At 71.6% G+C, this 57,671-nt stretch carries 41 protein-coding genes (1 of these 41 running past the window's edge); 12 read left to right on the top strand and 29 right to left on the bottom strand.

Annotated features, from left to right (window positions below; all coding sequences use genetic code 11):
• The 21 genes from D7W82_RS02070 to D7W82_RS01970 form a co-directional block, all read right to left on the bottom strand.
• A protein-coding gene (locus tag D7W82_RS02070; RefSeq protein WP_147439177.1) for a hypothetical protein crosses the window boundary here: on the bottom strand, nt 1-688 show its 5' portion. 44 nt of this gene lie to the left of the window's left edge; only the first 688 of its 732 coding nucleotides appear in the window; its start codon is at nt 686-688; its stop codon lies beyond the left edge, outside the window.
• 1,207 nt (nt 689-1,895) lie between these two features.
• Nucleotides 1,896-4,058: a hypothetical protein gene (locus D7W82_RS02065; RefSeq protein WP_120616708.1), complete on the bottom strand. Its 2,163-nt coding sequence runs from the start codon at nt 4,056-4,058 to the stop codon at nt 1,896-1,898.
• The gene (locus tag D7W82_RS02060; RefSeq protein WP_120616707.1) at nt 4,055-5,665 is read right to left on the bottom strand and encodes a hypothetical protein; all 1,611 of its coding nucleotides are present in this window, start codon (nt 5,663-5,665) and stop codon (nt 4,055-4,057) included. The genes D7W82_RS02065 and D7W82_RS02060 overlap by 4 nt, the downstream gene beginning before the upstream one ends.
• On the bottom strand, nt 5,634-5,828 hold the full coding sequence (locus D7W82_RS02055) for a hypothetical protein (protein WP_120616706.1): 195 nt from the start codon (nt 5,826-5,828) through the stop codon (nt 5,634-5,636). Before D7W82_RS02055 ends, D7W82_RS02060 begins: the two co-directional genes overlap by 32 nt.
• A gap of 4 nt (nt 5,829-5,832) precedes the next feature.
• The gene (locus D7W82_RS02050; RefSeq protein ID WP_120616705.1) at nt 5,833-7,020 is read right to left on the bottom strand and encodes a phage baseplate assembly protein V; all 1,188 of its coding nucleotides are present in this window, start codon (nt 7,018-7,020) and stop codon (nt 5,833-5,835) included.
• Entirely contained in the window at nt 7,017-7,226 is a 210-nt protein-coding gene (locus D7W82_RS02045; RefSeq protein ID WP_120565664.1) for a hypothetical protein, read from the bottom strand. Before D7W82_RS02045 ends, D7W82_RS02050 begins: the two co-directional genes overlap by 4 nt.
• Nucleotides 7,226-7,567, bottom strand: coding sequence for a hypothetical protein (locus D7W82_RS02040; protein WP_120616704.1), 342 nt, complete (start codon nt 7,565-7,567; stop codon nt 7,226-7,228). Before D7W82_RS02040 ends, D7W82_RS02045 begins: the two co-directional genes overlap by 1 nt.
• Before the next feature lie 31 nt (nt 7,568-7,598).
• Complete coding sequence (locus tag D7W82_RS02035) at nt 7,599-15,212, bottom strand: hypothetical protein (protein WP_120616703.1); 7,614 nt, start codon at nt 15,210-15,212, stop codon at nt 7,599-7,601.
• Nucleotides 15,209-18,925, bottom strand: coding sequence for a phage tail protein (locus D7W82_RS02030; protein WP_120616702.1), 3,717 nt, complete (start codon nt 18,923-18,925; stop codon nt 15,209-15,211). The genes D7W82_RS02035 and D7W82_RS02030 overlap by 4 nt, the downstream gene beginning before the upstream one ends.
• A gap of 568 nt (nt 18,926-19,493) precedes the next feature.
• Nucleotides 19,494-21,992 carry a hypothetical protein gene (locus tag D7W82_RS02025; RefSeq protein WP_120616701.1) on the bottom strand — a complete coding sequence of 833 codons (2,499 nt, stop codon included), beginning with the start codon at nt 21,990-21,992 and terminating at the stop codon, nt 19,494-19,496.
• Nucleotides 21,989-25,756: a baseplate J/gp47 family protein gene (locus D7W82_RS40365; protein ID WP_158617560.1), complete on the bottom strand. Its 3,768-nt coding sequence runs from the start codon at nt 25,754-25,756 to the stop codon at nt 21,989-21,991. The genes D7W82_RS02025 and D7W82_RS40365 overlap by 4 nt, the downstream gene beginning before the upstream one ends.
• Nucleotides 25,753-26,127, bottom strand: a complete 375-nt coding sequence (locus D7W82_RS02015) for a GPW/gp25 family protein (protein ID WP_120616700.1) — start codon at nt 26,125-26,127, stop codon at nt 25,753-25,755. Before D7W82_RS02015 ends, D7W82_RS40365 begins: the two co-directional genes overlap by 4 nt.
• Nucleotides 26,127-27,314, bottom strand: a complete 1,188-nt coding sequence (locus tag D7W82_RS02010; RefSeq protein WP_120616699.1) for a phage late control D family protein — start codon at nt 27,312-27,314, stop codon at nt 26,127-26,129. Before D7W82_RS02010 ends, D7W82_RS02015 begins: the two co-directional genes overlap by 1 nt.
• Entirely contained in the window at nt 27,314-27,592 is a 279-nt protein-coding gene (locus D7W82_RS02005; RefSeq protein WP_120616698.1) for a LysM domain-containing protein, read from the bottom strand. The genes D7W82_RS02010 and D7W82_RS02005 overlap by 1 nt, the downstream gene beginning before the upstream one ends.
• A 10-nt stretch (nt 27,593-27,602) precedes the next feature.
• Nucleotides 27,603-28,331, bottom strand: coding sequence for a hypothetical protein (locus D7W82_RS02000; protein WP_120616697.1), 729 nt, complete (start codon nt 28,329-28,331; stop codon nt 27,603-27,605).
• Nucleotides 28,328-28,540 carry a hypothetical protein gene (locus D7W82_RS01995; RefSeq protein WP_120574499.1) on the bottom strand — a complete coding sequence of 71 codons (213 nt, stop codon included), beginning with the start codon at nt 28,538-28,540 and terminating at the stop codon, nt 28,328-28,330. Before D7W82_RS01995 ends, D7W82_RS02000 begins: the two co-directional genes overlap by 4 nt.
• Before the next feature lie 18 nt (nt 28,541-28,558).
• Nucleotides 28,559-29,434, bottom strand: a complete 876-nt coding sequence (locus tag D7W82_RS01990) for a hypothetical protein (RefSeq protein WP_120616696.1) — start codon at nt 29,432-29,434, stop codon at nt 28,559-28,561.
• A 1-nt stretch (nt 29,435) separates the two neighbouring features.
• On the bottom strand, nt 29,436-29,927 hold the full coding sequence (locus D7W82_RS01985) for a phage tail protein (RefSeq protein WP_120565674.1): 492 nt from the start codon (nt 29,925-29,927) through the stop codon (nt 29,436-29,438).
• A gap of 25 nt (nt 29,928-29,952) precedes the next feature.
• Nucleotides 29,953-30,516 carry a phage tail protein gene (locus tag D7W82_RS01980; protein ID WP_120616695.1) on the bottom strand — a complete coding sequence of 188 codons (564 nt, stop codon included), beginning with the start codon at nt 30,514-30,516 and terminating at the stop codon, nt 29,953-29,955.
• Nucleotides 30,516-32,837, bottom strand: coding sequence for a phage tail sheath subtilisin-like domain-containing protein (locus tag D7W82_RS01975; RefSeq protein WP_158617559.1), 2,322 nt, complete (start codon nt 32,835-32,837; stop codon nt 30,516-30,518). Before D7W82_RS01975 ends, D7W82_RS01980 begins: the two co-directional genes overlap by 1 nt.
• A 16-nt stretch (nt 32,838-32,853) precedes the next feature.
• On the bottom strand, nt 32,854-34,812 hold the full coding sequence (locus D7W82_RS01970; protein ID WP_120616693.1) for a hypothetical protein: 1,959 nt from the start codon (nt 34,810-34,812) through the stop codon (nt 32,854-32,856).
• Nucleotides 34,813-35,083: 271 nt separating this feature from the next.
• On the opposite strand from D7W82_RS01970, the gene D7W82_RS01965 reads away from it, so the two are divergent.
• The 5 genes from D7W82_RS01965 to D7W82_RS01945 all read left to right on the top strand — a co-directional run bounded on the left by D7W82_RS01965 (nt 35,084) and on the right by D7W82_RS01945 (nt 41,269).
• Nucleotides 35,084-35,458: a DUF1622 domain-containing protein gene (locus tag D7W82_RS01965; protein WP_120616692.1), complete on the top strand. Its 375-nt coding sequence runs from the start codon at nt 35,084-35,086 to the stop codon at nt 35,456-35,458.
• Between the two features lie 221 nt (nt 35,459-35,679).
• On the top strand, nt 35,680-38,001 hold the full coding sequence (locus D7W82_RS01960; RefSeq protein ID WP_158617558.1) for a PAS domain-containing sensor histidine kinase: 2,322 nt from the start codon (nt 35,680-35,682) through the stop codon (nt 37,999-38,001).
• Between the two features lie 162 nt (nt 38,002-38,163).
• Complete coding sequence (locus D7W82_RS01955) at nt 38,164-39,204, top strand: hypothetical protein (protein ID WP_120616690.1); 1,041 nt, start codon at nt 38,164-38,166, stop codon at nt 39,202-39,204.
• On the top strand, nt 39,201-40,883 hold the full coding sequence (locus tag D7W82_RS01950) for an AMP-binding protein (protein ID WP_120616689.1): 1,683 nt from the start codon (nt 39,201-39,203) through the stop codon (nt 40,881-40,883). The genes D7W82_RS01955 and D7W82_RS01950 overlap by 4 nt, the downstream gene beginning before the upstream one ends.
• Nucleotides 40,883-41,269: a DUF4280 domain-containing protein gene (locus D7W82_RS01945; protein WP_120616688.1), complete on the top strand. Its 387-nt coding sequence runs from the start codon at nt 40,883-40,885 to the stop codon at nt 41,267-41,269. Before D7W82_RS01950 ends, D7W82_RS01945 begins: the two co-directional genes overlap by 1 nt.
• A gap of 1 nt (nt 41,270) precedes the next feature.
• Here the strand turns inward: D7W82_RS01945 and D7W82_RS01940 are convergent, their stop codons facing one another.
• The 5 genes from D7W82_RS01940 to D7W82_RS01920 are packed head-to-tail and all read right to left on the bottom strand — an operon-like array spanning nt 41,271 to nt 46,897.
• Nucleotides 41,271-42,938: a type VI secretion system baseplate subunit TssF gene (locus D7W82_RS01940; protein WP_120616687.1), complete on the bottom strand. Its 1,668-nt coding sequence runs from the start codon at nt 42,936-42,938 to the stop codon at nt 41,271-41,273.
• A 3-nt stretch (nt 42,939-42,941) separates the two neighbouring features.
• Nucleotides 42,942-44,573 (bottom strand): hypothetical protein, encoded by a 1,632-nt coding sequence (locus tag D7W82_RS01935; protein ID WP_120616686.1) that lies wholly within the window; start codon nt 44,571-44,573, stop codon nt 42,942-42,944.
• A complete protein-coding gene (locus D7W82_RS01930) occupies nt 44,570-44,956 on the bottom strand; it encodes a GPW/gp25 family protein (protein ID WP_120616685.1) in 387 nt (128 codons plus the stop codon). The genes D7W82_RS01935 and D7W82_RS01930 overlap by 4 nt, the downstream gene beginning before the upstream one ends.
• 14 nt (nt 44,957-44,970) lie before the next feature.
• The gene (locus D7W82_RS01925) at nt 44,971-45,915 is read right to left on the bottom strand and encodes a hypothetical protein (RefSeq protein ID WP_120616684.1); all 945 of its coding nucleotides are present in this window, start codon (nt 45,913-45,915) and stop codon (nt 44,971-44,973) included.
• 13 nt (nt 45,916-45,928) lie between these two features.
• Complete coding sequence (locus D7W82_RS01920) at nt 45,929-46,897, bottom strand: type VI secretion system protein IglI family protein (protein ID WP_120616683.1); 969 nt, start codon at nt 46,895-46,897, stop codon at nt 45,929-45,931.
• Between the two features lie 54 nt (nt 46,898-46,951).
• On the opposite strand from D7W82_RS01920, the gene D7W82_RS01915 reads away from it, so the two are divergent.
• A complete protein-coding gene (locus D7W82_RS01915; protein ID WP_147439176.1) occupies nt 46,952-47,551 on the top strand; it encodes a hypothetical protein in 600 nt (199 codons plus the stop codon).
• 57 nt (nt 47,552-47,608) lie between these two features.
• On the opposite strand, the gene D7W82_RS01910 is transcribed toward D7W82_RS01915, so the two are convergent.
• From D7W82_RS01910 to tssB, 3 genes are read right to left on the bottom strand one after another with little or no spacing between them, the layout of a single operon-like run.
• Complete coding sequence (locus D7W82_RS01910; RefSeq protein WP_120616681.1) at nt 47,609-48,256, bottom strand: hypothetical protein; 648 nt, start codon at nt 48,254-48,256, stop codon at nt 47,609-47,611.
• A gap of 32 nt (nt 48,257-48,288) precedes the next feature.
• On the bottom strand, nt 48,289-49,806 hold the full coding sequence (gene tssC / locus D7W82_RS01905) for a type VI secretion system contractile sheath large subunit (protein ID WP_120616680.1): 1,518 nt from the start codon (nt 49,804-49,806) through the stop codon (nt 48,289-48,291).
• 50 nt (nt 49,807-49,856) lie between these two features.
• On the bottom strand, nt 49,857-50,417 hold the full coding sequence (tssB, locus tag D7W82_RS01900; RefSeq protein ID WP_120616679.1) for a type VI secretion system contractile sheath small subunit: 561 nt from the start codon (nt 50,415-50,417) through the stop codon (nt 49,857-49,859).
• A gap of 310 nt (nt 50,418-50,727) precedes the next feature.
• Here tssB and tssK point away from each other — a divergent pair, with 310 nt between their 5' ends.
• From tssK to D7W82_RS01870, 6 genes are all read left to right on the top strand, one after another.
• Complete coding sequence (gene tssK, locus D7W82_RS01895; RefSeq protein WP_120616678.1) at nt 50,728-51,981, top strand: type VI secretion system baseplate subunit TssK; 1,254 nt, start codon at nt 50,728-50,730, stop codon at nt 51,979-51,981.
• Nucleotides 51,982-52,009: 28 nt separating this feature from the next.
• Nucleotides 52,010-52,588, top strand: coding sequence for a hypothetical protein (locus D7W82_RS01890; RefSeq protein ID WP_120616677.1), 579 nt, complete (start codon nt 52,010-52,012; stop codon nt 52,586-52,588).
• 12 nt (nt 52,589-52,600) lie between these two features.
• On the top strand, nt 52,601-53,239 hold the full coding sequence (locus tag D7W82_RS01885; RefSeq protein WP_120616676.1) for a DotU family type IV/VI secretion system protein: 639 nt from the start codon (nt 52,601-52,603) through the stop codon (nt 53,237-53,239).
• The gene (locus D7W82_RS01880; protein WP_233587243.1) at nt 53,236-53,547 is read left to right on the top strand and encodes a hypothetical protein; all 312 of its coding nucleotides are present in this window, start codon (nt 53,236-53,238) and stop codon (nt 53,545-53,547) included. The genes D7W82_RS01885 and D7W82_RS01880 overlap by 4 nt, the downstream gene beginning before the upstream one ends.
• 3 nt (nt 53,548-53,550) lie before the next feature.
• Nucleotides 53,551-57,252, top strand: coding sequence for a type VI secretion IcmF C-terminal domain-containing protein (locus D7W82_RS01875; RefSeq protein ID WP_120616675.1), 3,702 nt, complete (start codon nt 53,551-53,553; stop codon nt 57,250-57,252).
• Nucleotides 57,249-57,671 (top strand): hypothetical protein (locus tag D7W82_RS01870; protein ID WP_120616674.1); only part of this gene is annotated, 423 nt, incomplete at its 3' end. The genes D7W82_RS01875 and D7W82_RS01870, both read left to right, overlap by 4 nt.

Raw genomic sequence — 57,671 nt, 5'->3', positions numbered from 1 at the left:
GCTTGAGCGACACGCCGGGTGGGGCTGGGACTTCCAGTTCCACCAGGCCTCCTGCTCCGGTGCGGTGCACGTCCGGACCGATTTCCAGACGGCAGCCCACCGCCGGGCGGCCCGCGTGATCCTGGGCCAGCAGCCTGCGCCGGTCATCGCTCACCACCACCGAAGGCCGCCTCAGCGCGACCTGCGCCTGCGCGATGAGCACGCAGCGCTGGCCCTTCACGCTCGCGCGGACCTGGGCCCGGACCTTGGCGACTCCGGGGGTCTTGCCTTCAGGAGGCCTCGCGAGGAGCGTGGCGCTGGATGCGGGTGGGCTCGGGAGGACCGCGCCTTCCCAAACGGCTTCGAACCCTTCGTCCAGGCCCACCGCCGCGAGCGACAACGGCAGACGGATGGGCTCCGCGCCGATCCAGAGTTCCTCTGGCGCGACGATGGCCACTTCGGGCTCCAGTTGGACTCCGGCGATCCAGGACCAGCGCTCTGTGAGCAGGTCCGCGAGCCAGCCGGCTTCTTCTGGCGACATGCGCGCCAGGGCCATCTCCACGTGCGCCGGGTCCGCCAGTCGTTGGAGCGCCGCGGCGCCGTCCTTGAACCGGGCGTTCTCCAACAGGCCTTCGAGCTGGCCCGGGAGGTGTTTCGTGAGGGAGCGCAGCAGGTGGCCCAATCGCTGCCTTGGAGGAAGTGCGTTCATCCTCGCCTCCTCCACAACGAGCGGCCGGTCATCCGGCGCCGCAGTCGCTGTTCTGCTTGCTGGAGCGCTTCGGCGTCCTTCTCCGTGAGGCGGCGGCCGTTCACGAAGAAGGCCCGTGCGCTGGCTTCCAGTTCGTATTCCGGTGCCTCTTCCCACACGGGTTCTTCATCCGGTGCTTCGGGGCGTGGCGGGGCTTGGACTCGCTGCGGAGGAAGCAGCGTCTTCACTTCGATGTGCACTGGCGCTGGTGCGGTGTGCCTCGTGCCACGTGATGGGAGGAGGATGGACTCTCCCCGTTCCTCCGATTGGGAAGGACGCGGAGTCCGTGATTCAGGTCTGTCGTGGCGACGGGGCCCGAGCTCCGCCTGGAACGGTGGGGCCTTTCGAGTGTCCGGTGCCGGCGGTCGGTCGAGGACTCGGGGTGTCCGTCTCGTCCGTGGCGGTGCCCTGGCGGGCGTCTCGCTTTGCTCCACTGGTGGAACCCCTGGTGGCGCTTGTGTGGTGGCGGCGCGCGCGACGCGATGGCGGCGTGTTGGGGACTCCGGAACCCGTGCGCTGATCCGTGGGGGTTGGGCGCTCCTCTCCTCGGCGGGTCTTGGCACCCGGCTCCTTCGCGGACCTGGAGCGTTCTCGCGTGCTTCGACCACGGGAGGGACCGCAGGGTCCTTCTGCCTTTCCGCTTCAGGCTGGTCGCTTCGTTGCGAAGGGACATCCCGGGCCTGGGTGTGAGGACGAAGTGGCCGTGGCTCCGCGACCTCCTTGTGGAGTTCTGGGACGCTGGGGACAACGGGGAGCGCGAGCGTGGGGGGAAACCTTCCGTCCTGGAGCCGCGGTACGGGTTCAATCCGTGGCCGTGGCTCCTGGGGTTGTGCCGACGTACCGACAGGCCGTGGCACTCGACGGCGGTTGGGCGCGATCGATTCCGTGACGGCCGGGACTTCGACCCGCGCGGGAAGCTTGAGCACGGGTGGCGGCATGTCCTCTGGGTCGCTGAACCCCATCGACCTGGGACCCGGCGAGGGCGACGTAGCCTTCACCGCGCGGCCTGACTCCCCTCCCCGCTTCTGCGCACCTGGCGTTGGCAGGGAGGGTGGCAGCGGCGGGTCCACCTTGAAGTCTCCGCGCTCCCCCCGCTCCAGCGGATTCAGCACCCGGTCCAGCTCCGCCAGCAGCGCGGCCACCGCGAAGAGGTCGTCTCTTGCTTCGCTCATGTCGGCACTCCCAGCCAGGACTTGAGGACCGTGGTCGCGGCCCTCAACTCCGGGTCCCTCAGCACCGTCTTCGTCACTCCGCCGTCCTGGACCGTGAGGTTCGCCGTGCCTGAGTCCAGCTCGATGGGGAGCATCACTCCCGTGGCGAGGCTGGGGCCTCCGAAGCCCTTGAAGTCGCGCCGCAGCGTCACGTCGCGCACCAGCGCCTTGGGCATCTGCAGGTCGCGCAGCGTGATGACCACGACCTCCTCGTCGTCCCCGCAGCACAGGGGCGTGGGCGTTGTCGTCACCTCGTCGTCCGCTCGGGCCGCCGCCCCTGTGCGCACGTCCACCGTGTCCACGGTGGCCACGCCCTGCCACCACGTGCCTTCGTCGTCCGCTCCGCGCACGAGCATCAGCTCCCCGGGCCTCGCCACCTGCACCGGCTTGCTCGATCCAGACGTGCTCACCAGCGGGATGCCGTCCAGGAACAGCCGTGTCGCGCCCACCTCCACCGGCGGCAGCAACTTGAACGTCTGGCCTGGATACGGCGCGGCCACCGCCGGAGGCACCAGTCCCAGCGCGCCTCCGCCCTGACCCAGGATCAGGTTCAGCTTCGAGCCCAGGGCGATGAGCTCCTGCACCACGCTGTCCGCTTGCGGCCCCGCCGTCGCGTGCCCGTCCATCAGCTCCTGTGACGACACCGACACCGCGCTCCCGTCCACGGGCGTGCCACTCCGCACCAACCCCGCGACTCCCGGCAGCTTCGCGTCCGTCGCGATGGACACATTCAGGGGGGCGATTCGCAGGCGCTTCTCGGCCCCCTTCACCTCCCAGCCCAGCACGAGCGCCAGCGTGGGCCGGTCCCCTCCCACGTGCACCACGTGGCCCGGCTGCACCTGTCCCAGGTCCACCGTGGGCGTCACGGACAACGCCGTCGCTTGCGTGAGCGTGTCCTTCACCAGGGCCACCGGTCCCACCAGCGGGATTCCCGTGGACTGTCCCGCCAGCACCCGCGTCAGGCTGTCGCAGAATGGCTTCAGCACGAGCTTCAGCAGCGGTGCCAGCGCGGCCCGGTTGCGGACATCGAACCATCGCTGACGGAACACCCAGTGGAAGCGCAGCGACCATTCCAACGTCCGGAGCATCCGCAGCGAACCGTCCGGATACGCCAGCCGCGACGCCACCGCTTCGTCCATTCCCTTGCCCGCCTCGATGTCCAACGTCGTCAGCTCATTGGACAGCTGTCCGGGGATGCCCGGTGAATCCGCCCTCCGCAGCGTGGTCTTCAACGACGCCAGCCCCGACACGGACGCAATCACGGTGCGCGGCGCCTGGAGCGCCGTGGCCACCGCGCCGTAGTCCGTCGCCGAGGCCTGCAGTGAATCCGCCGCGCGCTGGAGCGCATCCGTCAGCTCCGGGACCGCGCCCTGCTCCTCCAACGTGGCCTTCGCCTGGAGCAGCACGGTCCGGTCAGACAGGCACTCGCCCTGGCGCGCCGCGGCTCCTGACGCCACGGGGTCGAACGCACTGGACGCTGAACTGACGGACAGCCCATCCAGCACGTTGCTCAGGGACACCGTCTCCGACGTCGTCTTCAGCTCCGCTCGCCTCGTGCCGCGCAGGCCCGTCCAGGTCCCCAGCTCCGCGACGCCGCTCTCCGCCGCGTCCTTCCGCTGGTCCGTGGTGAAGAGCCCCGCGTCGATGGCGTCCTCCACGGTGCCGCTCGCCGACAGGGGCCCGAAGTCATAGGTGGGGACCCGCACCGCCACCTCGCCGCCGTGCTTCTCGTCGCGGAACGCGAACAGCGTCACCGTCCCCGCGAGCAATGCAGCCCCCGTGAGCTTCCCGTCTCCATCCGCTCCGATGGTGCCCACCGCGAACTCCAGCTCCTCCACCCCTGGCAGCCGGCTCTCGCTCCCCACGAGCGAACCGGCGGACACCGCCGGCAGTCCTTCGCCCCGGGGCGCAGCGGCCAGGGCGGGTGCGAGCGCGATGCCCACCGCGCGACGGCGGGCCCGCTCGATGACGTTGAACACCGGCAGGAGCGCGCACACCGTCTGGACGTGCGGCGCGTCCTGATCCGCCACGCCGTCCATGCGGTCCAGGAACGCCTCCAGCTGCTTCCAGGCCGCCTGCCAGCCGTCCAGCTCCGTGCTCAGGCGTGTCACCGCGCTCACGGGCTGTTCCCCTTCTTCGGCGTGCCCGGTGGCGGCGTGGACGTGTCAGCGGCGGGCGGCTGTGGACCCGACGGACGCTCGGACGCGCCAGGACCTCCGAAGCCGATCGCCAGCGAGCGCCCTCCCCGGCGCTGGGAGTGCTTCGTGGACAGCATGCCCTCCAGGATCTCCTCCTGTTCCTCCACGTGCTCCTTCGACTGGTCCAGCACCTCCACCAGCGTGGAGCGGCCCCGCTCAGCGGCGGCCTTCAGCTCCTCCGGCGTGCGCCCCACCGCCTTCACGAACCTCTCGGGCGCCTTCTCCACCGCGTTCACGAACTTGTCCGCCTGCTTCTGGGCCGTCGTCTTCAGGTTGCCCCAGGCGTCCTTCACCTCGTCCGCGCTCGCCTCCAGCACCTGGGCCGCCTGGCTCTCCTCCAGCGCCTTCTTCACGTCCTGGAGCGTGAGCTCACCCGACGCCAGGTCCATCGCGGCGGACAGGCCCAGCAGCTCCCAGAGCATCGCGGCCTTCGCCAGGTTGGGCCCCGCCGCCAGCAGGCAGATGCCTCCCACGTAGCCGCCCGGGGGCCGGTCCGTCGCCGTGAGGAAGGCCTGCTTCAACCCCGCCACGCCGCCCGTCGTGGACACCGGCAGCGCGTACATCCCCGCGGACTTGAGCGCGTTCAGCAGGTCGATGATGGCCTGCACCGCCTGCGCCAGCTTCATCAACACCTGCACCTTGTCCTGCATCGCGGCGGCGAGGCTCCGCAGGAGCGTGGCCAGGTTGTCCACCGACAGGAGCAGCGCCCTGAGCGCCTCCGGGAGGATGAGCAGCTTCTCCAGGTCCGGGAACAGGTCGCGCATGCGCGCGGACTTCCAGTCCGGCTTCACCGGCCGGCCTCGCGCCCGGCTGCGGCGCGGATCCAACGCGCCCCTGGGGTACTTCTCGAACGCCTTCTTGAACGCGCTGATGTTGAGCAGCTTGCCCAGCAGGTACAGCGCCTGACGGAGCGCATCCAGCGACGGCGCCGCCATCACGATGAACACCGCCTGCACCGGCGCGCCGTCCGTCACCGTCGGGCGCGAGTCGTCCCCCGGATCATCGAAGGACGCGACGAACCGCCCCGCCCAGCGCGCGAAGCCATCCGGCGTCACCGGCGGGCGCTCCAGCGCGAAGCCCGCCTTGAAGTCCTTGGGGATGTTCGGGATGAAGCCCGTCTCCGCCAGGTTCGTCTCCGTGGGCCCGATGCCCGGCGCGTCCGCGTAGAGGTACGCGCCCGCGTTGAGCAGGTCGTTGATGATGTCCTTGAGCAGCTCGTAGGCCGCGAGGATGAGCGCCCGGAATGGATCCGGCAGCCCCAGGAGGATGGCCGCCAGCGCCTGGAGCAGCGCCTGCACGAACTGGAGCACCGCGATGATGATTTGCAGCGGCGGCTTGACGATGCCCACCAGCTGCTCCAGCCCCGGCGGCACGCCGATCAGCAGCGGCCGCCACGCGGGCCCGGCCCCAGCGTCAGCGCCGGTGGCGCCCGTGCCCTCCGTCTCCTCCAGCGCCTTCGCCAGCTCCTCGCAGCAGACCTCCAGCGCGCCGTGGAGCTCAGCGATAGCGGCGTCGTTGAACTCGGCCACGCGCGTCCTCCCGGGTGCGTTGTTCCAGCTCCATCAGCCTCTCCAGCCGCTCGGCGTCCTGGGCCACGCCCACCGCCGCCGCCTGGAGCAGCAGGGCCTTCACCTCCTCCAGCCGCTCGCGCAGGACCGACGCTTCCAGTGGCTTCCAGCCGGGCTCCTTCATCGCGTCACCCCACCGGCATGCGCTTGACGAAGCCGAAGTAGGACCAGTCCAGCATCGGCGTCATCGCCGCCCAGACATCCAGGAGCGGCCCGTACGCGGCCACCGTCAGCGGGTTCACCGCCTTGAGGATCTGCGCCAGCATCGTGAAGTGGATGGCCAGCCCGTCCCCCAGCACCATGGGCGAGATGGCGGAGAGGCCGCCCACCTGGCACACGCCCAGCATCGTGTTGATGGACACGTTGCCCGCCAGCGCGTCAATGGAGACGGCGTTGAGCGACGGCCCCGGCAGGTCCGGCATCGCCGCGGCCACCTTCACCGCCTTGCCCGCGGCGAGGTTCATGTTGCCCCCGGACGTGACGCCAAAGCCCCCTACCGCCGTCTCCTGCGACGCGCCGGAGACGATGCGCGTGTGACTGCCCTGGACGCGGTCCTCTCGCGGACCGCCGACGACCTCCTTCAGGCCGCTGCCGCCCACCGTGCGCGAGTAGCCCGCCACGTCCACCTTCTCCGTCAGCGACCCCGTCACGTGCAGCGACACGTCCCCGCCCACGTTACGGGTGTGGTTGCCGTCCACCGTCTCGTCCTGCGTGCCCGCGACCTCCAGCCGGTCGTCGCCGTCCACCTCCGCGGAGCGGTTGCCCTCGTTCACCGTGCGCTCGTTGCTGATGAGCCGGTCCAGGCCTTCCGCGGAGAGGATGACGCGGTTGCCCTGCCGATCGTGGATCTCCACGCGCGCGGTCTCCGGCCGGTCGTCCAGGACGATGTAGTGGCCCGTGGCGGACTTGAGCATCCGCACGCCCGGCACCGCGGACTGGGGCGGGTAGTCGTGCTTGGGAATCTCGCTGACGTCCGGGGCCACTCGCGCGGTGGAGTCCGGCTGGCCCAGGTCCGCGAGCGTGGGCTGCCCCCACCACATGCCGCTCCAGATGGGCTGGGACAGGTCTCCACCCTCGAACTCCACCCAGACGCCCGCGCCCACGTCCGGCACCACGAAGAGGCCCTGATCCGGCCCCGCGTACGGCGTGCACGGCATGGCCCAGCCCGTGGCCACGTCTCCCATCAGGCGCGGCACCACGCACTGGATGCGCCCCAGGTTGAGCGGGTCCGAGACGTTCGTCACATAGCCCCGGTACTTGCCGAAGTAGCGGCTCTCCGTGCGTTCGATGAGCTGCTGCAGCAGTTGTTCAATCATCGCGCGCTCCCCAGGTCGTCGTCCTCGTCGTACTGGCGCACGCCGGAGACGTCCGACAGGTTGATGTAGACGGGTGTGGCGCCATCCGGTCCGGTGAGGTGGACGACGTCGTCGATGAGCTCCACCACCAGGCCCACGTACACCTGGCCCAGCGTGGTGAAGAGGTAGCAGCGCTGCCCCATGCTGGCTTCGAGCAGCTTGCGCATCACTCCTCCAGCTTCTGCACCAGCCGCGTGGCCAGCTTCACGCGCGTGTCCACCCAGACGCCCACGTCGCGCTGGCGCTCGGACGCGAGCCTGCGGCGCGCGGCGCGCACCAGGTCCTGGAGCGTCACGGGCACCGTGGGCACCGGCGGCAGGCGGGAGATGCGCACGTCCAGCGCCCGGAGCACCGCGGTGTCCAGGTCCAGCTTCGCGCGCGTGCCGGCCAAGTTCTCCAGCGCCGCGGCCTTCGCGTCGGGCGCGTCCGGCGTGGCGGAGAGGGTGACTTCGGGCAGCGCCGTGCGCTGGAGCGCGACGCGGCCACTGAGGGCGAAGGGATCGGGCATGGGGGTGTCCTCGCGAAAGGGGCTTCCAGCGCTACGGGTTGAGCTCCACCACGGCATCGGCTTCCTGGACGTGCACGCCGGAGGTGGTCGCATTGCCGACGGCGGCCACGCGCGAGCCGCCCAGGATGATGACGGAGTGGGCATACGGATCCGGCGGCGGCTCCGGCGGGAGGGGCCGGATGCCCGCGTCCTGCACCGGCTTGGGGCCGGTGGAGTCGCCCGTGTAGAAAGAGTCCGCCAGCACCTCGTGCAGCACGGAGACGTTGAGGATGCTCTCCTTCACGGTGGACGCCGCCGAGTCGATGCCGAGCACGCTCTTGTCCACCAGTTGGAGGGCCTTCTTCGGGTCGCCGTCCGCCGCGGCCAGCACGGAGCGCACCTGGCCCTGCACGTCCTCGGGCTTGTCCGCGTGCATCGCGACGCGGTCCACCAGGTCCTTCAGCGCGCTCGTGGGCGAGTCGTCCTTCGTCACCGCGATGCCGTAGAGCGTCCGGGCCGCCATGGTCACGTCCATGGACGCGGGCAGCTTCGCGCGGACGTCCTGCATGGTGGGGAGGTCCAGCACGCCCTTGGAGGGGAACTCCGGCCCGGCCTGGGGCGGGAGGGGAACGGGTTGGGTGACGAGCTCCGCGAGCAGCGTGGAGAAGGCGTCGCTCGCCACGTCGCGGCGGCGCTGGAGGCCGCCCAGGAGCAGCTCCTGGTCCAGGGGCACGCCCAGGGTGGAGCCTCCGCCCACGGGAATCTGGAGCGTGAGCGTGTCCGAGGGCATCAGCCACTGGGGGCGCAGCACCGGGCGGGGCGGCGTCACCGTCTCCGCGCCCAGCACCACGTTGCCGGTGAAGGTCACCGGCGCGCGCTCCACGCGCAGGACGACGACGTTCACCGCGTCCAGGCACTGGCACCGGTTGCCGCTGAAGACGGTGGAGTCCGCGCGGCGCAGGTACACCGCGCCCACGCCGCCCTCGCTGCGCAGCTCGTTGCCGGACACGGCGGCGGAGATGACCGCGCCGCCGTTGCCCAAGAGGAGCAGCGCCGGGCCTCGCGCGGTGATGTCGTTGCCCTCCACCTGCACGCCCCGCTTCGCCTTCACCAGCGGGCGCGGGAGGATGGGGAGGGGCTTGACGAGGAAGTCCACCAGCGCGGGCTGCACCAGCGCCGTCGCCGCCGTGAGGTAGCGCGACGCCGCCGCGCTGGCGCTCAGGCTGGGCGCGAAGTCCGCGGCCGTCACCGTGAGCGCGCGGTTGAGCACCGGCCCCGTGGCGAACTTCTGCTTCAGCGAACCCAGCTGCACCAGGTCCTCCACGCGAGGCACCGGGGCCAGCGTGGCCACGGCGGACGGCGCGGGCTTGCCGAGGACCGCGCGGCCGTCCGTGCTCGGCTTGGGCACCGGATCCGTGGCGAGGAAGGGCACGCGCGACAGCTTCGCCACCAGGTCCGGAGGCAGCGTGTCCGTGACGACGAGGACGCCCGCGCCACCTCCGCCGCCGCCCGCGTGGCGCACGGTGTTGCCGCGCACCACCGTCTCGCCTCGCCAGTCGATGGCCACCTCGTGGAGCACCGCCTGCGGCAGCGTGTTGCCGCTCTCCAGGAAGACGTTGCCATTCACCACCAGCTCGCCGGAGCCCACGAAGGAGGCCACCGCCTGGCCCAGTCCGGGCTCGCCCGCGGTGGGCAGGCCCGCGCAGGCGAAGAGGTGGTTGTCGGAGACCACCGTCACGGACAGGTCCGGCAGGAGCCGCAGGCCCGCCACCGCGCAGCCCTCCAGCCGGTTGCCGTCCACGTCCAGCAGCGAGCCTGGATCCGTCGGGGCCTCCGTCAGCAGGTGCCCCGCCGCGCCCAGGGCGGTGATGCCGGTGACGGTGTCGCGCACGGTGTTGTCCGCCAGCCGCACGCGGCCCTGCACGCCGGACACGAAGAGGCCGTCCGCGGGCGACGGGAAGGTGTCGAAGACGGGGTCCACCAGGTCGCCGGGGTCCGGAGCCTCGCCGCGCGCCAGCTGCTCCAGCGACTTGCGCAGCATGTCCAGGATGGCGTCCAGCGCCTGCATGCCGGTGACGACGGCGACGAGCGACGCGGAGACCTTGTCGGCGCGCTGGCGCAGGTACTCCTGGAGCCGCGCGACTCGCGACGCGTCGTCCTCGGCGGGATCCAGGGCCTGCTCCACGGCGCGCAGCAGGACCGCGGCGGCGTCCAGCTCGGCCGTCACCGCGCTGGATCTGGCGACAGCCTCCGCGGCGGTGGTCGCGGGCTCGTCCACCAGCAGGTGCAGGGCCTGGACCGCGGGCACGCCGCCGTTGCCGCTGGTGAGCGCGGTGATGGCGTCGTTCACGCGCTGGAGCGCCAGCGCGCGGAGCTTCCCCTGGATGCCCGCGATGTCCAGCACGCGGTCGTACTGGGACAGGTAGAGCTGCAACGAGCCGCCGAGCACCGGCCCCGGCGCCATGCCGCGCACCGCCAGCACCAGCGCGCCCAGGGCGGAGACCCAGCGCTCCAGCGGCTCCGCCTGCACCGGCACGGGCGGCAGGGGCGTGGGCACCGGGAGCACGTCCAGCGTCCGCACCCGGATGCGGTCCAGCAGTCCCCGGGCGATGGACACCTGCTCCAGCCGATTCTGCGGCTGGGCGATGGCGTTGATCACCGCCTGGTGCGCCTGCAACGAGAGCGCGGACAGCTCCGCGTCGCCGCTCACCAGCTCGCCCAGCTGGCCCACCGCGGTGCCGAAGGCGCGCAGCTGCTTCTCCACCGTGTCGTCGGACTCGGTGACGAGGCCCGCCGCCTGCCGGTCCAGGTTCGTGGCGTACAGCCCGATGGTGGCGGTGAGGCCCTGCGCCGCGACGCGCGCGCCGTCCTCCGGCGTGACGTCCGACGAGGGCAGGACGCCGGTGGTGAAGTCCAGCACCTGCTGGAGCGTGGCGCGCATGCGGTCCACCACCGGCTGCAGCTGGCCGCCCGTGCGCTCCACGTCGCGGTAGTCCGCCTCCACCTGCGAGGCCAGCGCGGGGTGGAGCTCCTGGAGTTGATCCGTCAGCGCGTCCTTGGACGTGCGCAGCTGCACGAGCACGTCCGTGTTGGCCTGCGCGCCGCGGGTGCCCGGCTGGAGCGGCAGCTGTTGCAACGCGGCCTGGGCGAAGGTGCCGATGATGGTCTTCTTGGGGCCCACCGCCTGGCCGATGACGGGCTGCCGCGCGCGCTGCGCCTGCGCCTCGCGCAGCAGGGCCACCTGGCTCAACCCCCCCGCCAGCATGACGATCGCGGCCAGGTCACCCGGCCCGCCCTGCACCCGGGCCAGGGCCTTGAGGAGGAAATCCTGCGTGTCGGAGGGCAGCCCCTGCACCAGCGAGTCGAAGGCGCCCTTGATGCGGTCCGCGGTGCTCGCCACGGCGTCCTTGCCGGACACGGTGGCCAGGTCGAACTGCGCCACCATGTCCCACGCCTCCTGGGACACGGGCTCCGGGGCGGTGAAGCTGGAGGCGCGCGCCAGCGACGAGCGCACCGCGTGCGAGGTCTGGGTGTGATCGTTGAAGCCCTGGGCGGTACGCAGATCCGCCACGTCTGTCACCAGCGCATTGAGGACGGAGTCGGGCACGGTCCCCAGGTCCTCCAGCTCCACCACCAGGGTGTCGAGCGGGCCGTACAGGCCCCGGCCAATCTTCTGGCGCCCGTCCACGTTCGCGCCCGTGTACTGCAACACGGTGGCGTACATGCCCACCAAGGCGCCGTGCACGTCCGCGCGCTCCGGGCGGACGGTGGCGCTCGTGACACTGAGTTGCTGGAGCACCACGGTGATGGGCGGCAGCTTCACCGGCCCCGGCACTGGCGGGGGTTGCGTCGTCGTCACCGGCGCGTGCACGCCGTCCACCTCGTTGCCCTCCACGGTGATGCCGGAGCCGGACACCACCGCGATGCCCGCCGCTCTCACCTCCGCGTCCGGGAGTCCGGGCGCGCCGTAGGCCTCCGTGCGTCCCACCTGGAGCAGCCGGTTGCCGCACACCTGTGCCTCGTCCACGCCCGCGAGCACCACCGCGCCCCGGAGCGTCAGCCGCTCCAGCCAGCGCAGCGCCGCGTCCAGGGGGGCGCGCACGCGGGTCGTGGCGTTGGCGAGCAGCGCCTCCACGAGCGGCCGGGGACGGGCCTTCGCGTCCGCGCTCAGCACGGCCTCCAGGCCCGGGTCCAGGCGGGACAGCGCCAGCGTGTTGTCCTCCTGCGACGGCACGTCCGCGAGCGCCACCTGTTCGAAGCGGTTGTCCTCCACGCGCAGGCGCCCCACCGCGCCACCCGTGCCCCAGGTGCGCACGGCCGAGTCCCCCAGCGCGCGCACCACGTTGCCCCGGATGCGCACGTCGAACACCGGCTGCGGACCGCCCAGCAGGATGCCAAAGCCCGGCGTGGACTCGCCGTCGCCCTCGATGCGGTTGTCCACCACCTCCACGTCCGAGGCGGGGCGGCCGTTGGACGCGCCGTCATCCAGGCCGTCGCCCACGACGATGCCGGCCACCACGCCCAGCACGGACGCGGCGGGCACGGCCGGCAGGGAGATCCACGACTCGCGCACGCGCAGCGCCCGGCCCGCCAGCTGGATGCCCACCTGGAACAGGCCGTCCGACCCGGCGTTGCGGATCTCATTGCCCACGATGTCCACGCCGTCGCCCGCGACCTGGATGCCCACGGCCGCGGAGCCCAGAATCTGATTCTCCGCCACCACCACGCGGTCCACCGGCCCGGCGAGTCCCCCTTCCGCCAGGTCCTGCACCAGGATGCCCACGTGGAAGCCCTGGATGCGGTTGCCGCGCACCTCCACGCCCGCCAGGTTCCCGTCCGCCACGTGGATGCCGGTGGTCGCGTCTCCCAGCGGCTGGAGCCGGTTGCGGGTGATGGCCAGCGCGTCCACGAAGAGGCCCGCGCGCGGGAAGGACGCGAGGAAGCGCTCCGCGAGATACGGGGCATACGGCGCCACCGCGATGCCCGTCGCCGCGCCGACGCGGTTCTCGTCGATGACGATGCGCGCGCAGGTGCCCGTCACCAGCACGCCTGTCGCCTCCGAGCCGGCCTGGTTCGCCTGGATGAGGCAGCGGCGCAGCGTCACGCCGCTGGAGTCCGCCAGCGTCACCACGCCGTGCGGCAGCGCCGCCAGCGCGTCGAGCAGCGGCTTCGCCTCCGGCACGTCCTCCAGCGGCTGGCCCGGGTGCTGGCGTTGCAGCTTGCGCAGCTGCACCAGCGTGGCCACCACGGAGCCCGCCGCGCGGCCCTGGCCCGGGACGATGGCCTTGATGCGGCCCGCGACCACGTCCACGAAGTCGGCCTCGGCGGACGGGTGCTTCACGTCGTCCTCCTCCAGCACCCGGTCGTCGTCCACCTCCACCAGCGGCACGAAGCGCTGGCCGTTCGTCATGGCCACGCTCGCCTTCACGGCCTTCCCCCCGGGCTGGAGGCCACCGCCAATCACCCCGTCCTCGAAGGGGGCCTCCACCAGCTTGAAGTCCTCGATGCGCACGTCGCCGTCCAGGCCGCAGCGGTCCACGAAGAAGGCGCCGCCGGAGCCCTGGGTGCGCAGCTCGGTGGCCTCGCCGTCGCCCAGCAGGTGCACGGAGGACAGGTTGCGCAGCAGCACCGGGTGCTCCAGCTTGTAGCGGCCGGCGCGCACGAAGATGGAGCCGCCCTGCCCGCCCATGCTGTCCACCGCGGCCTGGAGCGCCTCGTCGCCAGTGATGCCTTCGAGCAGGTCCTGGTCGACGTCGCCGAAGCTGCGCACGCCGTCGCCCACCACCACCGTGAAGACGCCAGGCCCGATGACGCGCTCGGAGAGCTCCACCAATCGGTCTCGCACCTGGGCGAGCGGGAGGTAGCGCGGGCGCAGGTCCTCGAAGGTTCGCGTCGCGCCGCCCGTCACTCGCGCCAGCGGTACGCAGTGGTGCACCGGACCGTGCACGGGCGCGTCCGTGAGCTGCTCCACCTCGCCCCGGGCCGCGCCGTCCGCCGCGCGCACTCGCACGGTGAAGGACCAGTATTCGGTCGCGCGCCCTTCCATGTTGGCGAAGGCCAGGGTGATGCCGTCGTCGAAGCGGTAGCGCACGTTGGGCACCAGCAGGTCGCCGCCGTCCCACCGGCGCACCACCGCGCCCTGCTCCGGGCTGAAGGCCCGGCCCAGCGTGCCTCCCACGGGCAGCGGCACGGGGTCCGTGGTGAGCACGGCGCTCGCGTCCGCCAGCTCCAGCTTGCCCGTGTCCGCCTGGACGCCTCGCAGCCGCCGCAGCACTGGCAGCGACGGGCCTTCCGGCTGGAGCCGGGTGACGCGATCCTCGATGACGACGAGGTCACCCGCGCGCAGCTTCGCGGCACTCGCGGGGGAGACCTGGAGCGTCATCGCATCCGCCGCGGCGGCCGCGGTGAGCGGGAGCACCGTGGAGCCGTTGTCTCGCGACCACAGCACCACCGGCTGCGCGCCGCCCCGGAAGAACTCCACGCGGAAGTGGAGGTTGTCGGTGCCCGTGTAGCCCTCGCCCGTGGAGGCGTTCTCCGTGGACAGGCAGCGGTCGCGGCAGGGGTCCAGCGGCTCTGGCGGGAAGCGGTCCGGCAGCGCGCCCTTCGGGATGTTGGTGGTGAGGCGCGCGTTGCTGGTGGGCGTGGGGAGGTCTTCCGCGTCGGTTGCGGCCAGGCCCTGGAGCGCACGGACCTGCGTGACGAGCCGCAGGCGCACGGTGGTGTCCTGGCCGTCCAGCGCGGGCTCCTCCAGGAACGCGTCGTCGTATTGGGTGGTGGTCTGCTCCCAGCAGTCGAGGAAGAAGAAGTGGTGCCGCGAGCCGTCCGTGGGCAGCGCCGCCAGCGGAGACGCCTCCGGCAGATCCGGCTGCGCGGAGTAGCGCAGGTCCTGCTCCAGGAAGATGCGCACGCCGTCGAGCAGCATGCGGCCCGCGCCCGGCAGCGTCCCGTCACCCCCCCTTATAATGATATCGGCCCCCAGCGCCGCGTCCTCCACGCGCAGCGCGGCCACCCACGTGCGAGCCACGGGCGGCAGGCCCAGCACGCCCCAGGAGTTCAGCTTCGTCGGATCCACGCTCGCGAACGCGGCGACGGGGAAGCGCACGTCGTTCCAGCCCGTGGGCCGCTGCCCCAGGCCGGCGGAGAGGACCGCCTCGTTCCCTTCCGTGTCCGCGACGACGACTTGCAGGTCGATGAACTCATCGTCGGTGGGCGGCCGTTCGAAGCGCAGGCTGATGACGAGCGCGGAGGCGGTGAAGCTCGTGCCATCCGAACGCGGCACGGCCGTGAGGTTGAGCGGCGCGGGCAGCGTGCGGCGCAGCGCGATGTGGCCCCGGCTGCGCACCACGAAGGGCAGCGTCTCCGTGTCGTAGCGGTCCAGGCGCAGCTCGCGCGGGATGATGCGCTCGTCATCCGCGGGCAGGCCCTGCCCCGTCCAGCCGAGCACGTTGCGGATGGGGTCCACGAGGTACGTATCGACGATGCGGAAGCCGTCGTCGGGCGAGCCCTCGGCGACGTCGGCGGAGCGGCGGCGCGCGTCCACGGTGCGCAGCCGCACCTCTTCGTTCCAGTCGGCGTCGAGGCTCATGCGCCCCATCTGCTGATAGACGCCGGAGAATCGCCGGGCTTCGTCGAAGCGGGACCTGGAGGTGTACGCTTTCACGGTCATGGTCGGCTCATCCGAACGAGGTCGTCCTGGCTGCGGTCGGCGTGGAAGGGCGTGATGCCAATGGGCATGCTGTCGTCGGTGCGCGCGGAGAGTTCGCGCTCGTGGTCGGAGCGCTCGTCGTGGGCACCGGGGACTCCGCCGCGCTCGGAGGCGTGGAGCGCTTCGGGGCCGTTGTTGTCGCCCAGGACGAGGTAGCCCGGGTCCGTCTGGCGGTTCGACTGGAAGGACACGGTGTGCACCCGCGACTGGTGCGACACCGGGGGCTGTCCACCGCGCGCGTAGAGGCTGTAGCGCAGCCAGCCCAGGTCCGGCCGGTCCGTGCGCACCTCGCCCGCGAAGGCGCAGGAGGAGGCCTCCAGCACGCCCGCCTCCGTGGCGCCCAGCACCGTGCAGTGCCGCAGCCGCACGCTCGCGCCCGCCGCGCGGATGGCGACGGCGTCACGGTCTCCGGCGTCGAAGGTGCAGCCCGCGGCGATGAGGTGCACCCAGGGCGGCAGTTCGATGACGCCCACCATGCAGCCGTAGAGGCGCAGCTCCACATCCGCGGGAGGCAGGGAGCGCCGCGCGCTGATGTCCTGGTGCCCACCGCCCGGCATCCACAGGCCCACCTGTCCGGGCGCGCCCAGGTTGCACCAGCGCAGGTCCGCCTGCCCGCGAGCGAGCACCAGGTCCAGCCGTCCCGCGAGCCACAGGCCCGCGAGCCACACGCGCGTGGCCGCGCTGCCGCCGAAGCCCGGGTAGAGCGCCAGCGAGAGGCCGTCCTCATCCGCGCCGATGCAGGGCGCCGCGCCCGTGTCCGCGGCGAAGAGGGACAGCCCGTTGTCCACCCCCTGCGACAGACGCTCCGGAGCCAGGCGCGGCGAACCAATGAGGCCCAGAATCGGCTGGGATCCGGAGGGGCTTCCTTCTGTGACGGTCGCGATGTCCGGCGGCGCCCGGCCTCCAGTCGCCAGCACCGAGGACGCGCTGGAGTCGAGACCTTGCGCGAGGGTCGCGACGATGGGGCGCTCCTGGCCGCCGGCCGCCAGCACTCCGCCCGCTCGCTCCGGGGAGATCCACGCGGTGACAGGAAGGCCGGTGCCGGAGCGGTCGCCAGGACGGTCCGGCGGGTCGATGAACGGGAAGTCCGGCTCCGCCCACGCGGCGGGCGGACGGCGGTCCGGCGGAAGCAGCCCTGCCCCCAATGAAGCGCCCCGCCCTACGCGCGCGGAGACGGTGACGCGGCCCACGGGCGCGTCGTCCTGGAGCACGACACGGCCCAGGCGCGGGTCCACCGCGACGATGCCGGAGGCGATGCTCGGAGCCAGCGTCGTCCACGGGCCCAGGCTTCGCTGGCGCAGCGTGAACGGGTGGCGCCCCAGCCGTCCGGGCACGGAGTAGCGCCGAGCACCACCGGCGACGGAGGCATCCCGCGAGTGGTATGCCCCACCGGGCCGGGAATCGAGCGGGAGCGGCTGGCCCTCGCGAGGCTCGATGAACGCCGCGCCGTCATTGGCGACGTTAAAGCGCAGGAGCTCATCCGGGAGCAGGGCCAGCTCTGGCAGGAAGGCCAGGTAGCCGCGCCCGCCCAGTGAGAAGACGACCTCCGACGGGGGCAGCGGCGCCGGCTCCACGAGGAGCACGCGACCGTCGACGTACAGCGCCTCGCCTGGAACGGGCGGGTTCGAGCCCGAGGTCTCCAGCGGTCCCACGACCCAGGCACCCTCGCCTGCCTTCAACGTCATCAATTGAGGACGCGTCGTGTCCGCCCAGACGAGCGCCTCCACGCCATCGGTGGTGGTGGTCGCCACGAGCGTGCCGGGCAGGTTCGCGGTGATGGGCAGTGGGGCCAGGGGACGCCAGGCAGGGCTCGCGGAGGCCGGGTCGCAGGACATCACCTGCACGGCCAGCTCCCCTGTCACGGCCTCGCCGCCCAGGAGCATCAGTCCTTGCGCCGTGCTCAGCAGCGTCGCGGCCTTGCGCTCCTGGCGGTTGCGCACCGCATGGGGCCGCCACGGTCCGCCCGTGATCTGCAGCGACCAGAGATCTCCGGTGGGCGCACCGCCCAGGTCACCGCCGAAGACGAAGAGCCGTCCGCCGCGCACGCACAGGCTGGGAGCCAGTCGCGCCGCGGGCTGCCGTGGGCTCGCGGTGTCCAACCGCGTCCCCGCTGGAGTCGCGGTGTCCAGCCCCGTCACTGACCAGATGCCCAGCTTCCCGGTGCCGTCAGGTGCCACCAGCAACAGGGAGTCGCCAGCGACAGCCAGGGACATGCCTGGACCGTCCGGAGGCAACGCGCCGCCAAGCTCCGCCACCTGCCACGGAGCACCGTCGGCGCTCGCGTCGAAGCGGGCAAGGCGCAGGCTGCCGTCCGCGAGGTGCTGCTCGATGCGCGCGACCCACGGCGCACCGGCCAGGTCCACGCGAACGGCGTTGCTGCGAGGAGGCCCCTGGCGCAGCCCTGCGGTGAGGGTGCGCCACGTGCCGACCACGTCGCGCAGGCGCGGCTCACCGCTCACGCGTTCGACGAGCAACGCCGCCGTGGTGCCGCCCAGGAGCTGGTTCGCTTCCGGCGTGACGGTGACCGTGTTCAGTGCGTCCGGCACCAGCTCGGTGGACAGGAGCACCGTGTCCGAGTTCTCACGCGCGGCCAGCAGCGTCAGCCGCCAGGTGTCTCCGGGCGAAGGCCTGCCCCGGTCCGCGAACCGCAGCGTGGGCGCGGGCCCGACGGGCGCGGTGGGCAGGGGTCCACGCAGGAGCGGAAGGGCTTCGGGCCCCACCAGCGGAATGCCGTCGACGGAGACGGTGATGGCCTCCGCGCGTTCGGCGGCGTCGGCGTCCTCGGCCAGCGCGGTGGGGGTGAGCAGCATCGCCGCCGTGCGTCCCGTGGCGAGTGACGAAGGCGCGGGCTCATGGCGCGCGGTGAGGCCTCCGGTGAGGTCCGCGCGCTCCAGCGGCTTGAGCCACACCAGGGGACCATCGCGGTCCAGCGGATCCACGCGGAAGCCCCGGTAGCCATTGGGCAGCGTGTGCACGGTGGCCGGGGTGACCTCCTCCAACTCCACGGGCGTCAGCCGCGCGGTGCGGATGAGGGCGACATCCGGGCGTGCCCAGCCCAGCAGGTCCAGCGTGCGCGGCGTCGCGGCGACCCGGCCCGCATCCGCGCTCCCCAACCGGCGCAAGGCCTGGTCCAGCGTCTCCCCAGGGGCGATGCCAATGAAGGGTCCGCGCTCCGGGACACCCTCGCGAGGACGCTCGATGCCCGGCGAGCGGCGGGTGAGCGGATCCGCGAGGCCGATGGGATCCCACAGCACCGCGCTGCGACCTCGCCAGGGCAGCAGGTCATTGAGGTCCTGGGTCTCCAGCAGGGAACGGAAGGACTCGTCCACCTCCGCGTCCCACAAGCTGGTGACGGAGAGCACCTCCTCCAGCGACGCGAGCGTGCCCTTCCGTCTGCGCCACGCCACCGCGCGAGCCACCACTCCGCGCTGCACGCGAGGGTCGTCGGTGATCAGCCGTGCGCCCATCAACTCCGCGAGCAACGGCAGCGCCTGAGGACCCGCGCGCTCCACGAAGTGATCATCCCAGAGCTGATCCACCGCGCGCGCGAACGCATCCAGCTCCATGCCCAGCACGGCGAGCAGCTTGAGGAGCGGCTGGTCCGCGAGCGTGAAGTCTCGCGCCGTGTAGAGGCCAGGGAGGAGCTGGATCAGTCTCTGGGAGGGGAGGCTCATGGGGTCCGCGCCTCCACGAGAAACAGCGTTGCGTCGCGGCCACGGGAGCCCGCCCTGGCGCGGTGGCCGTCGGCCCACCACGGCGAGTGGTGGCTCAGAGGCCCCGAACTTCCTGTCGGACAGCTCCGCGCGGCATCCCCGGCATGGCGTCCCGCGTCAGGCCCTCGAATCTCAATGCGGCCCCCCTCCCGCCCGGAGCGCTCAAAACCTGTCCGACTGTCGGACAGGTTTCCGCGGCCCGGCAGGAGCGGAGGTCCCCCCCGAGGTCCTCCCAACCTGTCGGACAGTCGGACAGGTTCGGCCAGTTCGCGGCCACCAGGGCGCCCCCACGAGGTTCTCACCCCCTCATCCCCTGAGATTGAATCCGGGTCCCAGGCCTTGCGATAGCGCCCCCTCTGGGTTGAGGAACTCCGCTGCGCGCGTCCAAACCTGTCCGACTGTCCGACAGGTTCGTGAGGGGCGGCGTCGGCAGGGGGGCCTGCCAGGAGTCTTACTTTCTCACCCACGGGGACGGAGTCCGTGTCCCGGGGCGTGAGGCAGCGCTTGTTCAGGCGCATCGAGGCGGGGCTCATAGGTCCTGGGCCTCCTCGTACGTGAGCGCTACGCCGTCGCTTTCTCCGGACGGCGGAGCCCATGCGAGCAGCTCGCCGGGCGCGGTGACGATGCGCTCGAAGAGTGCTGGCGGTGTGCCTTCGCGGTGCAGCCGCTGCACGACCACCGAGCGCAGGCCCGAGATCCCCGCGAGCGCGCCGTACACGTCCGACAGCTGCAGGTCCTGTCCCAGCTCCACGCGATCCGGATCCAACAGACCGAGCTCTCGCTCCGGGTCGCGGTCCACGCCCAGCCGCAGGCGCGTCTCCTGGAGCACCGCGACCGGATCCGCGCCCTTCACCACGCGCAGCAGCACCCGCAGCCGCACCTCCACGCGCTGCCGGTTGATCAGGTACAGCTCCACCTTCGGCGCCACCCGTGCCGCCAGGTGCGCGTGGAGCGCTTCCAGGTCGGATGCGCCCAGGGCCGCTCCCTCCGGCCCGGACACCACCACCTTCAACGAACGGCGGCGCACGCCGTCCCGGAACACGTTCGCGCGGTGCACGCCGTCGAACACCAACGTCAGCGCCAGCACGTCCGAGAGCGACACGGCGCGGTCCATCGCACCCACCGTCGCGGGCCCTCTGACGCGCGCCAGCTCCGGCGCCTCCGGATCCGTTCCTCCAGCCAGAGGCAACGGGTTGAACGTCTTCTCCACGCACGGGTTCGGGCTCGCCATCGCCAGCAGCCGCAGCGCGGCCCGGTTGCCGCCCGTCCCTCTGCCCACGCGGTAGCGGACCCGCACCTCCGCGCCCAGGGGCAACGCCGAACCGTGCTCCCCTTCCCCGAAACGAAGCCTCGCGGCCCCGGCCGGTAGCGGTTCCACCGCGAAGGCCAGCTCATCCGGCGCGGCGTCCAACAGCGAGTCCACCAGATGCCACGCGCGTCCCCCCACCGTCAGGGACACCTCCGGCCGGCGGCCTCCCGCGTGGCTCGGGTCGCGCAGCCAGGTCACCGGCCCATGCAGCAGCGGCACCGTGCGCAGATCCAGCGCGGGCACGGCGACCTCCTCCACCGTGGAGCCCTCGCTGACGAGCGTGATGTTGCCCAGCAGCACCACCCGGTCCAACGCATACGCTCGCGACAGCGGCGGCTGGAACGTCACCTGCGTCATCGGCGTGCGCTGACCGGGCGGGACCTCCGTGCGGACGCGCAGCACCCGCAGCGCTTCCCGGTAGAGCCGCTCCGTGCCCTTCGCTCCGCCGGGGCCCAGACGCTCCATGTCCTCGGCCAGCACGAACCAATCTCCTGGCCGCACCGGCGGTTCCTGCGACGTGAGCCCGGAGGCATCTGTCAGCGGCGGCAGATAGAGGCTGTCCGTTCCGGAGGCCGCCACGCCCAGCGGCCGGGCCACGCCCGCCTCCGCGCCGAAGGCCTGGTCCGCCCGGTTCAGCGCCTCGCTGCCCTTGAGGATGACCAGCTGATCCCGCGCCTCCTGGATGAGGCTGTTCACGAAGGCATCCAGGAACGTGACCATCTTGTCCAACCGGACCGCGTGCAGGGCCGGGTCCTCGTCCGCGCACGGGGCCAGCGCCTCCTCCAGCGCGGCCAGGGCGTCCGCCTGCCGCTTCTGCAAGTTGCGCAGCTGGCGGGCGAGGATCTCCTGCGACTCGGACAACGCGCCAACGGGACGGCCGGGCGGAGGCACTGCCTGCGCCACGACCTTCTGGGCCTCGCACAGCTGTTCGCAGAGCGCGTCCAGCGTGCTCTTGCACGCGGCATCTCCGCCCAGGTCCAGCGTCTTCATCAACGACGCCAGCTTGCGAGCATCCTGCTTCGCGCGAGCCACCTGCCGTTCCTCCAGCGGCCCATGGCGCTGCACCTCGATACGATCCTGGAGCCCCGCGACCACCGAGCCCGGCCCGAAGATTCCGCCCGTGGGCGCTGGAGCCCCCGGCTCACCCGCCACGCCGGAAGGCGCACCTGTCCCCGTTCCTCCACCTGTTCCCGTGCCCGTCGCCGTCCCGGCTCCAGCGCCTGTCCCCGCTCCAACCGGAGGAGGCAGGAACGCGCGCAGCTCGTTGAGTTCCGGCAGCAGGCGCAGCGGCGCGAGCGTCTCGAACACCGCGGCGGCCTCTTCCCCCTCCGCCGCCGAGTTCACCGCTGTTCCCGCCGAAATCGTGCCGCGCACGTTCGCCTTGCAGCGGAAGTGCTGGAGCCCCACCGCCGCGGTGCCCGGGCTCGGCCGATAACCGATGTGCCCGAGCAGCTTGGAGACGGAGTCCTCCAGCCGCGCGGTGGCGAGGAAGCCCTCCTCCGCCCACGCCTGCTGATACGTCCACAGCACGTGCAGCGCGAGCGCCACGCTGTCTAGCAGGCCCCGCCCCAGGTCCACCGAGGACGGCGCCGCGTACGCGAGCGGGTTCCACGTGGGCGCCTCGTCCAGCCGGGTGAAGGCGATGCGCGCCGACTCGCCCAGCCGGGTGCGGAGCTGATCATGCGTCAGCGCCTGGTGCGTGGAGGGAACGCGGCTCATCGCAGCCCTCCGCACACCCGCACGGTGAGGACGCCTTCCGAACCTGGCCAGTAACCACCCCGAGCGGTGGCCACCTCGTCCGGTCCAATGGGAATGACGCCCGCCTCCAGCCGCTCCTGCGCGTGGGGCTCCAGCCGGCGGAAGCGCTTCACCCGCACCGCCGTCACGCCCGGGACGCGCAGCACCGCCTGGTACAGGTCCGCGAGCTGCACGTCGCCGTTCAGGCCGGAGCGGTCCGGATCCAACAGGCCGCCGTCCCCTGCGATGGCGCCCACCACCGCGTCGCGCAGCGGGTCGGCCTGCGCATGCGGCGCGGCGTCCACCTCCAGGTCCAGGTCGAGCGGCACCCATCTGGGCGGAAGCGCTTCCACGTCCACACCCAGCAGGCGGATCTCCTCCAGCCGGCTGCGCACCCCGGCCCACCGGCGAAGCAGCTCGTCGCGGTCGAGCGTGTCCTCGTCGCGCAGCAACACCGTCACGCGGATGACCGTGCGCAGGTCCCGGTCCACGGCGCGCGCCGAGGCCCCCGCCACCTCCGGCATCTGCTGGAGCATCCGCACGTAGTCGTCGACCGTGACGGCGGACAGCGGCTGCGACACACCCGCCGGTGCCCGGTAGCGAATGGAATCGAGCGACTCCGCGTCGCGTCCCCCCACCGCGGGCAGCGGATTGTCCACGCGCACCAACGCGCGCAGGTCGTCCATCGATTGGGCCAGCAGCTCGCCCGCGGACGCGGAGCGCTGCGGATCCAACGGCACCTGGAGCAACCGCGTGAGCACGCCCTCCCCCACGTTGGCCACCGTCCCCAGCCCAACGCGCAGCGACAGCCCCAGCGCCGTCTCCCGGGGCGGCAGCGCCGCGCCGTTGACGCCATCGCCCCAGCGCAGGCTGGCGCCACCCGTGGGGGTCGCGCGCAGCACGAACACCTCATCCCCCGGCCCCTGGATGGACAGGTCGTCCACCAACGTCCATGGGTCGTCCTCCACGCTCACCTGGAGCTGGGGCGTCCCGCGCCGCGACGTCTCTCCCGGCAGTGGAAACCCGGAGGCCTGGACGCTGACCGGATGGAACGGCAGGGTGAACTCGCGCTCCTCGCTGCCGTCCACGACCGGGGACAGCAACGCGCGCCACTGCGCGAGGCTGCGCGCGAAGGGCTCCGCCGAGTCCGACTCGAAGCCCTCTGGAAGCGGCGTCACCGGCAGCCCGTGATGCGCGGGCACCACGTTGCCCAGCACCGCCGCACGAGGCCCGGGCGCGGGATCTCCGGGCGCCAGGAACACCTCCGGCGCGAACCTGCGCGGGTCCCACCCGACGAAGGTCGTATCGGTGGCGAGCGCCACGGACGTCACTCGCACGACGTGTCCGTCCTCACCGCGGCCCCGGTAGAGGATCAACCACCGGCCGGGCTCCAGCTCCGGATACAGCCCCGCGAGCGTGGCCCCCGTGTCCCCCGGTTGCACGGACTCCGCGAGCGTCACGGCCTCCAGCCGTGGGAAGTACGACAGGGGCGACTCGGTGACGAACACCAGTGAGTGCTCGTCCGTGGAGACATTCGCCACCAGCGTTTCGGCGGGAAGCTCCAGCACACCGCCCCCGGTGAGGAACTCCAGCGCGGTGGTGCCGGGCGGAAGCACCGTCAGGTCCAGCTCCTCCAGCCGCGCCTCCACCAGCGCCGCGAGCACGTCCGGATCCAACCGGAACCGCAGCATCACCGTGGCGGAGAGCCCCGGATCCGGCTCGCAATCCAGTCCGCGAGCATGGTCCTCCACGGAGCGCCGCAACCGGGCGTCCTCCAGGAAGCCCTCCACCACCGCGCGCTCCTGTTGGTACGCCAGCGAGTCCAGCTGCGCGGCCACGGCCTCCAGCAACATGGTCGTGAAGTCCGCGGGCCCCCGGTCCTCCCACGGCGCCATCACCGTGCGGGCCCGCTCCAGCATCACCGCCAGCAGCGACTGCGCGTCGCGCGCCTGGTAGTCCACCAGCGCTCCCAAAGCCGGCCGCTCCGGAGCCGCGAGCCACGGACGAGGCTGAGGATCCCGCACGTCACAGCCCGGCACCACGTCCGGAGCCCACGCGCCAATGAATGGCGCAGGGTCGCGAGGCCCATCGCCCGGAACCGGCACGGCCGCGCGCGAGATGGCCGCGTCCGGCACCAGCCGCAGGTCCACCGTCTCTGGAGGCGGCAGGCCGCCGGTGAGCAACACCGGAGGAACCTCCGGAGTCCCTGGCACCCGGTACGGCAGCGGTCCCACCTCCAGGAACGGAGGGGCCGCGCCCTGCGCGAACAGCGCGGGAGCCGCGGACAGCTCCGCGTCCGGATCCAGCACCAAGGGCGCGCCCACGATGGCCGTGAAGAGCGAGTCGTAGGCGCGAACCTCCCCGGGCCCCAGCCGCAGCCCGTGCGCATGCCGGTGCCACGTGAGCTGCGCGAGCAGCAGCTGCTCCGCCTGGAGCCAGCCCGCGTGCACCGACGTCCAGGCCTCGGTGCGCCGCACCAGCGCCGTGCGCAGCCCGCCCTCCAGCTGCAACGCGGTGCCGGTGATGACGAAGAGGGAGCAGTCCTCGACGGCGATCTCCCCCGGCGTGCCCACGTCCAGCACCGGCTCCAGGCCGCCCAGCGGCGCGGCCACGTGCAGCCCCACGACGTCCGCATCCATGGGAAACCCAGGCAGGGTCAGCGGCCCCACGACCGAAGCAGCCAGTGCCTCCAACGCGACGGTGAGCCAGTCCGACCACGCCGCGGCGGGCTGCGCGGACACCGGCACAGGCGCCGCCGAAACACGGCTCACCTCCACGTCGCGAACCACCACCGGCTCCAGTGAAGGTCCCCCCAGCACGCGCATGCCCGTGGCGCGCGCTCCGGCGGTGACATCCTCCACCTGGCCCATGGCCACTTCGATGCTCCGCCCGCCCAGCGCGAGCAGACCCATGAGGAACGACCCCTGCACCCGCTGCACGGTGAAGCCACGCACCTGAAGCGCGCCCACCGAAGCCGCCACGAGCCCGATGCTCCACTGCACGCCGAACGCGTTCACATCGCTCACGGACACGTCCACCATGGACAGTCCCTCGCCCTCCTCCCGGGCCACGAGCACCCGGGCGCCGGTCGCGTTCGGCCCGGAGACCTGCGACACCGTGAGCCCGGACAGGTCCGCGCGGGTGAAGCCCGCCAGCTCCAGGCCCACGCCCGCCTCCATCCCCGTGACGTCGCGCACGGACACGTCCGCCCACTGCGACCGCTGGCAGACGGCCCGCACGCCGAAGGCCTCCCCCACCGTGGCCCTCACGCCGTCCACGGACAGGCCCGTCACCCGCGCCTCCGTCGCCAGCAGCCGGAGCCCTGTCGCCACCTCCCCCTTCGCCTGCGTCACCGTGAGCGAGTCGATGACCACCGTGCCGTCCGGCGTCTCCACGCTCACCGCCGTGCAGTCCCCCGACGCCGTGGCGCTCACCGTGACGTCCGACACCTCCACCCGCGCGCCCAGGAGGACCAGCCCGGCGTCCACCGCCACCACCGTCACGCCCGACAGTCCCGTGACGAGCCCCGTGACCTCGAGCGTCCCGCCGTCGAGCTTCAGCGTCACGCCCGGGCCGCCCGTGAGCCGCAGCGCGTGCGCGGGCGTGCCGATGACGAAGTCCGTGGAGAGCACGCCCTCGCCCACGGGCAGCACCCACTCCACCTCGCCCGGCGGCGTGGTCTGCAACGCGGCCTGCGCCTCCGCAAGCGAAGCCTCCAGCGGCAAGGTCAGGACCCGCGCGCTCACGGCGGCGCCTCCAGCTCCCTGCGGAACAGCTCCGCGTGCTCCTCGCCCGTCGCCAGCAGCGTGTAGAGGATGTCCACGTAGAGCGTCGCGTCCTCGGCGCTCACCTTCACCGCGTCCAGGCGCACCTGGTCGCGCATGAACTCCTGCACGTTGAGGCGGATGACGTACTCGGCCGTGGCGGCGGCCTCCGGGCTCGCGGCGCCGAACACCATCCGCTGCACGCCGCACCCGAAGCGCGGCCGGTTCACCCGCTCCCCGGGCAGCGTGAAGAGCAGCTGCTCCAGCTGCTGACGGATGACCTGCGCGGGCCCCACGGTGCGCGGCGTGCCCAGGTCCCCCAACTGAAACGGGAAGTGCAGGCCGCGTCCCATCACGCCACCCCGTTGAGCGCGTCGCGCGCCAGGTCCACGTCCACCTCGTAGCGGGCCAGCGCCTCCGCCCACACCCAGCGGTGCCGCGCGCCGCGCACGTACCAGGTGCCATCCATCAGCTTGCCCGCCCCCACGAGCCCCACCGGACGCCGGGCGCGGAGGATGCGCTCGTAGCGCAGGCCCTGCACCGTGCCGTTCGCCTCCGCGAGCCAGTCCGCCTCGCGGTAGTCCGACCAGGCCAGGTTCTCCACCTCCGGCACGTCGTGCGGCACGTCCACGTACTGCAGGCCCACCGCCTTCGTCTGGGGCCGCTTGGGCAGCACCGCCGCCATGCGCGCCTTCAGGATGTCCGCGCGGCTCGTGGGCCCCATGCGAGGGAAGCGCGGAGCCGTCACCGTCGCGGAGCGGATCCGCCGCGTGCGCTCGTCGATGTGCTCGCCGTGCAGCTCCGTGGGGCGGTGGCTCTCCCAGCGCCCCTTGAGCTCGATGACGGTCGGCGTGGAGCGGGGAAGGAGCGACAGGTCCGGCTGCCTCGGGCCGTCCGGCCGGGGCAGGTGGAAGTGGCCCACGCTCTCCGGCGCCGCGTTGGCGCCCGCGCCCACCGGCCCCTGCTTGCGCTCCACGAAGGCCTCAAAGCCGTTGCGCCGAGCGAGCCACCGCAGGAGCGACGCGTCCGTGCCGCGCTGGAGCACCACCGCCCGCGCCGGGTCGCGCACGGGCGCCGTCTCCTGCACGTCCAGCGCGAAGCCATATTCCCCGTACACCTGCCGCACGATGCCCGCGTCCGACAGGCCGCTGAACGAGCGCGTGCGCTCCTCCAGGTGCATCAGGCACGACGCGTCCAGCCCGTACACCTCCAGCGACGAGTCCGGCACGCGCGAGGGGCCGAAGTACGGCTCCACCGCGGTGATGTAGCCGTCGAACACCACGTCCTGCACGTCCGGCGCGTCGCTGTCCGGAGCGCCCAGCCCGAAGCTGATGGTGACGCGCTTGAGCAGCGCGAAGCGCCCGTCCGCCAGCGCGTCCCAGTCCCCCGAGTCCGTGGGCGCCATGTCCAGGGACAGGTGGAAGGACGACGCGTCGTCGGTGCGCTCGTCCACCTCCAGGCGCGACACCCGGCCACGGGCGTCCGTCATGGGCTGCCCGTCAATCCACAGCTGGAGGAACGCCGCGCGCTGCTCCGCCATCAGGGCTTCTCCGGGATGAACAGCACGGTGCCCGGCTCCAGGAGCGCCTCGGGCTCGAAGGTGGGGTTGGCGTCCACGATGCGCCACGCCTGGTACGGGTCGCTGAAGTAGCGCTGCGCGAGCAGGTCCAACCGGTCCCCCGCCACCACCTTGTGCAACAGCGACGTGGGCACGCGCGGCGCCACGCGGGGCACGTACAGCGCCACCGTGGCGCCCTCCGGCCCCAGCGGCACCGCGTACGTCGGCAGGTCCTTGTGTCGCGAGGAAGGGTCGCTCATGGCCGTCTCTTCAGCTCGCTCCGTCGAGCTTCACCTGCGGCGCCAGGGCCTGCGCGATGAGGGTGCTCGCGTCCGCGCCCTTCACCGCCGCCAGGTCCTCCATCCGCAGGCGCTGGTCGCGCAGGTTCGCGAACGCCTGGGCCACCTTGTTGTTCGCCGCGTTCTCCCCCACCTCCAGGATGCGCATGCGCAGGTCCACCTCCGCGCGCAGCGGAAACAGCGCCGGATCGAAGCGCTGCTCCACGATGGTCATCCCGGTGATGACCACCGGGAAGGTGCGCGGCCCCAGCATCAAGAGCAGCTCCGTGGGGTTGAGCGAGACGAGCTTCGTCGCGGGCTTCTTCTCCTCCTCGCCCGTCTGGTCCTTGCCCAGCGCCATGCTCTCCAGCATGGCCAGCTCCGGCAGCACGCCCTGGGTGCCCTCGCCCTGGGTGTCCCGCAGCAGCGCCTCCGTCACGTCGAAGACAAGCTTCAACGCAATCGTCTCGCTCTTGGCGTGCAGGCCGCCGCCGCGCTGACCGTCGGTGAGGACCTTGGTCTGCTCGGGCGTCTTGCCGGGCTTCGTCTCCCACTGGCCCGCGCGCGTGCGCGTCACCGTCTCCGGGTTGTACTGGAAGCGCAGCGCCCGCACGCCCGGGTCGGTCTTCTTGTCATCCGACGACGTCGGCAGCGTCACCAGCATGCCCTTCTGGAGCTGCTGATCGAACGCGATGAGCGTCGGGTCCAGGTTGCGCGTCATCCGTTGCCCCGGGCGCCAGGCGGCTCGCGCTGGGCGAGGCTCCGGGCAATGGCTTCGTTGTTCTTGTCCATCAGCGCCACCACCGTCTGGGTGAACAGCTTCACGAACTCCTTCGGGTTGTCCGGCACGCTGCGCAGCATCCACGCGAGCTCACGCTCCAGCTCGCGCCGGGTGAGTCCGACCTGTCCTTGCACCGGGGGTGGGGCCATGGCGTGTCCGTCCTCTCGTCAGCTCCAGCCATCCACCCGCGGACGGCCTTCCAGCTCGTTGCGAAGCAGCTCCAGGTAGCGCCACCGCCGGGCGCGCGGCAGGGCCAGGATGTCCGCCTCCGACCAGTGGTAGTGGAAGGCCAGCACGTGCACCTCCGTCTCCAGCCGCGCCGCCCCACCTCGCAGCTCACGCGCCAGCAGCGCGAACGGATCCAGCTCCAGCTCCAACCACGCGGAGCACTTCGGACAGCGCGCCAGGAGCCCCAGGTCCGGCGCGCTCGTGCCGTCCGCCAACGCCAGCGCCACCGAGTGCCGGGACCGCGCGGGCAGCGCCAGCCACGAGGAGGGCGTCAGCGCCTGCCCGTCCACCACCACCAACCGCGACCACAGGAGCGCGGACCGCTCCGCGCGAGTGCCCTGTGCTTCCGAGAGCAGCGCGTCGTCCTCGCCCGTGGGCTCGCGCACCTCCGCCCGTCCCTCCGGCAGCGCCACGGTGAGCACCTCTGGCGCCGCGTCCACCCGCTCCGGCGCGAGCGCGGAGAGCCGCACGTCCACGTCCGCCATCGCCTCGCATCCGGGCGCGGGGCAGCGCGCCACCAGCGACACGCGGTCCCCGTACATCCGGGCCCGCAGGTGCAGCGCCAGGTGGTGCCGGTCTCCGCGCGTGAGGCAGGCCGCCAGCTCCGCGTCCACGCGCGGGTAGTCCCCCAACCGCCCCAGGCACGCCGCCAGCCACCCGCTCACCGCGCGCGGGCCGGGACGCTCGCCGGCCTGGGCCAGCGCCCACTCCTCGCGGCCGGTGAGCGGGCGCAGCTCGCCCTGGCGGTGACAGCGGCCGTCCTCGTCGAAGAGGCCGTGCGGCAGCAACACCGGGATGGGAGGTTCCAGGAGCACGTCAGACCACCGGCTCCAGCGTGAAGCCCTCGTGCTGGACCTCCAGCTGCTCGATGATGATCTCGTTCGCCTCCGCGGCCAGCTCCGACATCGCGGTGAACTTCGAGACCCACGCGTTGCGCAGCACGAACTTCTTCACCGCGCGGTTGAAGTCCAGGTCGAAGACCAGAATCTCCACGGTGCGCCGGAAGTCCGGCTCCGCCGCGCGGAAGCCGGGCGTGGCCTCGTGGCGGATGAGCTGGGTGGCCCAGTCCCGGAACGTCGTGTCCTGCGTGAGGCCCGCCTCCAGCGTGAGGGGCTCGTAGTGCACGCGGCCCGGGGACAGCTCGTCCACGGAGGACGGGCTGTTGCCGGAGCGGAACTTCACCACCTCCACGGTGCCGGTGAGGCCGGAGATCTTCCGGCACGCGGCCACCTCGATGTTGTTGAAGAGCACGCGGAAGTTGAAGTTGCGGTACGGGTCGCGCTTCGTGGATTCGACGAATCGGGGCATGGCTTCACTCCTCGAAAGGGGGACGTCAGGGCGTCGGGACGCTCGTCGCGGGCAGGGACAGCACGGGCCGGGGCACCGGCTCCCAGCCCTCGTGGGTGAGCTCCAGCGACAGGAGCGCCACCTCGCCCGCCATGGCGTCCAGCTTGGGCAGGGCGTGGAGCTTGCTCACCCACGCGTTGTGCACGTGGAAGCTGCGGATGCGCGCCTCCATGCCTCCGGGCGGAGGCACGTCCGTGGGGTGCGCCCAGGCGTCCCACACGTCGAGGAAGAGGTCGCGCTTCACCGGCTCGCCCGGCGCCTTGCCGGTGCGCGCGAACTCCAGCACCGCGCGCGCCCAGCGCTCCAGCGTGTCGTCCAGCGCCAGCCCCTGCTCCAGCACGAGCGGCTCCCAGTTCACCTTGTGGGGCTGCGCGTAGCGGTGCAGGTTGTTGCCGCCCTCCCACGTCTCATGGGCGCCCACGCTGACGGACAGGCCGGACACGGTGCGCACTCCCGCCACGTAGTCGCCGGCCGCGGACGTGCTCATCCGGAGCCGGAACTGGAAGGTCCGCAGCGGGTTGCGGGCGTTGGCGGGGACGGGCGTGGGCATCAGGCCGCCAGCAGGCTCTTCTGGCTGATTTCGATGACCACGAACTCCGCGGGCTTCAGCGGCGCGAACGCCACCTGCGCGGTGACGATGCCCGCGTCCACGTTCTCCTGCGGGTTCGTGCTCCGGTCGCAGACGACGCTGAAGGCCTCCTCGGGCGTGCTGCCCTGGAACGCGCCCTGCCGGAAGAGCCCCAGCATGAAGGACTCGATGGCGACGCGGATGCGGCCCCACAGCTCTTCGTCATTGGGCTCGAACACCGCCCACATCAGGCCGCGCCGCAGGGACTCCTTGAGGAAGAGCGCGGTGCGGCGCACCGGGATGTAGCGCCACTCCGGATCCGGCGACAGCGTGCGCGAGCCCCACGACACCAGCCCCACGCCGGGGAACTGGCGCAGGCAGTTGAGGGACGCCGGGTTGAGCTGGTCCTGCTCCGCGTCGATGACGGGGTACTGGAGGCCCAGCGCGTTGGCGAGGGACGCCTCGATGCCGGCGGGCGCCTTCCACACGCCGCGCGTGGTGTCCGTGCGCGCGAAGAGGCCCGCCACGTGGCCGGACGGCGGCACCAGCCGCGTGGGGTTGCGGCCCACGCCCACGGGATCCGCCACGCGGATCCACGGGTAGAACATGGCCGAGTTCTTCGAGCGCGAAGGCAGCCCTTCCACGAACTGCTTCGCGTCGTCCGGCACCACCGCGAAGTCCTTGTCCACGCCGCCGGGGCCGTCCGCGAGGAAGAAGCAGTCGCCCCGGTTGTCGCAGTACGCGATGCCCGCGGCGATGAACGACACCTCGTTCTTGCCCGGCAGCGCCACGATGTTGACGTCCTCCGTGTCCAGCGCGTGCAGGCCCGTGCGCAGCTTCGGGTCGCCCGCGAAGTCGGACGTGTCCAGGAGCCCCGCGCCGTCGTCACCGCCCAACAGCCGCAGGTTCGTCGCCGCCGCCGGACGCACGACGGGGTTCGCGGGCGAGTCGTCCGAGTAGCCCCGGGCGCGCGGCGCGAAGCCCAGCTGCCGGAGCATGGTGGGCACCGTGGGCTGGAGCGTTTCGCTGATGGAGAGCTGGAGCCCGTCGAAGGACTCCGCGCCCATGCCCGCCGTTCCAGCGGCGGCGGTGCCGGTGAAGCCGGTGGCGGAGAGCGACAGCGTGGAGGTGCCCGCCGCCGTGGGCAGGCCCGTGATGACGGTGTTGCCCTGCGCGTCCGTCACCACCGACGCGACCTTGCCGGCCAGCGCCACGCTCAGCGAGTGGTTCAGCTCCGCGGGCGTCACCGCACCGGCGTTCGCCGCCAGGATGGGGATGGGCACCACCGTGGTCGCGCCCGGTGAGCCCACGGTGACCTTCGCGTCCTCCGGGTCCAGGTCGTACGTGGCGCCCGTGGGCTTGGGGATGGTGAGCGTGGGCCCGGTGGCCACCTTCAGCGAAATCTCCGGCGAGTCCGTGCCGCTGATGACGAAGGTGCTGGTGAGGTTCGCGGCGGTGACGGCCTGGGTGAGGAAGGCCTTGAGCTCCGTGGCGGTCAGCTGCACGCGGCCGTTGACGAACGCGGCGCCCGGCACGGCGGCCACCACCAGGGCCTGGGTGATGGGGACGTCCAGCACCGTGCGGGGCAGGTCCGGCTGGGACTCGTCCCAGGTGGAGACCTGGAGCTTGCCGCCGTCATAGAGGCTGTACTTCGTGCTGGCCAGCACCGCGGCCTTGAGCCGGGGAGGCACGCCCGGGACGAGCACCGCGCCGGGCGCCCGCGCGGCCAGCGCCACCTGGAACTCGTCGCGCACGCGCAGGTAGCGGGAGATGTCGTTGATGCGGTCGCCGACATAGTCCTCGCTGGACGGGTCCATGCGCACGTCCTCGAACGTCTCCAGGCGGCGCGTGGACCCGGCCTCCGTCCAATTCACCTCCACGCGGAACGCCTCGCTGGGGAAGTTGATGGAGTCGCTCACGTTGACGCGGAGGGAGTCGGACCACTCGCCCGCGCCCCGCGCCAGGAACGTGAGGGCGTTGAGGCCGCCGCTCGCGCGAGAGGCCAGCGGCGCGGACACGCCGCCCACCGCGTCGGAGGGCAGCACGCGCACGACGTAGGCGCGCCGCCCGCCCGAATCGAAGAAGGCCTCCACCGCCTGCGCGACCAGGCCCGCCTCTCCGGGCTCGTGGCCGCCAAAGGCCCGCTCGTACTCGGCGAAGCCGGTGACGAACGAGGCCAGGGCCGGGATGCCTCGCGCCGTGCGCCCGACGAACGCCGCCGTGGACGTGCCCACCCCTTCGATGGGGCGCGCCCCGGCGCTGATCTCCTCGACATAGACGCCCGGATGCAGTCGCTCAGCCACGTTCATCCTCCTGGTTTCAGATGGTCCCGCGCCTGGCGGTATCGACTTCGGTGACGGACGTCCCCGGATGGCCGCTGGCGCCTCGCGCCGCGCCGCGCGCGATGAGGTCCAGCACGGGCTTCTCGACGAGGCGGGCGGTGCTGCGCGCGTCCGGCTCGTCCATCAGCGCGGAGACCCGGTAGTCCACGCAGCAGCGGTACAGGTGGTTCAAGAGGTCATCGCGGCGGCGCAGCTGCGTCTGGAAGAAGAAGCACTCCTCCTGGAACACGAGCGTGCGGCCCCGGGCCCAGGCGCCCTCCACGGGGCGGCTGAGCGTCACGCGGTCGCCGTCCAGCCCCAGCACCAGCGCCTGGAAGCGCTGCTTGCCCACGCGGTAGCCGTCCTCGCTCGAGCCCAGCACCACCACGTCGCCGGGCTTGAGGCGCGAGGCCGCGGTGACGGAGCGGCGCAGCGCTGGATCCAACGGCCCCACCGGCTCCGCCACCAGGTGCACGTGGTCCACCGTGAAGTCCAGCGGCGTGCCCGCCTGCGCCCCCAGCGTGAGCACCATGTCGCTCGCGGCGACGGTGACGCCCGGCGCGGCGATGGGCGGCGCGGGCGTGGCCTCCGCGTCCTGGAGCGGCTGCGGCACTCCGTCCGCCGACAGCCACACCACGCCCTCCCCCGCCTCCAGCCGCGCGTGCAGCGCCACGCCGGCCTCCAGCTGCTCCACCGGAAGCCGCCAGCGCGTCTCCGCGACCTGCGTCCCGGTGGCCTGCGCCAGCGTCGCGGTGGCCACCAGCTCGCCCATGAGCCGGGTGCCCGCCTGCTCGTAGCGGACGATGAGCCGCAGCACCGGCTGCCCCTGCGCCATCAGCACGGCCACCGGCAGCGTCTGCGCTTCCACGGCGCCAGCGGCGACGCGCAGCCCCAGCGACAGCGACAGCCCGTCCGGGGCCGGATTGTCGGCGTGGAAGGGGTCGGGCACGGCGGGCATGGGATGGACGAGGACGGAGGCGGTGCCGGCGCCGGACAGGCGCAGGCCGTCGGTGCCGGGCAGGAAGGACGCGCCGGGCGTCAGGTCCACGCGTCCGCCGCGCGCGCGCTCCAGGTTCTGGTCGCTGGCCTCCAGGTGCACCAGGGACAGGACCGTGGTGGGCTCACCGCGCGTCAGCAGGCGGACCGTCGTGGCGCCTTCTGGCACGTCCTCGGCCAAGAGCGACGGGCGCAGCACCATCTGCCCGCGCGTGGGGATGGCGAGCGCCACCGTGTCCATGATGCACGCCAGGTCCACCTGAGAGCCCGCCCACAGGTCCACCTGCACGTCGATGGCCATGGCCTTGGGCGCGCGGATCTTGCTGAGGAACACCCGGCCCTCTTGGGAACGCTCCGGAGGCTCCAGGCCCAGGGCTCCTTCGACGCCGCCGGTGACGGGCAGCACCTCCACGCTGGAGCGGAACTCCATGGAGGGGATGCCCTCGTCGGAGCTGAGCGCGAGCCGGCCCCCCTCCACGTCCCAGCGAGCGATGACGGCGGCGAGCGCCTCCAGCAGCAACGGGTCCGTGAGCGGCACGCCCGTGGGCTCCTGGAAGAGTCCACCGGTGAGCGCGTCCGCCAGCCGCGCGTTGATGGCGGCGGCGAGCGCGGGACCCGTCGCGGTATCGGCGAACGAGCCGCCCGGCAGGCCCGTGAGGGTGACGGTGGCGCGGCCATCCAGGCGCAGCCTGAGCGAGCCATTGGGGGGCACGCTGTCCCCGGAAGCACGAGGCCTGCCGACGAGGTGGCCCGGCACGCGGAAGGTGGCGACGCCCGTGCGGCCGTTCTCACGCTCGGGTTCGGGGAACAGGCCCAGCGGACCGACGACGGAGAGGAATGGCACACGCGAAGGCCGGTAGCCTTCATCCACGTAGCCATGCGCGGCGAAGACGCGCGCGTCGCCGCTGCGCAAGGCCACCCGGCCCTGCCATAGCAGTCCGCTGAGGATCTCGCGAATCACGCGAAGCGACCCCCCAGGGCAACATCATGTCTGGCTTCAAACTGCTGCGTCACGGCACCCCCCGGCACCCCGCAGAAACGCCCTCTCCCGCTGTGACACGCGAAGGGCGGCGACAATGAATCAGGACCCCGGCCGGCGTCAACACTGCACGCATGTATTGATTTGATGTTTTGTGTGTCTATTCTGACGGGCCTCCCACCCCGAGGGGAGGGTGGATCGTGGTGGTTGTCCGCTGCGTCGCAAACCACCTTTGCCGGAGGGGGAGCGGCGCATGCGATTCGAGGAGCTGGTGGCCCTGGCCGCCCAATTGTTCGACGCCTCGGGCGTGGGTGTGATGGTGGTGGGCACGGTGGTGTCCGTGGGGCTCGTCCTCCGGGACGTACGGGGGTCACGGCGGGCGGAGGCATACCGCCAGCTTCGCCACTACCTGGGCCGCGCCATCCTGCTGGGACTGGAGCTGCTCGTGGCGGCGGACATCATCCGCACGGTCGCGGGGGCGCCCACGCTGCGGCAGGTGATCGTCCTGGGCCTCATCGTCCTCATCCGGACCTTCCTCAGCTTCACACTGGAGGTGGAGATCGACAGGCGCTGGCCCTGGCAATCCAAGCCAGCTGACGGGGATGGGCCCGGTCCTCCGCGTGCCTGACCCGGCGGGACGGCACGCGCGGGGAGGGCAGGGCCCGGCCCCCTGACTGTCTGTCATTGGGTGCCGGCCAGGCGGCAGCCGCGCCTCCAGGCCGGCGCGCGTTGCCCACCGGGGTCGAGGATGCACACCCTCCAGTTCAGGCCACTCCCATGGTGGGAAGCGGCGTCACGGGGCCCTGCCTCCAAGCTCGCCGGGAAGGGCCGGGGTCAAAGGAGGCGTGCGTGGACAGCCCCAGCGCAAGCTTCGACCCGGAGACCATCGAGACCCTCTCCGACGCGCATTCCCGGCTGCTCCTCGAGACGCTGGTGGCGAGCACGCCGGTGGGCCTCGCGGTGGTGGACATGGAGCAGCGCTTCGTCCAGGTGAACGACGCGCTCGCCGCCATGAATGGCCTGCCGCGCACCGCGCACCTGGGCCGCAAGGTCCAGGACATCGTCCCGGAGATGTGGCCCACCCTCCGTCCCCAGTATCAGCGCATCCTGGAGGGAGGCAGCGCGCAGACGGTGGAGGTGGCGGGCGCCACCTCGAAAGAGCTGGGTGCGGAGCGCCACTTCCTCGTCAGCTACTACCCGGTGCGCACCAACGCCGGGGTGCTGCTGGGCATCGGCGTCATCGTGTCGGAGGTCACCGAACAGCGCAGGGCCCACGACGCGCTCCAGGCCAGCGAGCAGCGCTACCGCTCCCTGGTGGAGGCCATGGCGCAGCCGGTGTGGTCCACCAACGCCCGGGGCGAAGTGGTGGATCCCGCGCCGCGCTGGCTGGCCTTCACGGGCCAGACGCACGCGGAGCACCTGGGGCTGGGCTGGCTCACCGCCATCCATCCGGACGACCGCAAGCGCGTGGTGCGCGGCTGGGTGGAGTCCCTGCGCACGAAGACGTCCTACCGGGGCGAGTTCCGCCTGCGCTTCCACGCGGGAGGCTACCGGGATGTCGTGGGCCGGGCAGTGCCCGTGTTCGGGGAGAAGGGCGTCATCCAGGAGTGGGTGTCCACGGCGGAGGACATCACCGAGCGCAAGCAGGCGGAGGCCCGGGCGGAGAACGAGCGCGCGAGGCTGCGCTCCGTACTGACGAGCGCCCCGGCGTCCATCGCCATCCTCTCCGGCGAGCGGCAGGTCTTCACGCTGGTGAACCCCCTCTACAAGGTGCTGTCAGGAGGCGCGGACCTGCTGGGCACCTCCATCAAGGATGCCGTGAGCGAACGGGCGGCGGAGTACTCACGGCTCCTGGACAAGGCCTATCGCCAGGGAGAGGCCTTCATCGAAGAAGAGGTCCCGGTCACCGCCGACTTCCAGGGCGACGGGGTCCAGTCGAATCGTCAATTCGACGTGGCGTACCAGCCGCTGCGCGACGTGCGGGGCCAGGTGGACTCCGTGCTGTCGTTCGCCGTGGACGTGACGGATCGCGTGGAGGCCCGGAAGAAGCTGGAGGAGTCCGCCGCGTCCCTGAGGAACCAGCAGCAGTGGCTGGAGGCGATGCTGGACCGGACGCCGGTGGCCATCATCCTGGTGGAGCCCGTGACCGGCCGCATCATCTTCGTGAACCAGGCGGCCCGGCAGATGGCCGGCGGCGATTTCCCCGGGGGCCTGCGGGAGGAGAGCTACACGGGCGGCGCGCACCGCTTCACGGACGAAGCGGGCCGGGAGCTGACCATGGAGGAGATCCCCGGCATCCGCGCGGTGCGGGGCAAGCCCGTGCACGGGGAGCCCGTCGTCTGGCACACGCCCACGGGGCATTACTCCCTGCTGGTGGAGGCGGGCACCCTCCCCGCCCAGCACGGCCATCCCGAGGCGGTCCTCCTGGCGCTCCAGGACGTCACCGAGCTGAGAAAGACCCAGGCCCAGCTCCAGCACGCCGTGTCGCTCCGGGACGAATTCCTGACGGTGGCGTCGCATGAATTGAAGACCCCGCTGACGCCGCTACAGCTCAAGCTCCAATCCCTGGTCAAGGACGCCCAGACAGAACAGACGCTGGAGTCACTGCGGGAGCGCGTGGTGAAGACGGCGGAGACCATCTCCGGGCAGATCCGGAAGATGACCACGCTCATCAACGACCTGCTGGAGGTGACCCAGCTCACGGGCCCCTCCGCGCCGCTGCGGCTGGAGGACGTGGACCTGACGGACGTGGTGCGCGACACGGTGGAGCGCTTCCAGGCCCAGGCGGCGAAGGCGGGCTGTGAGCTCATCGTCCACGCGACACCGGGTGTCATGGGCCGCTGGGACCGCCACCGGCTGGAACAGGTGGCGAGCAGCCTTTTGTCCAACGCGCTGAAGTACGGCTCGGGCCACCCGGTGACGATTCGCGTGGAACAGGCCCGCGGCCGGGCGCGGCTGAGCGTGAGGGATGAAGGCATCGGCATCGCGCCGGGGAGCCTCCAGGCCATCTTCGAGAAATTCACCCGCGCCGTGTCGACACGGCATTACGGCGGTCTGGGATTGGGCCTCTTCATCACCAGACAGATTGTCGAAGCCCACCACGGCACCCTGCGCGTGTTGAGCCAGCCCGGCCACGGTGCGACCTTCATCGTGGAGCTGCCGTCCCCCTGAAACGGAACACCAGGACCGAGCAGGTCGCCAACCCCATGCATCAGGGCCGCGCGGACCCCATTCCCTGCTCATTCCGCCGGCACGGCTATGTTTCGCATCGCTGTCTGGGTATGATGTCCGACGGGGGAGCGCCTCCCGCCGGAAGCGGGCCCGAGCGCCAACATGCCCATGTCCAAATTCCTGTCCGTGCACGGCGCCGCCGCCGCGGTCCTGTTGAGCGCCCTGCCCGCCTGGGCCCAATCCGCCCTGCCCGGCTTTGAATTGGAACATCTGGAGATGAACCCCGGCCGCGGGACCGCGGTGATGCGCAACGGCGAGCTGATGGTGCCCGGCGGCATGAGCCTGGGGCTGGTGGGCCAGTATCAGCAGCTGCCGCTCGTGCTCCTCAACGGCGAGCGCCGCCTGGAGGCCGTGCGCAACCGCGCGTCCTCCGTCCTGGCGGGCAGCTACGGGGTGCTGCCGTGGCTGGAGGTGGGCGCGCAGGTGCCCGTGGTGTTGTGGCAGCAGGGGGATGATCCCGCGCCCCTGGGCCTGACGCCGCTGGCCTCGCAGGGGCTGGGCACCCCGGAGATACAGGCGCGCCTGGGGCTGTTGTCCCGCCGTGACGAGCACCCCGTGGACCTCGCCATGGACCTGGGCGTGGGCCTGCCCATCGGCAGCGCGGCAGTGCTGGGCCGGGACTCGGGAATTCGCGTGCGCGCCCTGGCCGCCATGGGCACGCAGGTGGCGTTCCTCAAGCCCGCGCTGGAGGCCGGCGTGCTCCTGCGCTCGCGCAACCCGCTCTCCGCGCCGGGCGCCTCCGGCCAGACGCTGGAGGTCCGCCTGGGCGCCGGGGTGACGACGACCGGACAGGGCCTGCGCGGCGAGCTGGCGGTGAAGGCCGCCTTCGCGGCGGACATGGATCAGCCCGCGGTGGAGGTGCTCGGCGGCGGGCGCATCCCGCTGTCGGAGGGCCTGGAGCTGCACGCGCTCGCCGGGCCGGGCCTGGGACGCACGCCGGGCACGCCCATCGCCCGGGTGCTCCTGGGCGTGTCGTTCCGCCAGGAGCCTCCTCCCCGGATGGAGGTGCTCCCGGAGCCGGTGCCCCAGCTGCGCCTGGAGGAGTTCAGGACGCGGCCGGAGTACGTCCCGGACTCGAGCGTGGAGCCGGTGCCCACCCGCGAGCTGCTCCCCCCTGAACCCGCGCCCCAGTCCTCGCCATGACCTTCGAGCCGCGCATCGTGCTCGCCGCGTTCGACGGCACCCAGCCGCCTCCGGACAGCGTGCCCGCGTGGCTCGCTCGAAGCTGGGAGGATCCGGACGGCTTCGCCGCCGCGATGGCTCCCGTCCACGCCGGCCGGAGCACGCCGTTCAAGAGCCGCACCGGTCAGCACCACGACTTCTTCCACGACCTGGTGGCCCGCCACGCCACCACGGACCGCATCGCGCTGCGCGCGTACTCGCGGACGCAGGGCTGGCGCACGCTGAGCTACCGCCAGCTCCAGGACCAGGCCACGCGGCGGGCCACCGCCTGGGCGGGGTTGGGCGTGAAGCCGGGCGCGAAGCTGTGCCTGATGCTGCCGCCGGGCCCGGAGCTGATGGTGTCGCTGTGCGCCGCGCTGGGCCTGGGCGCGTGCGTGAGCCTGCTGCCGCCCGGAGCCCGCGCCTTCGTGGCGCGCCGGCTGGACGCGCTCGCGCCCCAGCACATCGCCGCCGAGCCGCACCAGGCGCCGCTGTTGGGCAAGCACGCCGCGCGGCTCCTGCCGCTGCAGACGCAGGTGCCGCCCGCGCTCGCGTCATACACATACAAGCCTGCCGAGCCGGTGGGCCTGCTCTTCTCTCCGCTGGCCAACCCCAGCGACGTGCCCGTGCCGCTCACCGCCGGGGACGCGTGGCGGAGCGCGCTGGTGGACGGGCTCTTGACGTTCGGCCTGAACCCGGGAGACCACCTGGCCGCTCCGGGCTTCCACCCGCTCCAGCACCTGCCGGCGCTGTACTTCACCACGCTCCTGCGCGGCGCGACGTACCTGCACGTGGAGCCCGCGGACCTGGACGTCTCTCCCGCGCTGCTCACCGAACACCCGGTGCGCGCCCTGGGCCTCACGCCCGCCGTGCGCGACCTGGTGGCGCGCGCGCGCCTTCCGCTCAAGAACGTGGGCCTGTGGTTCAGGGATCCGCAGGCGCCCTTCGACTTCCACGCCTGGCGCGACGCGCTCAAGGCCTGCGGGCTGGCCAGCGTGCCCGGCGGCAACGTGTGCGTGGACCCGGCGTGGGGAGGCGCGGTGCTGTGCTCGCACCGGCGCGTGGCGGCGGACGTGCACACGGACATCGCCCCGGCGCCCGGGCGCGCCTGGGCGCTGCGCGACTTCACCGACAGCGGGCAGGACGCCCCGGGAGACACGGGGCTCTTCACCCCGCTGCCCGACGCCGGACGGCCGCCCGCGCACGTCGTCCTGACGCGGGTGCGCGGCCAGTACCACCACTTCGGCGGGCGCGAGCCCCGGCGCGAGGGCCGGGTGTTCCTCTTCGCGGAGGCCGCGGACGTGCTGCGCGAGCCCCCCGGCCCCCGGCTGGACGCGGTGGGGCTGGCCGTGCCGGTGAGCGGCATGGCGGGCGCGTATCGCAGCGTCCTGCTCGTCTTCACCGGAGATTTGCCCCCCGGCGTGGAGGTCAGCGAGACGGACGTGCGCCGCCGCATCGAACAGGCCCTGGGCGCGGACGCGCTGCCGGACCGCATCGAGCGCTTCGCGCTCCACGCCCGGCGCCTGGACGGCCAGCAGGACGGGCCGGTGGATGAAGAGTGGTGCCGTTCGCAGTACCTCACGGGTTCCCTGAAGCTGAAGGCGGGGGACCCCTTGTTCCAGGCGCTCACGTCGCTGCGCGCCCGGGTGGAGTCACGCTGATGGGAATCCAGGTCGTGTCCGGAGCCATGCTCCAGTGCAGCTTCGGTCTGGCGCCCTCCACCCTGTCGGTGCCGCCCGCCAACATGGTGAACGCCACCGCGCCCGCGGCCACCATCATGGACAACATCCCGGGCATGAACGTGCCGCCCTTCGGCATGTGCCAGTCCATGGCCAACCCCACCGTGGCCGCCGCCACCGCCGCCGCGATGGGCGTCCTCACGCCCATGCCGTGCATGCCCATGCTCCCCGCGCCCTGGACGCCGGGCTCGCCCACGGTGCTGATCAAGGGCAAGCCCGCGCTCACCGACAAGTCCATGTGCACCTGCGCCTATGGCGGGATGATCAAGATCAACGTGCCCGGCCAGACGAAGATGCAGGTGAAGTGAGTCACGGCAGGGGCACGTAGCGCAGGGGCGCCTCGCGCTGGGGCAGGCGCACCTCCAGCTCCACCACGTCCTCCGCGCTCCAGACGGCGAACAGCTCCACCAGCCGGCCGCATAACAGGTCCACCAGCGGCAGCAGCGACGCGTCCATGGGCCCGAAGCCCAGCTGGTACACGTACTTGAAGCCCGCGGCGCTCCGGGCGAAGGGCTTGGACTTCACGGACACCTCCGTGAGCGACGGCAAGAGCTCCCGGAAGTGCCGCTGCGTCCGCACGCCCAGCACCTCCAGGAGGAACAGCAGGTCCTCGCGCCCCAGGAACCGCTGCGTGCGCAGCGCCAGCAGCTGCAACAGGGCCTGCTGCCCGTGCTCCACCGGGTTGTCCCCGCCGGGCGCCACCGCGCCCACCAGGCTCCACGGCACGCCTTCCAGGAAGCGGTCCGCCAGCACCGGCCGGTAGCCCCGCGCATCGAAGCGCGGCGGCAGCGGCTGGTGCCACAGGCCGTCCACGCCCAGCCGCACCGGCTTGAGGAACGCGTCCGGCATGTCCAGCGCCAGCCACGACGTGCGCGCCAGGCCCTGGCCTTCGTGCTCCAGCTCGTACGTCTCCGCGCCTCCGGAGATGGCGCCAGGGCGCAGGGGCACCATGCCCTTGGGGCTCAGCTGGTACACGCCCGTGGCCGCGTTCAGCCGGAAGCCCATGGAGGAGTCCGGGTGCTGCACCGCGTGCCGCTCCTTCGTGCCGTCGTGCTCCACGGGCGCCGCCATGGCGCGCTGCAGGTTCACCACCGGCACCGCGTGCGCCACGAACGAGTCCGGCCCCACCACCAGCTCCGACGGCCAGCGGCCCGCCAGGCGCAGGGTCAGGGTGAAGCCCTGCCAGTTGCGGGGGGCCGGCGGGATGCGGGCCTCCAGGAACAGCTCCTGCTGCGGGAAGTGCAACAGCTGTCGCAGCCGCTGCAGCGGGTGCTCTGACGCCTCGCCCTCCGCTGGCACCGGCCGGGGCGCGCCGAAGCGCACCGGGCCCGAGTGCGCTTCGAAGGGCTTCACCTCGTGCTCCATCGCCTCGTCGTCGAAGCTCACGGTGGCGGAGCGCACGGCGCTCTTCAGCTGGAAGAACACCGCCAGGGACGCCCGGAAGTCGTTGAGGTGGTTGATGTGCAGCCGCACGTCGCCCGGTGAGTCGTTGCGCGGGAAGCCGCCCTCGAAGACGAGCCGCAGGAGCGCGCCGTCCTCGCCCTGTCGCTCCAGCCGCGCCTGGGTGAGCCGCACGGGCAACAGCCGCAGCGGGGCCAGCGTGCGCAGGGAGAGCGGCCCCGTGGGACCGCCGCCCAGGCCCGGGTTGAGGAGGAAGGGCGTGCCCCGGGGCAGCTCCGCGGCGTCCACGAAGCGCGCGTCCGGCTCCGCGCGGAACATGGCCATGGCGGGGATGGGGTTGAGCAGGTAGGCGAAGTGCTGCTGGAACAGCCGCAGCGTGCTCCGCTCCAGCGCGCGCTGCCCCGCCCGGCGCGTGCGCGCGGTGAACAGGGCCATGGCCTCCGTGAGCCGCCGCACGTCCGCGTCCTCGCCATCCAGCGGCGCTGAGGGGTGCAGGGCCGTGTAGCCCAGGCGGAACTTCTCCAGCGCCTGGAGCTCCTCCAGGAACGACGCGTAGAGCGCTTCATCCATCCGCATGGCCTACTCCCCCTCCTGGACGCGCAGGAACATCCGGCCCTCGGTGACTTCGATGAGCTGGGTGTCCTTCTCCAGGGTCCGCTGGATGCGCAGCATGGGCTTCGAGTCCTGATACAGGTGCTGGATGGACGTCTCGCTCTTGTCCGTCTTGCCCAGCAGCAGGTGGTTGCCCTGCGACTCCTTGGGGAGCCGGGCGCCGGGGCGCCACTCCAGGAAGCGGTCCATGCGCGCGTGCTGGTAGCCCAGCGACACCAGCACGCGCGTCCCCTTGTCCGCGGGGAAGTAGAAGTGCCCGGGCTGCTGGTGCGGCTCATACGGGACGCGCACCTCCTTGTCCCACAGGGGCAGCTTCACCCGGTACGACTCCACCGACGTCTCGTCGTCCTGGCGGATCTGATACGTGCGCTCCGGCTCCCCGCCCTCTTCACTGACCACGCGCCCCTCCGCGAGGAAGGGCCAGCGCGGCGGCCGGAAGCGCGGGCGCCGGAAGGTGGGGTCCGCCGCCTCCTCCAGCGTGGCCTTCAGCGACAGCTGGTAGTCGTTGGACGTGCTGTCCGGGTCGTGCGCGGCGTCCTCCTCCACGGCGCGCGCGTCCAGCTCCAGCGTGTGGAGCCGGTACTGCTTGCCGTGCGTCGCGGCCTGCGTGCTGAAGTCCCCCAGCGTGTAGAGGCCGTTGAGCACCAGCGACGCGCGGGGGTAGCTCGCGAAGGACAGCCGCAGCTCCGGGCCCTCCGGCTGCTGGCACTTCGTCTCCAGCGTCACCCGGTCCGTGAGCGTGCCCTCCAGCGTGGAGGTGACCAGGCACTCGGTGAGGACGCCCGCGATGGCGTCCGCGTTCTCCACCGCCTTGCGCTTCGTGCCGGCGTCCACGTAGCTGTTGAGCACCGACAGCGCGTCCCGCCGGGGCTCCGGGTAGCGCAGGTCCACCTGCTTCACCTCGTCGCGGGTGAGCACCAGCGCCTCGCCGCCTTCGGGCTTCGCGTCCGCGAGCGTGTACTTCCCTTCCGCGTAGTCCAGGAACATGCCCGCGTGCATGCGCGCCTGCACCCAGTGCAGGAAGTCCAGGAAGCTGGCGCCGGCGTCGTCATCCGCGCCCAGCCCCAGCGCGTGCAGGCCGTGCTTCGTCCCCGCGGCCTCCCATGCGTAGGCCACGTCCAGCCCCCCAGGCGTGTTCGCCTGGATGACGGCTTGCAGCGTCTCATCCACCCACACGCCGCTGGGGAAGTGGCGGCGCCACAGCATCGCGGCGGGGTCCACCAGGCGGATGCGGTAGCGCCGCTGCATCACCGGCGCGTCCTTCACGTTCGCCAGCGAGCGCTCGCGGACGTGGCGCTCCTCCACCCGCCCGATGAGCTTCAGCGGCAGGGCCTCCGCGCCCTCGCGCCCCTCCGCCTGCGCGCCGTAGCGGCGGTCCACGGTCAGCGTCGCCGTCAGGGGCTTGGTGTCGGTGAAGGGGGTGAAGAGCGTGTCCTCGTCGCCGCTCTCCTTGCAGAGCACCCACCACTCGATTCGCGCTTCGAAGCCGTAGGAGCGCGCCTTCACCGACAGGCGCTTGATGCTGCCCGCGGGCAGCGTGAAGGCCTCATCGCCGGCCTTGAGCTCCAGCGTCACCTTCAGCTGTTCGGTGAACTTCATGGGTCGTCCTCCCCAGCTGCCTCTTCCGGGGGCCGTTCACGCAGGCGGCGCGAGCCCGGGTCCAGGAGCAAATCCATGGGCTCGTGAGAGTCACGCAAGCGCAGGCGCACCACCAGGCCAGGCGCGCCGCCCGCCGCCGCGGGCACCTCGTCGATGGCCACCACCTCCACGCGAGGCTCGTAGCGCGACAGCGTCTCGCGGATCTCCGCGCCCAGGCCCGCCAGCCGCTCCGCGTCCGAGCGGAACCCCGTCTCCGTCAGCCCGAAGCCGGGCAGCACGGAGGCCGCGCCCCGCTTGGCCTGGAGCAGGTGGCCCAGGTTGCGGAGCACGGCCTCACGAGGCGTCTCCACCACCCCCAGGAACTTCCGGTGCAGAAAGCCCACGGTCCCCTCCCCTCCTAGCGTCCGGCTGCCTTCGGCGCGCCCATGCTCATGCCCTGCCGGTCGCCTTCGGCCCGAGGAGGCGCGGCCACCGGCACGGCCGTGTCGCCCAGGAAGATGAGCTGCCGCAGCGGCTTGCCCTCCGCGCCCGGCAGCCGCTCGTAGCCCAGCTGCCCCCGGGGCCCCAGCTTCACGGTCCGCCCGTGCGCGAGCACCGTCAGCACCACCTCCAGCTGCATCCGCGCGGGGACGAGCAGCGGCAGGATGTGCCGGTGGAAGCGGTGGCGCACCCGCGCGGGCCAGTCCCGTCCGCGCATGTCCGCCTCCTCGTCCGCGAACACCTCCACCTGGAAGCCGCCGATGTCCGCCGCGTACGCCTGGCCCAGGAAGCCCGTGCCATCCAACGGCGTGGGCCCGTGCGCGGGCCGCATGCCAGAGAAGCGCGTGCGGAAGGAGCGGCGGACGCACGTCACGCGCAGCTCCGGGAACACCTGCTGGAACAGCCACTGGAGCGTGGCCTGCGAATCCACGCCCACCATGCGCAGGTAGAAGCCCTTCGTGCGCTCCCAGTCCCCCACCAGGTTCGCGTCCCGTTCGGGGTGCAGCGCGTTCACCAGCGCCAGCAGCAGCCGGTGGTCGAAGAAGCGGATGAAGTCGAGGAATGGCTCCGGCTCCGGCAGCTGCTCCGCCACCTGGAGGAAGTAGCTGGGCAACAGGCCCGGCGTGGCCAAAAGGCCCAGGTTGAGCGTCACCACCACCCGGCGCACCGGCGAGACGTGGAACGTCACCGCCTCCACCAGCGACACGGACGCCACCGGCTCCGGGTTGCTTTCGAAGAGCACCCGGTCCCGGCCATAGCCCTGCGTCTCCAAGAGCCGCAAGAGCGGCCCCAGGTCGAAGTCCTTCGCGCGGGCGCGGATGCGCCGCTCCAGCGGGGACAGCAGCGGCGAGGCGCCGTTCATGAGCGGGGCCGCCTCACTCGCCCGGCCCCACGAAGGCGCCCAGGTCCACCTGGTAGAACTGCGACAGCGTGCGCCACTCCATGGAGTCCTTGCGCTCCCAATGCTCCTGGATGTCCCCCACGTGGCGGTTGAGCAGCGCGCCGAACGACGAGAACAGCTCTGGCAGGTAGCGCCGCGGGTCGAAGTCCTCCAGCGTCCGGAGCACGTCGTCGCTCACCAGCGCGGCCTTCTGGAAGTCCCCGCGCTCCACCAGCACCTCGAAGGCCTTGAGCTTGTCGCACAGCTCCAACAGGTGCGCCGACCCGCGCAGCTGCAGCGGCCCCGTCGTGCGGGGGAACGACGGAGGCGGCGCGGCGGCCTTCGCGGCCCGGCCCTTCGCGGGAGCGGCCGGCTTCGCGGGCTCCGGGGCCGGCGCGGGAGCGGCCGCGCGCTCCTGCGTCTCCTTCAGCCACTGCCCCAACCCCGCCAGCCCCTGGGACCCGTTGCGGAACGCGGAGCCCTCCAGCGCGCCCTGCAAGGTCTGGATGCCGCGCAGGGCGTCCTTGCGCTTGCCGTCCGTGAAGCCCTGGGTCCACGCCTCCCAGCCCGCGTCCTTCTTGCCGTGGTGATACTTCAGCGCGCTCAGCAGCGTCTGGAACAGCCACGTCAGCGCCTTGTTGAGCAACACCGCGGGCTTGGACTTGTCCTTGCCCTCTCCCCGCGCGGCCTCCTCCGCCGCAGCGCGCGCGAGCGCGACCAGCACCTCCAGCACCTCCGGCAGGCGCACGAGCCCGTCCTCGCGCAGCGCCGCGAAGAGGTAGTAGGCCGACAGCCGGACCTCGTAGACCCCTTCACCGTCCAGGGCCTCGATGGCGTCCGCGGCCTCCGCGTAGGACTCCCGCTGCACCAGGTCCGCCACCGTGAGGAAGCGCGCGTCATGCGACTCCAGGCGCTCCAGCGATCCGCCCTCCACGGGGCGCAGGCACAGGCTCAGGTCTCTCATGGTCTGTCTTTCCACTTCATGTTACATGTCTTTCATTCACAAGGACAGACACCCATGGCCATCGCGAAACCCGACTTGCTCGAACTCGAATGCAATTGGCAGACCGGGTTTCAATACCGGCCCGGCTTCCGTGGCGCGCTGGGCTATCTGCTCGAATGGAATGGCTGCGGGGGATTGAACCTGACCAAGGAGCTCACCCTGGCCTCCCCCACCGTGGGCGACTTCGGGCCCACGGCGCAATGCATTGGCCTGATTGGACGGCTGTCCATGAATGGCGCTTCCGGTCCCCTGGACTTCAGCGTGTACGTGGGGCGCGCCACCGCGGCCAACGTGCTCAACCACTTCGCCAAGCCCCTGGACAACCTGCGGCTGAAGCTGGCGTGGGCCATCATCGACTTCGATGAAGCGGGTGATACCTGGTTCGAGGCCGCGAAGCTCAAGAGCCCCGCCACCGCCGAGGCGCTGATGGACACCGAGAAGGGCCGCCCGAAGGTGTTCCTGGACAACCAGCCCACCACGCTGGCCACCGACCTGGACATCCGCTTCCACCGCTTCGACTTCCGGGTGGTGCCCGCTCCGAAGAAGAGCACCACCCTGGAGTTCGCCACCAACTCCCAGGAGCGCCGGGTCACCAAGTGGGGCAGTGACAAGTGAGCTGAAAAAGCAGAACGGGGAGCGGCGTGTCGCCCTCCCCGTCCCTTCACCTGGCGACTACTGGCCGCCTTCCTTGTAGCCCCAGCTGTAGACGTCCTTGGCTTCGGAGTTGTGGCTGTAGTGGATGTTGCAGAGGTTCAGCTTGTCCGGGATGACCTGGAAGGTCATCTGGCAGAACTTCACGTCCGTGACGCCCACGTTCTCCGGCTCACCGACGTGCAGCATCACCTCGTTGCCCTTCTGGTTGATGCGGCCCTTGAGCATGTTGGCCTCACCCCCCGACTCGTCGCCCAGGGGGTAGCACTTCTCGAACCACTTGCCCGCGGCGCTGTCCCACTCGCACACCCAGAACACCAGCTTCTTGAGCTCGGTGTTGGTGATGCCCGTGAAGTCCGGCTTGTTCTCCGGGCTGATGAGCACGGTGAAGTCAATGGGGTCCAGCTTGCCGCCCTCCCACTGGAGCTGCGTAATCAAGCCCACACAGCGCACGGCGTTCTTCGCGCCGACCTTCTCGATCTTCACCTCGCTGAAGGTCGCCTCACCGTCGAACGGCGTGTAGAAGAGGCCGTTGCTCTTGGGAAAGGAGCCGTCGTCCTTGCCCAGCCCCTTGATGTCCAGCAGGTAGCCCACCGGGACGTTCTTCTGGGGGCGCTGCTGGATGGTCTGCTGCCAGTCACACGAAATGCCAAGCGGTCCATCACCCATGGTTTCGGTCCTCCATTTTGCTGCGGGGTTTGTCAGCCGAGCCGCGCATCCACGCGGAGGTCCACGTTCATGCCTTCGAACTGGATGTGCGGGAGGACGGAGAGGTTGCAGTGGTACCAGCCCACCTTGCCGGGCACTTCCGCCACGGAGAGGTTGTAGGCCTTGAAGGGGTAGTAGCGCAGCGTCAGGTCATCCGGGTTCACCAGCGTGGTGACGTACCGGGAGATCCACCGGTCCAGCTGCTGCTGCATGTACTGCGCGTTGGCCGTGCTGCCGATGTTCTCGCGCATGATGGCCTTCACGTAGTGCGCGATGCGGCTGATGGAGTACGTGTACGCCAGGTTCGTCACCAGCTGCGAGTTCTCCGAGTCCTTCGCGTCCTCGAAGACATTGGCCTTCTTGAGGGACTGGACGCTGAAGAAGACGGCCTCCGCGCTCCCCTTCTTGTGGATGAGCGGGATGAAGCCGCCGTTGGCCAGCTCCAGCTCGCGGAAGTCCGGGATGGACATCTCCACGGGCAGCTTCATCTCCTCCTCGCCGCGCAGGTGCGTCAGGTGCACGGGCAGGCCCGCCACCAGGCCGCCGCCCTTGGGGCCGCGGATGTGCTGGCACCAGCCGCTTCCCGCGAACGAGCGCACCAGGTTGCGCGCGAACAGCATCGCCGCGTTGCCCCAGAGGTACTCCTCCTCCTTGTCGCCCTTCACCGCCTCCGTGAAGTTCATGCCGGGGGCCGGGTAGGTCTCCGGGTTGTAGGGCGGCCGGACGATGTAGCGCGGCAGCGTGAGGCCCACGTAGGCGGCCTCGTCCGTCTCACGCAGCGCGTTCCAGGCGGAGTACTTGGGCGAATCCAGCAGGCTGGACACGTCGCGCAGCTGGGACACCTCCTTCATGGTGTCGCAGCCGAAGAAGCGCGGGGACACGGACGCCACGAACGGCGCGTGGCTGGCCGCGGCGATCTTCCCCATCGTCTTGAGCCACAGCATGTCCTGCGGCGTGTTGGCGAACTCGAACAGGCCCACCAGCGCGCCGTAGGGGGCGCCGCCGTATTGGTCGTATTCAGCGACGTACAGCTTCTTGAAGAACTCCGAACCGGCGACGTCCGCCGCGTTCGTCTCCAGGTCGCTGTAGGCCTCCTCCTTGGAGACGTCCAGCAGGCTCAGCTCGATGTTGGCCTTGAAGTTGGTGTTGCGCACCAGGTCGTTGAGCGCCGTCCACTGCGCCTCCACCTCCTGGAACTCCGGCGCGTGCAACACCGCATTGAGCTGATCCGACACCAGCGCGTCGATGGTGCCCACCAGCTCCTGCACCGTCTGCTTGTCGAACCGGCCCTCGTCCGTGTCCATGTTGTGGACCATGGCCGCCAGGCTGGAGACGAAGCGCTCCTCCGGGGTGGCGTCGTCGGGGATGACCAGCAGGTCCGTCTGGGCGGAGGCGTCGCGCGCAGCGGGCACGGAGCCCAGGCGCACGCTGTTGAGGAACAGCGGAAGGTCCAGGGGCACATCGGCCACGGCGGTCGTCGCGGTGGTGGAAGACGCAGGAGGGGTCGGCATGGAGAAAGGCCTCGTTCAGGAAGGTCGTGGGAAGGGGCTTCTGCCCGGCATCACGTCGTCGGCGGCTGCGGGTTCGTCGCGGCCAGCTTCGGCAGGCTCATGGACTTGAACGCGGCCAGCTCCGTCTTCAGCTTCTGGACGGCCTCCGGGTTCTGCGCGAGCTGGCGCACCAGCTGGCGGAACTCCTTGCGGTTGTCCAGGTTGCCCTGCAGCTCCAGCAGCAGCTTGCGCAGCGTGAGCAGCGCGTTGATCTTCGGCACCTGGCGGGCCACGTCCATGGGGCTGAAGGACTTCATCGAGTCCAGCTTGAGGCTCACCTGCAGCGGCGCCGGCGCCGAGCCATCCACCGGGTCCTTCTTGTCCACGCGGTTGGGCACGCTGAAGTTCAGCGTCATGCCCATGTTCTGGATGACCTGGTTCAGGTTCTTGCCATCCAGGTTGCGGATCTCCCGCTGATCCAGGTCCTTCTTGCGGTCGTTGGACGTGCCCCGGGAGAAATCCCCCATCACCAGCAGCCGGAACGGAAGCGCCTTGTCCGCCCGGGTGCCATTCACCTGCGTGCGGTAGGTCAGCGTGATGCGTGATCTGGGAATTTCGTCGGTGATGGCCATGAGTACCCCCAAGAACTGAACCGCAGTTTGTGCAGGAATTGATAAACCATGCGAATACACAAAAGCAATACACCCCAAACATATGACCTGACATGTTGGGCACATTGATACCCGGGGTGCCAATTAAGACCCAACCCGTGGCATTCCCTGCCCTCCAGGGCATGAAACCATACACGGTGGATCAGCCAGGCTCACTTGACGCCGCTGGCTCCAGGCCGGTAGCTTTTTCTAAACACTGTCACCCAGCCCAAGCAAGTATTTGCCTCGGGCGGTCCCCGTGACAGCAAACCCGCTCCTGCCGCCCCTGGTCATGAACCCAGACACACTCGCGCGAGTCCTGTGGCAGGAAGGGCAGACCCTGCTGCCCGAACACTTCCGGGCCCAGGAGGAATCCCTCTCCACGGAGGCCCGGCGCTACGCGGGCTTCGCGGGCCTGCCGGTGGTGGGCGTGAGCAGCCTGCGTTTCAACGATGTATTGCTCGCCAAGGGCTCGGTGGCGCTGGAGGAATTGACCGCGGTGTTACCGGGCGGCCACCTGCTGGAGGTGCCGGGCAACGCGGAGGTGACGCCGCTGTCACTCGAGGAGACGGGCCGCACGCGGGTGACGGTGTATCTGCACCTCTTGGGGGTGCTGGAGCCCCGCGAGGACCTGGCGCCCGCGGGCGGTGAAGCCCCCAGCGTGGTGCGCGCGGGACGGCGGCTGTGCCTGTCGCTGGAGCCGGTGGTGGACGACACGGTGAGCAGCCTGTCGCTGGCCGTCTTCACCCGGAACGCGGACGGGCCCTGGCGGCTGTCCGCCACGCACCTGCCGCCGCTCCTGAGCGTGGGGCCCCACCCGTTCCTGGAGCCCCTGTTCGAGCAGCTGGACGGCCTGCTCCAGCAGGCGCAGGGGCAGCTGCGCACGTCGCTGCGGGAGGGCCTGGTGCGGGGCGACCGGCTGGCCAGCGCGCGGCGGGCGCTGTGCGAGGTGCGCAGCCTCCAGGTGCTGCGCCAGGACATGCGCCACGGCCTTCAGCCGCCGCCGTACCCGCTGGTGCAGGCGCTGCGGCGGCTGTACTTCGAGACGTGCTGCTACCTGGAGGCGGAGCCGGACGACGACCTGCCCGCGTACGAGCACGAAGCGCCGGGCCCGGGGATCGCGCGGTGGATGGAGCTGCTCACGCGCGGCTTCCGCCCGCAGGCCAGCCCCATGTCCTACCGCGCCTTCGACTTCCAGGACGGCCACTTCAAGCTCACCCCGCTGCCCAGGGAGACGCCGCCGCCGGATGACTTCTACCTGCTGGTGCGCCGCCAGGAGCGCGACCGGCCGCGCTCCATGGAGGGCGTGAAGCTGGCCAGCCCCCTGCGGCTGCCGGCGGTGCGGCGCCAGGCCTTGAAGGGCGTCCCGTACCGGCACGTGGCCTTCCCGTCGTTCCCCCACGCCTTCGACGCGGACATCGACTGGTACCAGCTGACGCCCCAGAGCGAGGAGTGGCAGTCCGCGACGCGCGAGGACGGGCTCACCTTCTTCGCCACGCCCGCGCTCGAAGGGGCGCAGGTGCTCCTCTACTGGCGCAGGGCCTGACGGCGGACCGACGGGGGAAACGGCGCGCATGCCCAAGCTCATCTGCATCATCGACATGGACAAGGAGAAGGGCCTCATCCTCACCACGGAGGACAAGGACGGGAAGATCCTCCAGACGGTGAAGATGGACGGCGAGGCCATCACCCTGGAGGTGAAGGGTGACAGCGCCACCAGCACCATCGTGCAGAAGCAGGACAGCGTCACGGTGACCTGCAAGTCCTTCGTGCTGAAGGCGGAGACCATCGAGGTGACGTCCACGAAGGCGTCGTCGTGGAAGAGCGACGACACGTTCGCGCTGGAGAGCGCCAAGGCCTTCACGGTCACCACGAAGGACGCGCTGACGCAGAAGGCGGCCAAGGACGCGACCTTCTCCTCGGACGAGGCCGTGACGCTGAAGGCGGCGAAGAAGTTCACCGTGGAGGGTGACGACATCCAGGTGGAGGCCAAGAGCGGCGCGGTGGCCCTGAAGGCCCCTTCCGTCAAGGCGGAGGGCCAGAAGGACATCGCCATGGAGGGAGCGCAGGTGACGGTGACCGCCAAGGCGAAGCTGGGGCTCAAGGCGGACGGCGTGGCGGAACTCAAGGGCGGCATGGTGAACGTGGGTTGACGGGGGGCGCGGATGAAGCTCGAGCACTGGCAGGTCGTCTTCACGCAGTACCGGCAGGCCCAGTCCGTGGTGGACGGGTGGCTGCCGCAGTCCGCGCCCGGCTCGGCCGCGGCGGCGGGGCTCCTGGGCCGCGAGGGCCTGCGCCGTCTCCACGACGAGCTCCTGGAGGTCATCGAGCGGCTGCGCGCGGGCCTGGGCGCCCACGCCCGTGATGAAGAGGTGCAGGACGCGCTCAAGCCCTTCACGTACCTGGTGGACGAGCGCGTCCTCCTGCGGCTCTCGGACGCGGAGCAGCCGCTGTGGCCGCTCTTGCAGTACCGCCTCTTCGGCGAGGACGGCGGCGGCGAGGCCTTCTACACGCTGGCGGATCAACGCCTGGACCAGCCGGGCTCGCCCGCGCTGCTCTTCGAGATGCTCCACTTCTGCATCACCGCGGGCTTCGGAGGCCGCTACCTGGGCCATACGGCGAAGCTGCGCGAGTACCAGGAGCGGCTGTCCGCGCGCATCGTCACGCCCCCGCCACAGCCGGCCACCAGCGCGGCCGGCGAGTCCCTGGGGCCCCTGCTCTACACCTTCCCCGCCCGCTACTACGCGGCCAGCGCCGCGAGCGTGCTGGGGCTGCAGTGCCTGCTCTGGTGGGTGACCCGGTGAAGCCACAAGCGGCTCCGCCCGCGCCCGCGGCCACCCTCGACGCGGCGCCCGCCCTGCTCCAGGAGGTGCGCAAGACCGTCGCCGCACGCCTGGGGGTCGGGCGCCACGGCCTGGAGCCCATGCTGGACGAGTTGGGACAGACGCTGGCCCGCCTGATGCCGGGGCCGGGTGACGCGCGGTTGTCGCCGGAGGAGCAGGAGAAGGCGAGAGCGTCGTTCGCGGGCACGGTGGACACGCTGGAGGACGTCCTGGAGGCCCTGCATCGCGCGGGTCGGGCTGGGAACGTCCTGGGCTGGGGGGAGCGCTGAGCCATGGATGTCATCAAGAAACTGATCGCGTTCATCCCGCCGAAGTGGAAGCCCTACGCGCTGCTCCTCGTGGCGCTGCTGGCCATTGGCATTCCGCTGTTCCTCGTGTGGCGCGCGAAGCGCAAGAGCGCGCCGGCCGGAGGGAGCGCCGCGCCGGAGCCCCTGGCGAAGAACCGGCTGCGCAAGGTGCGCGAGAAGTTCCTGGCCGGGCTGCCCCTGCGCCACCGCGTGGCGGTACGGGACCTGCCAGGTGTGGTGGTGCTGGGGCCCGCGGGCGCGGGCAAGTCGCGGCTGATCGAGCTGGACCTGGACTGGAAGCGGCAGGCGCGGCAGTTCCTGCCCAGCCTCCTCACGGACTCCCTGCTCCAGGTGTACCTGGGCGCGGACGTCGTCGCCCAGGAGGTGTCCCCGCAGCTGTTGGAGGACGAGTCGCCCCAGGCGCGCGAGGCCCTGCGCCGGCTGTGGAAGGACAGCTTCGGCGGCGGCCAGCAGACGCTGGCGGTGCTGGTGCTGGACGCGCGCTGGCTTCAGGACACGCCCCCGGACGAGGTGCGCCGGGCGGCGCAGCTGATGCGGGGCAAGCTGAATCTATTGGCGGAGGTGCGCGGGGGCGCGTTCGAGACGCGCGTGTGCCTCACCCACCTGGATGAGCGCGAGGGCTACGCGGACTTCGCGAAGCTCTTGCGCGCGCACCACGTGCCGCTGCGCTTCCCCCTGCCCCCGCCCGGCCAGGAGGGCAGGCTGGGCTCGCTGCTCAAGGCGCAGGAGCAGTACCTGGCGCTGGGCCTGACGGCGCTGCCGGTGGAGTCCTTCGAGCGGCTGGAGCGCTTCTATTCGGAAGGCCACGCGCCCTTCGAGGCGCTGTCGCGCTTCGTGACTGCGCTGATGGAGGGCCAGACGCTGGCGTACGCGCCCCGGCTGGCCACGGTGTCGCTGTCCTCCGCGGACAAGGACGCAAGAGACCCGGACGTCCTCTCCGTGTCCGCCGAGGCCAGCACGGCGCGAGCGGTCCACGACCGCTACCTGCACACGCACCTGCGCCGGGCGGTGCTGCTGGGCCTGGCGTTCGCGCTGCCGCTGTTGGCCGCGTACGGGCACTTCGCCTGGAGGCTGGGCCAGGCGCGCACGCGCGTGCAGCGCTTCGAGGACATGGTCCAGCGCATGCGCGACCAGGGGCAGGCGGTGTCCGGGGCCGCGGTGCAGGAGCCGGTGCTCGCGGCGGGCCACTCCCTGGACTCGCTGTGGAGCGCGATGAACGCGTGGCCGCTCTTGCGCTACAGCTTCACCGGCGCGCGAGAGGACCTGCGCCAGCGCCTGGCCCGGGGCATCCGCGAGGCGCACATCCGGCCCGCGCTGGAGAAGTGCCACCGCCAGCCGGACACGTGCCGTCCGGAGCAGGTCGTCTACCTGCTGGCCACGCTGCACGGCTCGCGCGAGGAGCCGCTGGGGCAGCTGGTGCTGTCCAGCCTGAAGACGCGCCCGAACTGGAGCTTCGTGTCGGAGGGAGGCGCGGCCGAGCCCGCGGGCGACGTGGCGGCGCTGGAGGCAGGGCGCTCGTGGGTGACGGCGGTGGGGCTGAACGAGTCCCTGGTGGCCGACTACGTCACCATGAGCAACCCGCCGTGGTCCGCGCCGGACACGCCCGAGGCCAGCTGGGCGCGCTGGCCCTTCCCGGAGCCGCTCACGCTGGAGGCGCAGCTGATGCCGTGGCAGGCGCACCTGCGGCGGCTACAGGACCTGCTGGCGAACCGGGCCGTGGAGCCGCGCGAGCTGGAGCGGCTGGACGCGGAGCTGGAGTCCATGCAGGACGAGCGCCGCAGGCTCCAGGCGCTGCTGGACGACAGCGCGCGCTTCAGCAGCCTGCCGCGGGCGTTGGAGCTCCTGGCCGCCTCCGAGGCGCGCGTGGACACCAGCCGCTTCCGGGGCATCCCCTCCACGCTCAAGACGGTGGCGTGGATCAACGACCACCGGGACGCGCTGACGAACGTGCTGCGCATGGAGGAAGAGGCGTACCTGGGCGTGAAGGCGGTGCAGAAGATGACCGTGGCGGAGCTGCTGGTGCGCGACGGCCTGTGGCTGCCGGGCAACGGCCCCGCGGTGCTCCAGGTGCCGGTGCTCCAGAGCACCTTCGAGTTCCGCCCCAAGGACGGCTCGCGGCTCTTGCACCAGGCGCTGCTGCGCTACCACGAGAAGACGGGGCGCCTGCCCTTCGGCGTGGTGGAGGGCGAGGAGGCGGTGGCGTCGCGGGGCGGCGCGACCCTGGCGGCGGACCGGCTGGAGTTCGACACGCGGCTGCGCCCGCTGGTGGACGAGTTCACCACGCGCATCAAGGGCGCGGGGCTCCCGGTGGAGGAGGTGTCGCAGCGCCAGGAGCACGTGCGCCGCAAGGTGAACCAGTTCGCGTTCCAGTACCGCAACCGGCTGTTCCAGCGCGTGTCCACCTACCGCTTCCAGGCGGTGATTCCGGCGCTCCTGGCGGAGGAGCTGTCGCGTCTCACGCAGCCGTCCTCGGAGCTGGTGGACATGCTGCGCGACGTGGCGCAGGGCGTGGCGCTGGAGCCGCTGGACGGGCCCTTCTACGAGTCGCTGCGCAATGCTGTAGCGCCGTTCAAGCCCATCGCCACGGTGATGAAGCCGGATGAGACGGGCAACTACACCGCGCTCAACCCGTACCGGGCGCTCGTGGCCCAGATGTCGGACGAGCTGAACGCGGTGCCCCGTCCGGGCGTGGTGCCCGCGGAGGCGACGGCGTCGCTCAACGGAGGTCTGGCCACCGGCACCGCGCAGCCGGCCAGCGGCGCCGCGAGGTTGCCGGAGTTGCTGACGCCGCTGGGGCGCCTGGCCTTCGCGATGATGCTGGAGGACGACACGTCCTACCTGCGCAAGGTGGACGCGTGGTTGGATCAGCAGGGGCTCATCGGAGAGCTGCGGCAGCCCTTCCGCCAGCCGTTCCTCGCGGTGCGCGAGCTGGGACAGCGCGAGATTGAGCGGACGCTGGAGCGGCAGTGGGACGACGCCTCGAGCCGGTTCCTGCGTCCGCTGCTGAATCGCTACCCGTTCACGCCGGACGCGTCGCAGGAGGTGGATCCGGGAGACCTGGAGGTCCTGCGCAAGCAGGACGGCGCGTTCTGGGAGTTCGTGACGCGGGTGCTGGCGCCCGTGTGCGAGGAGCGAGGCTCGGAGTGGGTGGCGCGAGGCGCGCTCCAGTCCCGGCTGTCGTTGCCGCAGGGGATGTTGCCCACGCTGGGGAGGCTGTCGCGGCTGGCCCGCATGTTGTGGGACACGGAGGGGCGGCCCCGGCCATTGCTCTTGCAGGTGATGCCGCTGCCGCTGCCGAAGGCGCCCACGCAGGGCAGCTTCGTGACGCTGGGTTCGCTGAAGTGCGGCAAGACGACGTTCCTCGCGTACAACCAGAGTCCGTCGTGGCAGGAGTTCCCGCTGGCGTGGTGGGACCAGCAGACGGCGTCGCTGATGCTGGAGGTGCGCGCGCCCGCGGACCAGTCGGTGCAGTACGCGTCGCTGGAGAAGTCGCGTTCGGCGTGGAGCTGCTTCCGGCTGCTTGAGTCGTCGCAGTCCACCGAAGACCCGCAGCACCGCCGTTGGTCGTTGCGAGCGCGGGGTGCCACCGCCACGGACGGGGTGATGGACCTGCGCTTCGGGCTCAAGGGTGAGCCCTGGATCCCATTCCGCGAGGTGCCGCGATGAAACCGTGGGCGAGCTGCATCCCCCTGGCGCTGTGTTTCCTGGCCGCGTGCCAGCCAAGCACGCTGCAACTGAGCGTGAAGGCGCCGTCAGGGACGAACCAGGGCCGGCCCCTGTACATGCTGGTGCGCAAGGTGGACCCGAAGCAGTTCGCCGTGGAGTCCTACGGCGAGGTCTCCGCGCGCATCTTCCAGCCGGACGCGGACGTGCTGCTGTCGGCGCTGATCTACCCGGGCACGCTGCAGCGCATGAAGGTGCCGCTGCCGGAGAACGCGCCGGTGGCGGTGTCGTTCCTCTTCACCGCGCCGGACGGCACCTGGCAGCAGTTCGTGAACGCCCCCGCCCCCGGCTCGCTGGACATCGAGCTGCTCGAAGGGCGCATCCGCACGGGAACGCAGCCCGCGGCCCCCAGGGAAGGCGAC

Origin of the sequence: Corallococcus sp. CA049B (assembly GCF_003611685.1) — a bacterium.
GTDB lineage: Bacteria > Myxococcota > Myxococcia > Myxococcales > Myxococcaceae > Corallococcus > Corallococcus coralloides.
The sequence above is the reverse complement of the archived record's forward strand: the minus strand, read 5'-3'. Positions and strand labels throughout refer to the sequence as shown.

What these genes read in the sequence shown, in the direction of transcription:
- D7W82_RS02055 (WP_120616706.1), bottom strand. Translation starts at nt 5,828, where the DNA reads ATGAAGGAGCCCGGCTGGAAGCCACTGGAAGCGTCGGTCCTGCGCGAG.
- D7W82_RS02050 (WP_120616705.1), bottom strand. Translation starts at nt 7,020, where the DNA reads ATGATTGAACAACTGCTGCAGCAGCTCATCGAACGCACGGAGAGCCGC.
- D7W82_RS02045 (WP_120565664.1), bottom strand. Translation starts at nt 7,226, where the DNA reads ATGCGCAAGCTGCTCGAAGCCAGCATGGGGCAGCGCTGCTACCTCTTC.
- D7W82_RS02040 (WP_120616704.1), bottom strand. Translation starts at nt 7,567, where the DNA reads ATGCCCGATCCCTTCGCCCTCAGTGGCCGCGTCGCGCTCCAGCGCACG.
- D7W82_RS02035 (WP_120616703.1), bottom strand. Translation starts at nt 15,212, where the DNA reads ATGACCGTGAAAGCGTACACCTCCAGGTCCCGCTTCGACGAAGCCCGG.
- D7W82_RS02030 (WP_120616702.1), bottom strand. Translation starts at nt 18,925, where the DNA reads ATGAGCCTCCCCTCCCAGAGACTGATCCAGCTCCTCCCTGGCCTCTAC.
- D7W82_RS02025 (WP_120616701.1), bottom strand. Translation starts at nt 21,992, where the DNA reads ATGAGCCGCGTTCCCTCCACGCACCAGGCGCTGACGCATGATCAGCTC.
- D7W82_RS02015 (WP_120616700.1), bottom strand. Translation starts at nt 26,127, where the DNA reads ATGGGACGCGGCCTGCACTTCCCGTTTCAGTTGGGGGACCTGGGCACG.
- D7W82_RS02010 (WP_120616699.1), bottom strand. Translation starts at nt 27,314, where the DNA reads ATGGCGGAGCAGCGCGCGGCGTTCCTCCAGCTGTGGATTGACGGGCAG.
- D7W82_RS02005 (WP_120616698.1), bottom strand. Translation starts at nt 27,592, where the DNA reads ATGAGCGACCCTTCCTCGCGACACAAGGACCTGCCGACGTACGCGGTG.
- D7W82_RS02000 (WP_120616697.1), bottom strand. Translation starts at nt 28,331, where the DNA reads ATGACGCGCAACCTGGACCCGACGCTCATCGCGTTCGATCAGCAGCTC.
- D7W82_RS01995 (WP_120574499.1), bottom strand. Translation starts at nt 28,540, where the DNA reads ATGGCCCCACCCCCGGTGCAAGGACAGGTCGGACTCACCCGGCGCGAG.
- D7W82_RS01985 (WP_120565674.1), bottom strand. Translation starts at nt 29,927, where the DNA reads ATGCCCCGATTCGTCGAATCCACGAAGCGCGACCCGTACCGCAACTTC.
- D7W82_RS01980 (WP_120616695.1), bottom strand. Translation starts at nt 30,516, where the DNA reads ATGCCCACGCCCGTCCCCGCCAACGCCCGCAACCCGCTGCGGACCTTC.
- D7W82_RS01965 (WP_120616692.1), top strand. Translation starts at nt 35,084, where the DNA reads ATGCGATTCGAGGAGCTGGTGGCCCTGGCCGCCCAATTGTTCGACGCC.
- D7W82_RS01955 (WP_120616690.1), top strand. Translation starts at nt 38,164, where the DNA reads ATGCCCATGTCCAAATTCCTGTCCGTGCACGGCGCCGCCGCCGCGGTC.
- D7W82_RS01950 (WP_120616689.1), top strand. Translation starts at nt 39,201, where the DNA reads ATGACCTTCGAGCCGCGCATCGTGCTCGCCGCGTTCGACGGCACCCAG.
- D7W82_RS01945 (WP_120616688.1), top strand. Translation starts at nt 40,883, where the DNA reads ATGGGAATCCAGGTCGTGTCCGGAGCCATGCTCCAGTGCAGCTTCGGT.
- D7W82_RS01940 (WP_120616687.1), bottom strand. Translation starts at nt 42,938, where the DNA reads ATGCGGATGGATGAAGCGCTCTACGCGTCGTTCCTGGAGGAGCTCCAG.
- D7W82_RS01935 (WP_120616686.1), bottom strand. Translation starts at nt 44,573, where the DNA reads ATGAAGTTCACCGAACAGCTGAAGGTGACGCTGGAGCTCAAGGCCGGC.
- D7W82_RS01925 (WP_120616684.1), bottom strand. Translation starts at nt 45,915, where the DNA reads ATGAACGGCGCCTCGCCGCTGCTGTCCCCGCTGGAGCGGCGCATCCGC.
- D7W82_RS01920 (WP_120616683.1), bottom strand. Translation starts at nt 46,897, where the DNA reads ATGAGAGACCTGAGCCTGTGCCTGCGCCCCGTGGAGGGCGGATCGCTG.
- D7W82_RS01915 (WP_147439176.1), top strand. Translation starts at nt 46,952, where the DNA reads ATGGCCATCGCGAAACCCGACTTGCTCGAACTCGAATGCAATTGGCAG.
- D7W82_RS01910 (WP_120616681.1), bottom strand. Translation starts at nt 48,256, where the DNA reads ATGGGTGATGGACCGCTTGGCATTTCGTGTGACTGGCAGCAGACCATC.
- tssC (WP_120616680.1), bottom strand. Translation starts at nt 49,806, where the DNA reads ATGCCGACCCCTCCTGCGTCTTCCACCACCGCGACGACCGCCGTGGCC.
- tssB (WP_120616679.1), bottom strand. Translation starts at nt 50,417, where the DNA reads ATGGCCATCACCGACGAAATTCCCAGATCACGCATCACGCTGACCTAC.
- tssK (WP_120616678.1), top strand. Translation starts at nt 50,728, where the DNA reads ATGAACCCAGACACACTCGCGCGAGTCCTGTGGCAGGAAGGGCAGACC.
- D7W82_RS01890 (WP_120616677.1), top strand. Translation starts at nt 52,010, where the DNA reads ATGCCCAAGCTCATCTGCATCATCGACATGGACAAGGAGAAGGGCCTC.
- D7W82_RS01885 (WP_120616676.1), top strand. Translation starts at nt 52,601, where the DNA reads ATGAAGCTCGAGCACTGGCAGGTCGTCTTCACGCAGTACCGGCAGGCC.
- D7W82_RS01875 (WP_120616675.1), top strand. Translation starts at nt 53,551, where the DNA reads ATGGATGTCATCAAGAAACTGATCGCGTTCATCCCGCCGAAGTGGAAG.